52 protein-coding genes, 1 tRNA gene and 1 pseudogene (1 of these 54 running past the window's edge) are annotated in these 57671 nt (G+C 60.8%); 42 read left to right on the forward strand and 12 right to left on the reverse strand.

From position 1 onward, the window contains the following. Together RIN49_RS11530 and RIN49_RS11535 are read left to right on the forward strand one after the other, a co-directional pair. Positions 1 to 75, forward strand: a pseudogene (locus RIN49_RS11530) (helix-turn-helix domain-containing protein); the annotation flags it as partial. Positions 76 to 244: 169 nt separating this feature from the next. Next, positions 245 to 1234 (forward strand): MBL fold metallo-hydrolase, encoded by a 990-nt coding sequence (locus tag RIN49_RS11535; protein ID WP_309120326.1) that lies wholly within the window; start codon positions 245 to 247, stop codon positions 1232 to 1234. 12 nt (positions 1235 to 1246) lie between these two features. Here the strand turns inward: RIN49_RS11535 and RIN49_RS11540 are convergent, their stop codons facing one another. After that, on the reverse strand, positions 1247 to 1780 hold the full coding sequence (locus RIN49_RS11540; RefSeq protein ID WP_309120327.1) for a phosphatidylglycerophosphatase A family protein: 534 nt from the start codon (positions 1778 to 1780) through the stop codon (positions 1247 to 1249). Positions 1781 to 1936: 156 nt separating this feature from the next. On the opposite strand from RIN49_RS11540, the gene RIN49_RS11545 reads away from it, so the two are divergent. The 3 genes from RIN49_RS11545 to RIN49_RS11555 all read left to right on the forward strand — a co-directional run bounded on the left by RIN49_RS11545 (position 1937) and on the right by RIN49_RS11555 (position 4534). Next, positions 1937 to 2980, forward strand: a complete 1044-nt coding sequence (locus RIN49_RS11545) for a GerMN domain-containing protein (protein ID WP_309120328.1) — start codon at positions 1937 to 1939, stop codon at positions 2978 to 2980. A 161-nt stretch (positions 2981 to 3141) separates the two neighbouring features. Continuing rightward, on the forward strand, positions 3142 to 3912 hold the full coding sequence (gene rph / locus RIN49_RS11550; protein ID WP_309120329.1) for a ribonuclease PH: 771 nt from the start codon (positions 3142 to 3144) through the stop codon (positions 3910 to 3912). Next, positions 3905 to 4534 carry an XTP/dITP diphosphatase gene (locus RIN49_RS11555; RefSeq protein WP_309120330.1) on the forward strand — a complete coding sequence of 210 codons (630 nt, stop codon included), beginning with the start codon at positions 3905 to 3907 and terminating at the stop codon, positions 4532 to 4534. The genes rph and RIN49_RS11555 overlap by 8 nt, the downstream gene beginning before the upstream one ends. A gap of 49 nt (positions 4535 to 4583) precedes the next feature. Here the strand turns inward: RIN49_RS11555 and asnB are convergent, their stop codons facing one another. Next, the gene (asnB, locus tag RIN49_RS11560; protein ID WP_309120535.1) at positions 4584 to 6431 is read right to left on the reverse strand and encodes an asparagine synthase (glutamine-hydrolyzing); all 1848 of its coding nucleotides are present in this window, start codon (positions 6429 to 6431) and stop codon (positions 4584 to 4586) included. A 262-nt stretch (positions 6432 to 6693) separates the two neighbouring features. On the opposite strand from asnB, the gene RIN49_RS11565 reads away from it, so the two are divergent. Next, positions 6694 to 7038, forward strand: coding sequence for a hypothetical protein (locus RIN49_RS11565; protein ID WP_309120331.1), 345 nt, complete (start codon positions 6694 to 6696; stop codon positions 7036 to 7038). Positions 7039 to 7196: 158 nt separating this feature from the next. Beyond that, a complete protein-coding gene (locus RIN49_RS11570) occupies positions 7197 to 8060 on the forward strand; it encodes a S1C family serine protease (protein ID WP_309120332.1) in 864 nt (287 codons plus the stop codon). Here RIN49_RS11570 and RIN49_RS11575 read toward each other — a convergent pair whose 3' ends face one another. The 3 genes from RIN49_RS11575 to RIN49_RS11585 all read right to left on the reverse strand — a co-directional run bounded on the left by RIN49_RS11575 (position 8061) and on the right by RIN49_RS11585 (position 9618). Beyond that, a complete protein-coding gene (locus RIN49_RS11575) occupies positions 8061 to 8489 on the reverse strand; it encodes an EamA family transporter (protein WP_309120333.1) in 429 nt (142 codons plus the stop codon). Positions 8490 to 8561: 72 nt separating this feature from the next. Then, a complete protein-coding gene (locus tag RIN49_RS11580) occupies positions 8562 to 9248 on the reverse strand; it encodes a hypothetical protein (protein ID WP_309120334.1) in 687 nt (228 codons plus the stop codon). Positions 9249 to 9544: 296 nt separating this feature from the next. Beyond that, positions 9545 to 9618: transfer RNA gene (locus tag RIN49_RS11585), tRNA-Arg, on the reverse strand. Positions 9619 to 9756: 138 nt separating this feature from the next. Here RIN49_RS11585 and RIN49_RS11590 point away from each other — a divergent pair. The 8 genes from RIN49_RS11590 to yihA all read left to right on the forward strand — a co-directional run bounded on the left by RIN49_RS11590 (position 9757) and on the right by yihA (position 20269). Continuing rightward, a complete protein-coding gene (locus tag RIN49_RS11590; protein WP_309120335.1) occupies positions 9757 to 10665 on the forward strand; it encodes a hypothetical protein in 909 nt (302 codons plus the stop codon). A 68-nt stretch (positions 10666 to 10733) separates the two neighbouring features. Next, entirely contained in the window at positions 10734 to 12023 is a 1290-nt protein-coding gene (gene tig / locus RIN49_RS11595) for a trigger factor (RefSeq protein ID WP_309120336.1), read from the forward strand. 167 nt (positions 12024 to 12190) lie between these two features. Beyond that, positions 12191 to 12781, forward strand: a complete 591-nt coding sequence (gene clpP, locus RIN49_RS11600; RefSeq protein WP_309120337.1) for an ATP-dependent Clp endopeptidase proteolytic subunit ClpP — start codon at positions 12191 to 12193, stop codon at positions 12779 to 12781. Positions 12782 to 12794: 13 nt separating this feature from the next. After that, entirely contained in the window at positions 12795 to 14060 is a 1266-nt protein-coding gene (gene clpX, locus RIN49_RS11605; protein ID WP_309120338.1) for an ATP-dependent protease ATP-binding subunit ClpX, read from the forward strand. Positions 14061 to 14142: 82 nt separating this feature from the next. After that, positions 14143 to 15255: a flavodoxin-dependent (E)-4-hydroxy-3-methylbut-2-enyl-diphosphate synthase gene (gene ispG / locus RIN49_RS11610; protein WP_309120339.1), complete on the forward strand. Its 1113-nt coding sequence runs from the start codon at positions 14143 to 14145 to the stop codon at positions 15253 to 15255. Positions 15256 to 15390: 135 nt separating this feature from the next. Beyond that, positions 15391 to 17106 (forward strand): ATP-dependent protease LonB, encoded by a 1716-nt coding sequence (gene lonB, locus RIN49_RS11615; RefSeq protein WP_309120340.1) that lies wholly within the window; start codon positions 15391 to 15393, stop codon positions 17104 to 17106. A 162-nt stretch (positions 17107 to 17268) separates the two neighbouring features. Further along, the gene (gene lon, locus RIN49_RS11620; RefSeq protein ID WP_309120341.1) at positions 17269 to 19653 is read left to right on the forward strand and encodes an endopeptidase La; all 2385 of its coding nucleotides are present in this window, start codon (positions 17269 to 17271) and stop codon (positions 19651 to 19653) included. 31 nt (positions 19654 to 19684) lie between these two features. Continuing rightward, positions 19685 to 20269: a ribosome biogenesis GTP-binding protein YihA/YsxC gene (gene yihA, locus RIN49_RS11625; protein ID WP_309120342.1), complete on the forward strand. Its 585-nt coding sequence runs from the start codon at positions 19685 to 19687 to the stop codon at positions 20267 to 20269. Positions 20270 to 20330: 61 nt separating this feature from the next. On the opposite strand, the gene RIN49_RS11630 is transcribed toward yihA, so the two are convergent. From RIN49_RS11630 to RIN49_RS11645, 4 genes are all read right to left on the reverse strand, one after another. Beyond that, positions 20331 to 21893: an ABC transporter substrate-binding protein gene (locus RIN49_RS11630; RefSeq protein ID WP_309120343.1), complete on the reverse strand. Its 1563-nt coding sequence runs from the start codon at positions 21891 to 21893 to the stop codon at positions 20331 to 20333. A gap of 127 nt (positions 21894 to 22020) precedes the next feature. Then, the gene (locus tag RIN49_RS11635) at positions 22021 to 22908 is read right to left on the reverse strand and encodes a carbohydrate ABC transporter permease (RefSeq protein WP_309120344.1); all 888 of its coding nucleotides are present in this window, start codon (positions 22906 to 22908) and stop codon (positions 22021 to 22023) included. Positions 22909 to 22927: 19 nt separating this feature from the next. Further along, the gene (locus RIN49_RS11640; protein WP_309120345.1) at positions 22928 to 23920 is read right to left on the reverse strand and encodes an ABC transporter permease; all 993 of its coding nucleotides are present in this window, start codon (positions 23918 to 23920) and stop codon (positions 22928 to 22930) included. 189 nt (positions 23921 to 24109) lie between these two features. Further along, a complete protein-coding gene (locus tag RIN49_RS11645; protein WP_309120346.1) occupies positions 24110 to 26434 on the reverse strand; it encodes a helix-turn-helix domain-containing protein in 2325 nt (774 codons plus the stop codon). Positions 26435 to 26748: 314 nt separating this feature from the next. Here RIN49_RS11645 and RIN49_RS11650 point away from each other — a divergent pair, with 314 nt between their 5' ends. The 12 genes from RIN49_RS11650 to hemG all read left to right on the forward strand — a co-directional run bounded on the left by RIN49_RS11650 (position 26749) and on the right by hemG (position 38785). Beyond that, positions 26749 to 27339: a non-ribosomal peptide synthetase module gene (locus RIN49_RS11650; protein WP_309120347.1), complete on the forward strand. Its 591-nt coding sequence runs from the start codon at positions 26749 to 26751 to the stop codon at positions 27337 to 27339. A gap of 323 nt (positions 27340 to 27662) precedes the next feature. After that, positions 27663 to 28064, forward strand: a complete 402-nt coding sequence (gene speD, locus RIN49_RS11655) for an adenosylmethionine decarboxylase (RefSeq protein WP_138192824.1) — start codon at positions 27663 to 27665, stop codon at positions 28062 to 28064. A 127-nt stretch (positions 28065 to 28191) separates the two neighbouring features. Continuing rightward, positions 28192 to 28716 (forward strand): S-adenosylmethionine decarboxylase, encoded by a 525-nt coding sequence (locus RIN49_RS11660; protein ID WP_309120348.1) that lies wholly within the window; start codon positions 28192 to 28194, stop codon positions 28714 to 28716. Positions 28717 to 28881: 165 nt separating this feature from the next. Beyond that, positions 28882 to 30243, forward strand: a complete 1362-nt coding sequence (gene hemA / locus RIN49_RS11665; RefSeq protein ID WP_309120349.1) for a glutamyl-tRNA reductase — start codon at positions 28882 to 28884, stop codon at positions 30241 to 30243. 41 nt (positions 30244 to 30284) lie between these two features. Further along, a complete protein-coding gene (gene ccsA / locus RIN49_RS11670; RefSeq protein ID WP_309120350.1) occupies positions 30285 to 31106 on the forward strand; it encodes a cytochrome c biogenesis protein CcsA in 822 nt (273 codons plus the stop codon). Positions 31107 to 31120: 14 nt separating this feature from the next. Next, the gene (locus RIN49_RS11675; RefSeq protein WP_309120351.1) at positions 31121 to 31780 is read left to right on the forward strand and encodes a precorrin-2 dehydrogenase/sirohydrochlorin ferrochelatase family protein; all 660 of its coding nucleotides are present in this window, start codon (positions 31121 to 31123) and stop codon (positions 31778 to 31780) included. A gap of 33 nt (positions 31781 to 31813) precedes the next feature. Beyond that, positions 31814 to 32746: a hydroxymethylbilane synthase gene (hemC, locus tag RIN49_RS11680; protein ID WP_309120536.1), complete on the forward strand. Its 933-nt coding sequence runs from the start codon at positions 31814 to 31816 to the stop codon at positions 32744 to 32746. 4 nt (positions 32747 to 32750) lie between these two features. Beyond that, positions 32751 to 34301: a uroporphyrinogen-III C-methyltransferase gene (gene cobA / locus RIN49_RS11685; RefSeq protein WP_309120352.1), complete on the forward strand. Its 1551-nt coding sequence runs from the start codon at positions 32751 to 32753 to the stop codon at positions 34299 to 34301. Further along, positions 34302 to 35297, forward strand: coding sequence for a porphobilinogen synthase (gene hemB / locus RIN49_RS11690; protein WP_309120353.1), 996 nt, complete (start codon positions 34302 to 34304; stop codon positions 35295 to 35297). It begins immediately after the preceding gene. Positions 35298 to 35301: 4 nt separating this feature from the next. Then, positions 35302 to 36348 (forward strand): uroporphyrinogen decarboxylase, encoded by a 1047-nt coding sequence (hemE, locus tag RIN49_RS11695; protein WP_309120354.1) that lies wholly within the window; start codon positions 35302 to 35304, stop codon positions 36346 to 36348. A gap of 2 nt (positions 36349 to 36350) precedes the next feature. Then, positions 36351 to 37316: a ferrochelatase gene (hemH, locus tag RIN49_RS11700; protein WP_309120355.1), complete on the forward strand. Its 966-nt coding sequence runs from the start codon at positions 36351 to 36353 to the stop codon at positions 37314 to 37316. Then, a complete protein-coding gene (gene hemG, locus RIN49_RS11705; RefSeq protein ID WP_309120356.1) occupies positions 37316 to 38785 on the forward strand; it encodes a protoporphyrinogen oxidase in 1470 nt (489 codons plus the stop codon). Before hemH ends, hemG begins: the two co-directional genes overlap by 1 nt. Here the strand turns inward: hemG and RIN49_RS11710 are convergent. Beyond that, entirely contained in the window at positions 38760 to 39431 is a 672-nt protein-coding gene (locus tag RIN49_RS11710; protein ID WP_309120357.1) for a Crp/Fnr family transcriptional regulator, read from the reverse strand. The genes hemG and RIN49_RS11710 overlap by 26 nt on opposite strands. 77 nt (positions 39432 to 39508) lie before the next feature. Here RIN49_RS11710 and hemL point away from each other — a divergent pair, with 77 nt between their 5' ends. Further along, positions 39509 to 40807: a glutamate-1-semialdehyde 2,1-aminomutase gene (gene hemL / locus RIN49_RS11715; protein WP_309120358.1), complete on the forward strand. Its 1299-nt coding sequence runs from the start codon at positions 39509 to 39511 to the stop codon at positions 40805 to 40807. Positions 40808 to 40965: 158 nt separating this feature from the next. After that, on the forward strand, positions 40966 to 42063 hold the full coding sequence (locus RIN49_RS11720) for a LysM peptidoglycan-binding domain-containing protein (protein ID WP_309120359.1): 1098 nt from the start codon (positions 40966 to 40968) through the stop codon (positions 42061 to 42063). 85 nt (positions 42064 to 42148) lie between these two features. On the opposite strand, the gene RIN49_RS11725 is transcribed toward RIN49_RS11720, so the two are convergent. After that, a complete protein-coding gene (locus RIN49_RS11725) occupies positions 42149 to 42313 on the reverse strand; it encodes a hypothetical protein (RefSeq protein WP_309120360.1) in 165 nt (54 codons plus the stop codon). Positions 42314 to 42770: 457 nt separating this feature from the next. Here RIN49_RS11725 and RIN49_RS11730 point away from each other — a divergent pair, with 457 nt between their 5' ends. The 4 genes from RIN49_RS11730 (at position 42771) to RIN49_RS11745 (ending at position 49756) form a co-directional block, all read left to right on the forward strand. Next, positions 42771 to 45446, forward strand: coding sequence for a valine--tRNA ligase (locus RIN49_RS11730; RefSeq protein ID WP_309120361.1), 2676 nt, complete (start codon positions 42771 to 42773; stop codon positions 45444 to 45446). Positions 45447 to 45452: 6 nt separating this feature from the next. Continuing rightward, entirely contained in the window at positions 45453 to 46796 is a 1344-nt protein-coding gene (locus tag RIN49_RS11735; protein WP_309120362.1) for a bifunctional folylpolyglutamate synthase/dihydrofolate synthase, read from the forward strand. Positions 46797 to 46801: 5 nt separating this feature from the next. Next, positions 46802 to 48190: a UDP-N-acetylmuramate--L-alanine ligase gene (gene murC, locus RIN49_RS11740; RefSeq protein WP_309120363.1), complete on the forward strand. Its 1389-nt coding sequence runs from the start codon at positions 46802 to 46804 to the stop codon at positions 48188 to 48190. 87 nt (positions 48191 to 48277) lie between these two features. Then, the gene (locus RIN49_RS11745) at positions 48278 to 49756 is read left to right on the forward strand and encodes an SPOR domain-containing protein (RefSeq protein ID WP_309120364.1); all 1479 of its coding nucleotides are present in this window, start codon (positions 48278 to 48280) and stop codon (positions 49754 to 49756) included. Between the two features lie 60 nt (positions 49757 to 49816). On the opposite strand, the gene RIN49_RS11750 is transcribed toward RIN49_RS11745, so the two are convergent. After that, entirely contained in the window at positions 49817 to 51097 is a 1281-nt protein-coding gene (locus RIN49_RS11750; protein ID WP_309120365.1) for an N-acetylmuramoyl-L-alanine amidase, read from the reverse strand. Between the two features lie 155 nt (positions 51098 to 51252). On the opposite strand from RIN49_RS11750, the gene RIN49_RS11755 reads away from it, so the two are divergent. The 9 genes from RIN49_RS11755 to RIN49_RS11795 all read left to right on the forward strand — a co-directional run. Continuing rightward, a complete protein-coding gene (locus tag RIN49_RS11755) occupies positions 51253 to 51495 on the forward strand; it encodes a DUF4321 domain-containing protein (RefSeq protein ID WP_309120366.1) in 243 nt (80 codons plus the stop codon). A gap of 19 nt (positions 51496 to 51514) precedes the next feature. Beyond that, positions 51515 to 52111: a Maf family protein gene (locus RIN49_RS11760; RefSeq protein WP_309120367.1), complete on the forward strand. Its 597-nt coding sequence runs from the start codon at positions 51515 to 51517 to the stop codon at positions 52109 to 52111. Between the two features lie 123 nt (positions 52112 to 52234). Further along, a complete protein-coding gene (radC, locus tag RIN49_RS11765) occupies positions 52235 to 52918 on the forward strand; it encodes a RadC family protein (protein WP_309120368.1) in 684 nt (227 codons plus the stop codon). Positions 52919 to 53129: 211 nt separating this feature from the next. Beyond that, complete coding sequence (locus RIN49_RS11770) at positions 53130 to 54167, forward strand: rod shape-determining protein (protein WP_138192846.1); 1038 nt, start codon at positions 53130 to 53132, stop codon at positions 54165 to 54167. A gap of 58 nt (positions 54168 to 54225) precedes the next feature. After that, positions 54226 to 55089, forward strand: a complete 864-nt coding sequence (gene mreC / locus RIN49_RS11775; RefSeq protein ID WP_309120369.1) for a rod shape-determining protein MreC — start codon at positions 54226 to 54228, stop codon at positions 55087 to 55089. Further along, positions 55082 to 55627, forward strand: coding sequence for a rod shape-determining protein MreD (mreD, locus tag RIN49_RS11780; protein ID WP_309120370.1), 546 nt, complete (start codon positions 55082 to 55084; stop codon positions 55625 to 55627). The genes mreC and mreD overlap by 8 nt, the downstream gene beginning before the upstream one ends. 70 nt (positions 55628 to 55697) lie before the next feature. Beyond that, positions 55698 to 56354 (forward strand): septum site-determining protein MinC, encoded by a 657-nt coding sequence (locus RIN49_RS11785; RefSeq protein ID WP_309120371.1) that lies wholly within the window; start codon positions 55698 to 55700, stop codon positions 56352 to 56354. Positions 56355 to 56372: 18 nt separating this feature from the next. Further along, positions 56373 to 57161, forward strand: coding sequence for a septum site-determining protein MinD (gene minD / locus RIN49_RS11790; RefSeq protein ID WP_309120372.1), 789 nt, complete (start codon positions 56373 to 56375; stop codon positions 57159 to 57161). Between the two features lie 24 nt (positions 57162 to 57185). Beyond that, positions 57186 to 57671: the beginning of an FtsW/RodA/SpoVE family cell cycle protein gene (locus RIN49_RS11795; RefSeq protein WP_309120373.1), read on the forward strand. Its footprint extends 675 nt past the window's final position; only the first 486 of its 1161 coding nucleotides appear in the window; it begins with the start codon at positions 57186 to 57188; its stop codon lies beyond the right edge, outside the window.

The raw sequence follows: 57671 nt of genomic DNA on the forward strand, positions 1-57671 counted from the left end.
ATGCAGAAGCTGAATGTCAAAGGCCGTTCTCAAGCGGTTGTGGAGCTGATCAGGCTCGGGGAACTGAACATTTGACGTTCGACTTCTTTCCATACGGAACCCTCTTCTTGACCTTCCGTCCGCCTTCCCCCCCCGGGGGAAACGGACGGAAGGTTTTTGAATTTTCGGGGGCGTCTTAGTACAATGATACGTACGATTCTCTTGCGTTGCTTACGGCAGGGGACAACGAGGGGAGCGCTAGGGCATGAATACGATCATCGACCGCGGAGACGGCATCTGGCAGGTGAAGGTGCCGCTTCCGTTTCCATTATTATGGGTGAACGCGTACGTCGTCGTCGGTTCGAACGGCGACGTCGACATCATCGACCCGGGGCTGCGCACCGCAGCCGCGGAAGCGCGTTGGGCGGAAGCGCTCGACGCCGTCGGCTTTCGCTGGGAGCGCGTCCGCGCGATCGTCTTGACGCACCATCACCCTGACCATTACGGATTGGCGGGGTGGATGCAGGCGCGCTCCGGAGCGCCCGTCTTGATGTCCGGCGTCGCCAAGGCGTCGGCGGAGCGCTTATGGGGAGCGGCCGAACGCGAGCGAACCGGGGAAGCGACGCTCGCGCTGTTCGCCCGCCATGGCTATCCGGAGGCGGCGTCCCCCGCGATGCGAGAGCACCTCGACGGTTTCGCCCCGATGGTATCTCCGCAGCCGGACCGGATCGAGACGATTCGGTACGGGGATCGCGTCCGGCTGGGCGACGCGGAATACGAGGCGCTCCATACGCCCGGACACGCGGGCGGGCATCTGAGCTTCTGGAACGAAGCCGAGGGACGATTGTTTTGCGGCGATCATGTGCTGCCCGGCATTTCGCCGAACGTCTCGCTGCTTCCGTTCGGCGACGCGGATCCGCTGGCGATCTACTTAGCGTCCCTGGAAGAAGTCGAACGGTTGCCCGTCGCGGCCGCGTTCCCGGGCCACCGCGAGCCGTTCGCGCATTACGGCGACCGCGCGCGGGCGATTCGGACGCATCACGAGGAGCGCCTCCGGAAGATGGAGGCGCTGCTGACGGTCCGGATGACCGGCTACGAATTGTGCCGCGCGACGTTCGGGGACAAGCTGTCCGTCCATCAACTGCGGTTCGCCTTGTCCGAGACGATCGCGCATCTCGTCTATTTAGAAAATCAGGGCCGCGTCTCGCGGATCGAGGAGCGGGGCGTCGCGTCCTTCGCCGCGCTCGGAGGCTGAGCGCGGGATCGCTTACCGCGCCGGCGACTCCGCCTCGTCTTGAGGCGGAAGCACCGCCGTGCGCGTGTGCGCGATGCGGCTGGACGCCGCCGCGGCGATCGCCCCGACGATATCGTCCAGGAATGTGTGAATGTAGCCGTCGTGCTTATCGTTCAGCCGTTCCAGAATGCCGGGCTTCAGCTTGTCGATATACCCGAAATTCGTATACCCGATCGTGCCGTAGATGTTCACGATCGACATCGCCAGAATTTCGTCCACGCCGTATAACCCCTCGTCGTTCTTCACCATCTCCTGCAGCGGCGCGAACAGTTCCCCGCGCTCGCACAGGATGTCCAATTGAATGCCCGTGAGGATCGCGTTCTGCACTTCGCGCTTCTCGAGCACCCGTTCTACGCTTTCCTTGCAATCCTCTAACGTCAAATCCGGAATGTATTGGCTCTGCAGAAACATGACGAGCTCCGCGATTTCCTCCGTGCGAACGTTCCGTTTCTTCAACCACTCCCGCGTCGCCGACGCGACCTTCGCGCTGTCCAAGCTGTACTTCATTCGGTATCCGACCCCTTTGCGCCAATAAACCTATCGGACCGTATTATGCCCTCGGGAGGGCTCGTCAACTCTTTTTTCGAGTGGGACAAAAAGTAGTTATAAAACCGGGGGAGGCTCGTATACATAGTACAAACTCATTGGGGAGGCTCATGAACCATGAATCGTAATAAAAAAGTTGGCTGGATCAGCATCATTGCTTCCGTCGGCATCTTATCGGGTTGCTCGCTGTCCGGCTCGACCGGATCGGCGCCGATCGACCCGCCGCAAGACCTTACGGGCGAAGCCGAAGGGGCGGCGGTCGCCGCGTCGGCCGAAGCGTCGAACTCGTTCAACGCGACGCTGTTCGCCCGCGACGCGGACGGCTACGTCGCCCCGCTCAGCGTGAAGCTGCCGTTCGATACGCCGGACGTGGCGAAGCGGACGCTCCAATACATGGTGAAAGGCGGCCCGGGCGAAGACCTGATGCCGGAAGGCTTCTCCGCGCTTCTGCCCGAAGGCACGGAAATCGTCTCGCTCGACATCGACACGACGACGAAGACGGCGACGATCGACTTCAACGAGGCGTTCCTCGCGTACGACGAAGCGGACGAGCGTCAAATTCTCGAGGGCGTCACATGGGCGATGACGAGTTATCCGTCCGTCGAATACGTGCAGCTATGGGTCGACGGCAAGGCGCTTAAAGAGATGCCGGTCGCGAACACGCCGCTCGACGCGCCGCTCTCGCGGAAATTCGGGATCAACATCGAGCGCGCTTCCGGGGTGGAATTTTCCCGGGCGACGCCGGTCACGTTGTACTTCCTCAATCAGACGGCGGACAGCTTCACGTACTACGTGCCGGTCACGCGTCTCATCGACCTGACGGACGACGTCGCAGGCGCGACGGTCGCCGAGCTTGTCAAGGGTCCGCTCGATACGAGCAAGCTCGAAGCCGTCTTCCTTCCGACGGAAGGCGCGGAGAGCACGGTCAGCTTGACGGGCGACAACGTCGCCGTCGATCTCGACGCGGCGCTGGCGGGCTCCGGAGCGAAGCTTCCGGTCGAAGGGCTGCAAGCGGTCGTGCTGTCGCTCACCGAGACGACGCCGGCGAAGAGCGTGCAAATTACGGTCGACGGGGCGTCGCAAGTGATCGCCACCGACGACACGGATTACGGCGCGCAGCCGGTCGCCCGCCCGAAGGCGCTCAACCCGCTGGAGCTGTAATCCTCCGCAGGCGGAAGAAAAAGAAACTTGCAGGAAGCCGCTTCTCGCGTCAGCGAGGAGCGGCTTCTGCCTTGGAAAAGTGATTTTCCCGGAACGATCTGGTACACTACCCGAAGAAGCGGATTCTGACGAAGCGCAGCACAAGAAGGAGCGAACTCAAGATGATACGAACCGACGGACGTCAGTGGGACGAAATACGCCCGACGACGATGACGACAGGCGTGAATAAATATGCGGAAGGCTCGGTATTGATCGAGGTCGGCGCGACGAAGGTCATCTGCACCGCGACCGTCGACGAGAAGGTGCCTCCGTTCATGAAGGGGCAGGGACGCGGCTGGGTGACGGCGGAGTACGCCATGCTGCCGCGGGCGACGCAGGCGCGCAACCAGCGCGAATCGGCGAAGGGCAAGCTGACGGGACGAACGATGGAGATTCAGCGCCTGATCGGCCGGGCGCTGCGGTCGGTCGTCGACCTGCATGCCCTCGGCGAACGGACGATCACGCTCGATTGCGACGTCATCCAAGCGGACGGCGGCACGCGTACGACGTCGATCACCGGCGCGTTCGTGGCGCTCTGCCTCGCGGTGGACAAGCTGCGGGCGTCGGGCCACATCCCGGAGACGCGCAAGCATCCCATCACGGATTATCTGGCTTCACTCAGCGTAGGAGTCGTGAACGGCAACGTGCTGCTCGACCTGAATTACGAGGAAGACAGCAAGGCGATCGTCGACATGAACGTCGTCATGACGGGCGCGGGGAAGCTGGTCGAGGTCCAGGGCACGGGGGAGGAAGCGCCCTTCACGAGGCAGGAGATGAACGCGATGCTCGACGTGGCGGAGCAGGGCATCCGGCGGATGCGCGCGTTGCAGCGAGAGGCGCTAGGCGCCGCCGGAGCCGCTATTCCGGAAGCGAGCGAGTCGCCCCATGCGTAAGACGATCGTCGTCGCCACTCGGAACAAGGGGAAGGCGGCCGAATTCCGCGAGATGCTCGCGCCGCTCGGCTACGAGGTGCTGTCGCTGCTCGACATGCCGGACAGCGCGGCGCCGGACGTCGTAGAGGACGGCGCGACCTTCGCGGCGAACGCGGAGAAGAAGGCGCGCTCGGCGGCGGCCGCGCTCGGGCGGCCGGCGCTCGCGGATGATTCGGGCCTCGTCGTCGATGCGCTGAACGGCGCGCCGGGCGTCTATTCCGCCCGTTATGCCGGAGAGGACGCGGACGACGCGCGGAACAACGAGAAGCTGTTGCGCGAGCTCGCCGCGCGAGGCGAACGGCGCGAAGGCGTCGCGCCGGGGGCAGCCGCGCTGAGCGCGGCGCGCTTCGTCTGCACGCTTGCGCTGCACGATCCCGAGACGAACGAGACGACGTTCGCGGAAGGGTCGTGCGAGGGCTTCATCCTCGACGAAGCGCGCGGCGCGGGCGGATTCGGGTACGATCCGCTCTTCTACTCGCCGGCGTTAGGGAAGACGTTCGGGGAAGCGACCCCGGAAGAGAAGCATCGGCTGAGCCATCGCGGACAAGCGCTTCGGGCGCTGGCCGAGAAGCTGCGGCCGTAACGAAAGAACGGCGGCAGGGGAGTAAAGTCCCCTGCCGCCGTTTTCCGTATTATCGCACCGTAACCTTGTATGTCTTCAGCCACGTATTGACCTGCGCGAGGTACGCGAACAGCTGCGGCCCCGTCATGAGCTGCCCGAACCACGGAATGTCGAACTGGTCCGTCTCGCCCTTCGCCATCTGACGAATCTTGCCGGCGTCGATGAATTGCAGAATCGGGGAGGAGCTGTCGTCGAGGATCGATTCGACCCACGACCGCACGGCCGCTAAATACGCCGGATTATGCGTCTTCGGGTAGGGGCTCTTCTTGCGGTAGAGCACCTCGTCGGGGAGCGCGCCTTCGAGCGCCTTGCGCAGAATCCCCTTTTCCCTGTCTCCCGTCATCTTCATCTCCCACGGAATGTTGAATACGTAATCGATCAACCGATGGTCGCAGAACGGCACGCGTACCTCGAGACCGGCCGCCATGCTCATTCGGTCCTTGCGGTCGAGCAGCGTCGGCATGAACCGCGTAATGTTGAGGTACGACATCTCGCGCATCCGCCCGAGCCGTCCATCCTTCTCGTTCGGGAGACGGGGCACCTCGGAGAGCGCCTGGGCGTATCGGTCCTCGACGTATTCCACGGGCCGGATCCACTCGGAGAGCTCCGGCTTCAGCAGCTCCGCGCGCACGCCGGTGAACAGCGACCACGGGAACGTATTCGCGTTCAGAGCGTCGTCTCGATGAAACCAAGGATACCCGCCGAAAATTTCGTCCGCCGCCTCGCCCGAAATCGCGACCGTCGCGCCCTTCTTGATTTCGCGGCAGAACAGCAGCAGGGACGCGTCGACGTCGGCCATGCCCGGCATGTCGCGCGCGAACACGACGTCCTCGAGTGTGGCGACGAGCTCCGGCGTGTCGAATTCGACGAAGTGGTGCGAGGTAGAGAGGTATTCCGTCATCTTCTCGATCCAGGGCCGGTCGGGGTTCGGCGTGAACGCCGACGATTTGAAGTGCTTGTCGTTATCGACGTAGTCGATCGAATACGTATGCAGCGTGCCGAGCCCGTTCGCTTCGTAATATTTCGCCGCGAACGACGTCAACGCGCTGGAATCGAGACCGCCGGAGAGCAGCGTACATACCGGGACGTCGGAGACGAGCTGCCGCTCGACCGTATCCTTCAGCAGCGCGCCGACGGTTTGCGCCGTCGCCTCGAGATCGTCCGTATGCTCTCTCGCTTCGACCTTCCAATAACATTGCATGCGGATGCCGTTGCGGTCGTAGACGAGGAAGTGTCCCGGCTTCAGTTCGTTCATGTCGCGGAATACCCCGTGTCCTGGCGTGCGAGCGGGACCGACGGCGAAAATTTCGGCGAGGCCGTCCGGACCGATCTCCGGCTGGAAGACGGGGTTCGCGAGTATGGCTTTCGGCTCGGAGCCGAACAGGAAGGCGCCGTTCGCGTGGGAGTAGAAGAGGGGTTTGACGCCGACGCGGTCGCGGCACAGGAACAGACTTTGGTCGCGCTCGCTCCAGACGGCGAAGGCGAAGATGCCGTTCAGTCGGTCGACCGCGCCTCGGCCCCATTCAATGTAGGAAACTAAGAGCACTTCGGTGTCGCAATTCGTCTTGAAGACGTGACCCCGGGCTTCGAGATCCTTGCGAAGCTCGAGCGTATTGTACAGCTCGCCGTTATATACGATCGTGAACGTGTGACCGCCGTATTTCCGATACATCGGCTGCGCGCCGTTCGTCGGGTCGATGATGCTCAGCCGGCGGTGCCCGAGGGCGCAATGCCCCGAAATCCACGTGCCGGAGGCGTCCGGACCGCGGGCGCCCATCGTTTCCGTCATGTTTTCAAGAATGGTCGGATAATTGGTCAATTGTTTGTTCCAGTCGACCCATCCCGTGATTCCACACATTGATTTCATCCCTTTCCATCCTGGGTATCTCGCAAGCGCCTGCCGACGGTCCCCTTCGACGCGAAAAAGGCCTCTCGGCCTTTTCTGTCATGGCTTTGTTCGTTTACCTTACGTAAAGACCTCAAGGACCGAAGAACGCATCGGGCGGTTCCATGCGTGCCATTAGCGGATTATGGTTATAGGTATGCGCGGAGCGAGGATAAGATGCAAGTCCCTGCGGGATTCTATAGGAGGATAAGCCTAAGAGAGGTGTGACAAGCGTATGGTCGAGATACAGGATGCGTCGTTCGTTCGACTCGGATATAGCGGGGACGAAACGTTCGCCGAAGTCGAGGTGAAGGCGGCCGGCTTCGACGCGCCGCTGATCGCCGCGTTCAAACGAGGGGCGGACGGATCCTTCGCGCTGACGAACGTCGCCGAGAAGCGGGACGATCACGACTTGGATTGGTACGACAACAATTTGCACGACGCGTATCCTAGCGCGATGGATCGGCTGTTCGGCGCGGGCTCGGACGGCGAGACGACTCGTCGCTCGTTCGCGGAGCAGGTGCTGCGGTTCGGGGACGTTCGCGATCGGATCGAAGATACGCTCTATTACGGCGGTTAATGATGCGCGGCGAACGCCCGGCGGGGCCGGGCCGATTCGCCGCGCTTTCGCGCGCGAGGGAAACCTAGCGAAACCCGGAGGACGAAACTGCGTGTTATAATGGTAGAAAAGGTTCGCAACGACGGACCGAGCGCATTTTCCGAAGGGGGCGGCGAAGGTTGGCGGAACATGAAAAGAAGGAAGACATAGAACAGGACAAGGTTTCGGCCGACTTCACCGGGTACGAAGACCGGGAATACGGACGCGAATTCACGGAAGAAGAACTGACCGATCTGTTCGAGGCGGCGGACGAGGAAGGGGAAGCGCCGCCTCCGTTCTTCCGGTCGCCGCGCTTCCAGAAGATCATCGCCGGCGTGCTGGCGCTCATGGTGTGCGCGCAGGTCATCACGCTGCTGCCGCAAGTGTTTTCGCTCGCGGCGGTCCGGTTCTTGACCGTGTCCGCGCAGCTGTCGCAATCGGCCGAAATTCAGCAATATAAGGAGTCCGTAGTCGTGATCCGATCCGGCGGCTCGAAGGGAACCGGCTTCTTCGTGTCGGAGGACGGCCTCGTCGTGACGAACCGCCACGTGGTGGACGGGTCCAAGACGCCTCTCGTTCATCTCTCGGACGGCAGCGTCTATCAAGGGCGGGTGTTATGGTCGGACGACGAAGTGGACTTGGCGCTCGTCGACATCGACGCGGAGGCCGTCCCGGCGCTGCCGCTCGCGGCGTCGTACGACGGCGCGGAAGACGTGCCGGTGTACATTATCGGCAATCCCCTGTTCTTTAACGGCATCGCGAACGAAGGCGTTACGCGAGGGCTGCTCCCGGACCGCGATCCGCCGATGCTGGCGATCGACGCTCCCGTGTACCGCGGGAACAGCGGCAGTCCGGTCATTACCGAAGACGGGGAAGTGATCGGCGTCGTCTACGCGACGAGCTCGATGGAACGGGACGGCAAGAAGCAGCGCATCGGTCTCGCGGTACCGATCGATTGGGTGCATCGCCGTATGGCCGAGCCGCCCGCGCCGCCTGCGCCGTAATCACTTCAGCGCGACGAGAATCGCGCCGATCGCGATGAGCCCGACGCCGGCGCCGTTCAACCATGTGACGCGCTCGCCGAGCAAGAAGAAGGCGAGCACGACGGCGAATACGACGCTGAGCTTGTCGATCGGCGCCACCTGGGAGACGCTGCCGACCTTCAAGGCCAGGAAGTAAAACAGCCAGGACGCCGCCCCGGCCGCGCCGCTGAGCGCGATGAACGTCAGCGCTCTGCGCTGGTGCAGGATGTCGAAGACGGCGGACCATTTGCTCTGTACGGCCACGACGCCGACGAGGAACACCGCCATGATCACCGCGCGAATCGCCGTGGCCGCGTTGGCGTCCAGCTCCTCGAGGCCGATCTTCCCGAGAATCGCCACGAGCGCCGCCGTAACGGCGGATAGCAGAGCGTAGAGGAACCAAAGCGCCATAATTTCGGGGTCACCTCGTATATGTAATTAGGAAGACGCCCTTGACGGCGTCTTCGTCCGTTCGCGTACGAATTAGTGCAGCGTTTGTTCGACTTGCTGCAGCTCTTGCTGCGCCGCTTGGAGCTGCGACGCGCTCAACTGCTGCGCCTGCTGCGCCTTCTGAGCGAGCTGCTGCGCTTGCTGCGCCTTCTGCTGCACGGCTTGCATCTGCTGATCCAGCATCTGCTGCTGCAATTGCGCTTCCTGGAGCTGCTGCGCGCTTAGGCCTTGCACCTTCTGCGCTTCGGTCTGGATTTGCTGCGCCTGCGTCGCCTTTTGCACCGCGCTTTGCGCATGCTGGATCGCTTGCTGCGCCAGCTGCTGGGCTTCCGCGACGACTTGCTGCGCCTGCTGCGTAATTTGCTCGACCGTCATCTGCGTGTTTTGCGGCGGCTGCATCGACGCAGACGCGGAAGTCGACGAAGCCCCCGTCGTCGGAGTCGTCGAGCTCGTCATGCTCGCGGACGTCATCGAACTCGAAGACGCGGAGCCTTGCTGCATCGACTGTTGGAGCGTCTGCTGCGCCTGCTTGGACCCTTGCTGCGCCATCTGCTGCACCGCTTGGGCTCCTTGCTTTACCTGCTCGGCCATCGCGCTTTCCACCTTCATCGCCGCGTCGACGACGGCCGCTCCAATTTCCACGCCGGCGTTCTGCGCGGCTTTCTGCATGTTCGAGGCGTTGCTGGAAGTGGACTTCGATTTCGTCGTTGTCTGGGTCACGTACAATTCACTCCTTAGAAGGATGTAAGTTCGACGTACCTCTATAGGATGAGACGAGACGCGGGTACGTATCCCGCTTAAAGTTAGGAAACTGAGGGGCTGCATAATGAAGCGGAATACGTCCCACTGCTTTCGTCCGGAGACGCTTCCCGATGCCATGAAACGGAAACCAAACGATTACGGTCGACCCGACATTTCGAGGGGGAACATCTCGATTTGGAGGGAAGTTTACCCGTTCGCACGCAAAAAAGCCCCCGAAGTCCGCGACTCCGAGGGCTAAACGTATGGAACAAGAGCGTCCCAGGAGGGATTCGAACCCCCGACCGTACGCTTAGAAGGCGTATGCTCTATCCTACTGAGCTACTGGGACACAAAAAAATGCGACTCGGAAATTATAACACGGACCGCCGTCTCCGCGCAATGGGTGGCTGCGAATTCCATCGCGCGTTCGTATTTCGCCGTGAAACCTGTTACAATGTAGAAACATTTTTTGATACCGGGGGAACCGATGGACGGCAAATCGCGGGGGGAACTGATCCTTTTCCCGAAAACCATTGATTATTATCAGATCGAATTGACGAAACTGCTGGAGAAGGAAGCGTACGGGGAAGCCATTCGAACGCTCGAATTTCTCGTGTCGTGCCGAACGGACGACGGCCGGACGAACGAGGAATGGAGCACGCTGCTGGAGTGGCTGCGGACCGAATTCCCGGACGCGGCCCGAGCGGACGAGGATGGCGACGACGAGGACCCGATCGCGGAGGCGGATCTGCTCCGAAGCCGCGTGTCCCAGAAGGCGGCTCGCGACAAGCAATACGCGAAGCGGCTGTTGGAGTCGCTCTCCCGCGGCTCGCTCGAAGCGCAGCTCCACGCGCTGGAGCAGCTCGCGTTGCTCGACGACGAAAGCGCGGCGGGGACGCTTCTTAAGAAGTTGTCCGATCCGCAGGTGCATCCGTTCGTCGCCTTCAAGCTGCTGCAGACGCTGGCGAAGCTCGGTATCGAGGGGGAAGCGACGTTCGGCAAGCTCGGGGAAATCGTAACCGTCGACATCGAACGGACGCCGGCCGGACCGGACCGATTTCCGGAGCCGCTGCCGTTCGTCGCCGATCGGGTCCGCGAGATGGCGGAAACCGACGATCCGACGATATCGATATTCGCGAAGCAGACGTGGGAAGAGTTCCTGATCTACGTCTACGGCACGACGTTGTACAACGGCATGCACGAGATGGACGAGCAGGGGCTCGACGTCTGGGCTTCGGCGCTGCATACGGCCGTGGCGCACGCCATGTACGGCGGCGGAACCGCGGAGGAATTGCAGGACCGCTACGGCATTACGGACTCGTTGCTGCCGGCGTGGGAAGGGGCTTACGCCTCCCTTGCGAAGTTCTTCCGAGACGTCTCCGGGGTTCGCGTTTGAATTGGACAGGTTATGTGTTATAATGGCATGGTTATATTTTCGGGCGAAAAGTTTGGAGGATGCATAGAATGAAGGCGAGTTGGGAAAAGCTAGAAAGCAACGTCGGGGTACTGACGATCGAAGTTGAAGCGGAGCAAGTCAACGAAGCGATTAACAAAGCGTTCAAGAAAGTCGCGAACCGCGTGAACGTCCCGGGCTTCCGCAAAGGGAAAGTGCCGCGGCAAATTTTCGAAGCGAAGTTCGGCGTAGAAAGCCTGTACCAAGATGCGATTGATATAATTTTGCCGGAAGCCTATACATATGCGCTTCAAGAAACCGGCATCGAACCGATCGATCGGCCGGAAGTGGATATCGAGAAGTTCGCGAAGAACGAACCGATGAAGCTGACGGCGAAGGTACAAGTGAAGCCGGAAGTGAAGCTCGGCGAGTACAAGGGTCTGGAAGTCGAAGCGAAGAGCGACGACGTGACGGACGAAGAGATCGACGCGGAATTGAACCGTCTGCAGCAGCGCCACGCGGAGATCGTTCCGGTGGAAGAAGGCGCCGCGCAGAACGGCGACGTCGCCGTCATCGATTTCGAAGGCTTCGCGGACGGCGTTCCGTTCGAAGGCGGCAAGGGCGAGAAGCATTCGCTCGAGCTCGGTTCGGGCAGCTTCATCCCGGGCTTCGAAGAAGGCGTCGTCGGCATGGCGAAGGGCGAAGAGAAGGACATCCAGGTTACGTTCCCGGAAGATTACCACGCGGAAAACTTGAAGGGCCAAACGGCTACGTTCAAGGTGAAGCTGCAAGACCTGAAGCGGAAAAATCTGCCGGAGCTCGACGACGAGTTCGCGAAGGACGTCTCCGAATTCGAGACGCTCGAAGAATTCAAGAAAGATTTGGCCGACAAGATCAAAGCTCGCAAAGAACGCGAGTTCCGCATCCATCAGGAACAATCCGTCGTAGACCAAGCCTCGGAAAACGCGACCGTAGACGTTCCGGCAGTCATGGTCGAGACGGAACTGAATAATATGGTAAAAGAGTTCGAAAGCCGTCTTCGTACGCAAGGCATGACGCTGGAATTGTACTTCCAGTTCACGAACACCAGCGAAGCCGCGTTGAGAGAACAGATGCTCCCGGACGCACAGAAGCGCGTGCGCAACAACCTCGTGCTCGAAGCGATCGCGAAAGCGGAAGGTCTCGAAGCGGGCGACGAAGATTTGGAAAAAGAGCTGGAGCGCATGGCCGAGCAGTTCCAACGTTCGGTCGAAGAAATCCGCGGCATCCTGTCGGCGAACGGCCGAATCGACGATATCCGCGAAGAGCTTTCCATCAAGCGCGCGGTCGATTTCTTGGTCGACAACAGCAAGACGAAGTAAGCGGAGCAACGACGCCATAACGAGGATAACTATAAAAAGAAGGGCACGTTCGAGTTCAGAAGCGTGCCCCTTTTTTACCCTTGGACCGTCGCCGCAAAAATGACACCGCACCCGGAAAGTGATAAAATAACGTTAACCCCATCTGTCATGAAGCGAGGTTGGTAACCATGAATCTAGTCCCGATTGTTGTGGAACAAACAAACCGCGGCGAGCGTTCGTACGATATTTACTCGCGATTGTTGAAGGATCGCATCATCTTCCTCGGGAGCGGCATCGACGATGACGTGGCCAATCTCGTCATCGCGCAATTGCTGTTTTTGGCGGCTGACGACTCGGAGAAGGATATCCATCTGTATATCAACTCCCCGGGCGGTTCGGTGACGGCGGGGATGGGCATTTACGACACGATGCAATACATCAAGCCGGACGTATCCACGATTTGCGTCGGCATGGCGGCGAGCATGGGGTCGATTCTGCTCACGGCCGGCGCCAAAGGCAAGCGCTTCGCGCTGCCGAACAGCGAAGTCATGATCCATCAGCCGCTCGGCGGCGTGCGCGGTCAAGCGACGGACATTAAGATCCACGCCGACTGGATTATCCAGACGAAACGCAAGTTGAACGAAATTTACGTGAAGCATACGGGTCAGCCGTACGAGAAAATCGAACGCGACACCGATCGGGACTTCTTCATGAGTGCGGACGAAGCGCTCGCTTACGGATTGATCGACAGGGTGATCACTCCGGGCGACTTGAAATAAAGGAGGGAAGACCATGTTTAAGTTCAACGAAGAGAAGGGCCAGTTAAAGTGTTCGTTCTGCGGAAAAATGCAGGATCAGGTGCGCAAGCTCGTCGCCGGACCTGGCGTATATATTTGCGATGAATGCATCGAATTGTGCACGGAAATCGTCGAAGAGGAGCTCGGTCACGAGGAAGAGCTCGATCTGAAGGAAGTGCCGAAGCCGCTGCAGATCCGCGAAATTCTGGATCAGTACGTCATCGGCCAAGACCAAGCGAAGAAGTCGCTCGCGGTCGCCGTGTACAATCACTATAAGCGGATTAACTCCACAGGCAAGAACGAAGACGTCGAGTTGACGAAGAGCAACATCATGCTCGTCGGACCGACGGGCAGCGGGAAGACGCTGCTCGCGCAGACGCTCGCCAAAATTTTGAACGTGCCGTTCGCGATCGCCGACGCCACCTCGCTCACCGAGGCCGGCTATGTCGGGGAAGACGTCGAGAACATCTTGCTGAAGCTCATCCAAGCGGCGGACTACGACGTAGAGAAGGCCGAGCGCGGCATCATCTACATCGACGAAATCGACAAGGTCGCCCGCAAATCGGAAAATCCGTCGATCACCCGCGACGTATCGGGCGAAGGCGTGCAGCAAGCGCTCCTTAAGATTCTCGAAGGCACGGTGGCATCGGTTCCTCCGCAAGGCGGACGGAAGCACCCGCACCAAGAGTTCATCCAGATCGATACGACGAACATTCTGTTCATCTGCGGCGGGGCGTTCGACGGCCTCGAGCAAATCATCAAGCGCCGGATCGGCAAGAAGGTCATCGGCTTCGGCGCCGACGGCATGAAGGCGGATCTCAAGGCAGGCGAATACCTGTCCATGGTGCTGCCGGAAGACTTGCTGAAATACGGCCTCATTCCGGAGTTCGTCGGCCGTCTGCCGGTCATCACGTCGCTCGAGCCGCTCGACGAGGCTGCGCTCGTTCGCATCTTGTCCGAGCCGAAGAACGCGCTCGTGAAGCAATACCAGAAGCTGCTCGAGATGGATAACGTCCATCTGGAGTTCGAGCAGGACGCCCTCGTCGCGATCGCGGCCGAAGCTATCAAGCGGAACACCGGCGCCCGCGGCCTTCGCGCCATCATCGAGAGCATTATGCTCGACGTGATGTACGACGTGCCGTCGCGAACGGATATCAATCATTGCTTGATCACGAAGGACGTCGTGGCGAACAAGATCGTACCGACCTTGACGCTCGCGAAGACGGACAACAAGAAGAACAAAAAGGAAGAGAGCGCGTAAGCGTTCCTCAGCGTTCGACAGCATCCGTCTATTTAAGGCGGGTGCTTCCTTTGTTTCGAATCCTTGGGAGGGGAAACCGACAATGTACCATCGCAAAGATACGCGCCCGGTAAAGGTCGGCGGTCTTACGATCGGCGGCAGCGACGAGGTGCTCATTCAGAGCATGTGCACGACGAAGACGGCCAACGTGGAAGCGACCGTCGCGGAAATCCATCGGCTCGAGGAAGCCGGCTGCCAATTGGTCCGCGTCACCGTGAACAACGAAGAAGCGGCGGATGCGATCAAGGAAATCAAGAAGCGCATTCACATTCCGCTTGTGGCGGACATTCACTTCGATTACCGACTGGCGCTGAAGGCGATCGAGAACGGCATCGACAAGGTGCGGATCAATCCGGGCAATATCGGCCGCCGGAAGAACGTGGAAGCGGTCGTCGCGGCGTGCAAGGCGCGCGGCATCCCGATTCGGATCGGCGTGAACGCCGGCTCGCTCGAGAAGCATCTGCTTGATAAATACGGGTATCCGACGCCCGAGGCGATGGTGGAAAGCGCGTTGTTCCACATCGGCATCCTCGAGGAATTGGATTTCCACGACATTATCGTCTCGCTGAAGGCATCCGACGTACCGATGGCGATCGCGGCGTATACGAAGGCGGCGCAAGTGATTCCGTATCCGCTGCATCTCGGCATTACCGAAGCCGGCACGCTGTTCTCCGGTACGGTGAAGAGCGCCGCGGGCCTCGGCGTGCTGCTGAACATGGGCATCGGATCGACGATCCGGATCTCGTTAAGCGCCGATCCGGTCGAAGAAGTGAAGGTCGCCCGCGAGCTGCTGAAGACGTTCGGCCTCATTACGAACGCGGCGACGCTCGTTTCTTGCCCGACTTGCGGCCGTCTCGACATCGATTTGTTCGCGGTGGCGAACGAAGTCGAAGCGTATTTGGAGAAGGTGAAAGTTCCGATTAAGGTATCCGTGCTCGGCTGCGCGGTGAACGGCCCGGGCGAGGCGCGGGAGGCCGACATCGGCATCGCCGGCGCACGGGGCGAAGGGATGCTGTTCCGCTACGGCGAGATGATCCGCAAGGTGCCGGAAGCGGAGCTTGTCGCGGAGCTAAAGAAGGAGATCGACGTCATCGTAGAAGCGTTCAACCGTACGGGGGAAATTCCGGGACGGAAGACGCATCAATCGCATAACTGAGCCGATTCGGCTTGAAGTTGCCCCGAGTCCATGCGGACTCGGGGCTTTTTCTGTCCGAAAGGACCGGATGAAGGGGCCTCTGGAAGGTAATACTTAGGTGTAACAAAACAGATTTTTCATGAGGAGGGACGTACGGTGACGCTGAGCCTCGTCTTGGTACTGGTGCAGGTGTTCTTCGCCGTGGTCATCGGCTTATATTTTTGGAATTTGCTTCGCAATCAACAGACGAACAAGGTAGCCGTCGATCGGGAGTCGAAGAAGGAGATGGAGAAGCTGCGCAAGCTCCGCAGCATCTCGCTCACGAAGCCGCTGGCGGAGCGGACGCGGCCGACGACGATAAACGATATCGTCGGGCAGAAGGAGGGGCTGCGGGCGCTGAAGGCGGCGCTGTGCGGTCCGAACCCGCAGCACGTAATCGTCTATGGTCCCCCGGGGGTGGGGAAGACCGCAGCCGCTCGGGTCATTCTGGAAGAAGCGAAGAAAAATCCGGATTCGCCGTTCCGCCAGGAGGCGAAATTTACGGAGATCGACGCGACGACGGCCCGCTTCGACGAACGCGGCATCGCGGATCCGCTCATCGGCTCCGTCCATGATCCGATCTATCAGGGGGCAGGCGCCATGGGCGTCGCGGGCATTCCGCAGCCGAAGCCCGGCGCGGTCAGCAAGGCGCACGGCGGCGTCTTGTTCATCGACGAGATCGGCGAGCTGCATCCGATCCAGCTGAATAAATTGCTGAAGGTGTTGGAGGATCGTAAGGTATTCCTCGAGAGCGCTTATTACAACGCCGAAGATTCGCATATTCCCGGCTATATTCACGACATCTTCCAGAACGGTCTTCCCGCCGACTTCCGGCTCGTCGGCGCCACGACGCGCACGCCGCAAGAGCTGCCTCCGGCGCTCCGGTCGCGCTGCATGGAAATCTTCTTCCGTCCGCTTCTTCCGGAGGAGGTCGGGGAAATTACGGAGAACGCGATCAAGAAGGTCGGCATGGAGCCGGATGCGGCCGCCATCGACGTCGTGAAGCGCTTCGCGACGAACGGGCGCGAAGCGGTCAACATCGTCCAGCTGGCCGCCGGCGTCGCCTTGACGGAAGGACGAAGCGAGTTGACCGCCGCCGACGTGGAATGGGTGGCGCGCTCCAGTCAGATGACGCCGCGCCCGGAGAAAAAAATCCCGGCCGAGCCGATGATCGGGTTCGTGAACGGGTTGGCGGTGTACGGTCCGAATATGGGGACGCTGCTCGAGATCGAAGTAACGGCGAACGTCGCGGAATCCCCGGGGGCGGGCCGCATCAACATTACCGGCGTCGTCGACGAGGAGGAGCTCGGGGGCGGTTCGAAGACGCTGCGGCGCAAGAGCATGGCGCGCGGCTCCGTCGAGAACGTCATGACGGTGCTCCGTCGATTCGGACTTCGTCCGCACGATTACGACCTGCACGTCAACTTCCCGGGCGGCGTTCCGATCGACGGGCCGAGCGCGGGGGTGGCGATGGCGACGGCGATCGCTTCGGCGATTCTCGGCGTTCCGGTCGACAATCGCGTCGCGATGACCGGCGAGGTGAGCATCCACGGCAAGGTGAAGCCGGTCGGGGGCGTCGTCGCCAAGGCGGAGGCGGCGTTCCAAGCCGGTGCGACGCGGGTGTACATTCCGAAAGAGAACTGGCAGGCGATTTTCGAAGGGCTCGGAGGCGGGCTCTCCGTCGTACCGCTGGAGCACGTCGACGAGCTGTTCGCGGACTTGTTCGGCATCGAGCGGGAGACGTTCGCGTCGAAGCTGCCGCCGTTCGCGGGAGAGTCGGCGTCGCACGCGGTATCCGTGCTCCATGCGGACGCTTCGGAGAAGCGAGGATAAAGCGCGACGCCCGAGGGAAGGCTCCGGCGGGGTTCCATCCGGAGCCTTCCCTGCTGCGCGCTTGTCAATTGGTAATTTGATGTGCGGTTTGGTAGAATGAAATACAGTCATTTTACTGATGTGAAGCGATAACGGATAAGAGTCTCTTGGAGGTGCCACAGGATGGGCTTGAATAAACCGAAGGGACGGCGCCTGCCGCTGCTGCCTTTACGGGGGCTCTTGGTATACCCAAGCATGGTGCTCCACTTGGACGTCGGCCGGGAGAAATCGGTGAAAGCCTTGGAGAAGGCGATGATCGAGGACAACATGATTTTGTTGTGCACGCAGTCCGAGATCAATATCGAGGAGCCGTCGCAGGACGATATTTATCAGATCGGCACCGTCTCGAAGGTTCGGCAGATGCTGAAGCTGCCGAACGGCACGATCCGCGTATTGGTGGAAGGCGTCACCCGAGCGGAAATCGTCGAATATGTGCCCAACGCGGAGTATTACGAGGTTTCGGTGCGGGAGATGCCGGAGCAGCAGACGGCGGATTCCGAGATCGACGCGTTGATGCGGACCGTGCTTGCACAGTTCGAGCACTACATCAACCTCTCGAAGAAGGTCACTCCCGAGACGCTGGCCGCCGTAACGGACATCGACGAGCCGGGAAGGCTCGCCGACGTCATCTGCAGTCACTTGTCGCTGAAGATCAAGGATAAGCAAGACATCCTCGAGACGATCGACGTGCGGCAGCGGCTGGAGAAGCTGCTGGGCTTCCTGAACAACGAGCGGGAAGTGCTCGAGCTCGAACGGAAGATCAACCAGCGCGTCAAGAAGCAGATGGAGAAGACGCAGAAGGAATATTATCTGCGGGAGCAGATGAAGGCGATCCAGAAGGAGCTCGGCGACAAGGAAGGCCGCGCGGGAGAAGTCGAAGAGCTGCGGGCGAAGCTGAAGGAGACGGACGTGCCGGAAGCGGTGGCCGAGAAGGTCGAGAAGGAAATCGATCGTCTGGAGAAGATGCCGGCGACGTCGGCGGAAGGCGGCGTCATTCGGGCGTACGTCGACTGGCTGCTGGCGCTCCCCTGGAACATGACGACCGAGGACGACTTGGACCTCGAGAAGGCGGAGCGGATCCTCGACGAAGACCATTACGGGATGGAGAAGCCGAAGGAACGCGTGCTCGAGTATCTCGCGGTGCAGAAGCTCGTGAAGAAGCTGAAGGGGCCGATCCTCTGTCTGGTCGGGCCGCCGGGCGTCGGCAAGACGTCGCTGGGGCGTTCGATCGCGAAGTCGCTCGAGAGGAAGTTCGTCCGCATCTCGCTCGGCGGCGTGCGCGACGAAGCGGAGATCCGCGGCCATCGCCGCACGTACGTCGGCGCGATGCCGGGGCGGATCATCCAAGGTTTGAAAAACGCAGGCAGCAATAATCCAGTATTCTTGTTAGACGAAATCGACAAGATGGCGATGGACTTCCGGGGGGATCCGGCGTCCGCGCTGCTCGAGGTGCTCGATCCGGAGCAGAACAATACGTTCAGCGACCACTATATCGAGACGCCGTTCGATTTGTCCAAGGTGATGTTCGTGACGACGGCGAACGCGCTGCATAACATCCCGAGACCGCTGCTCGACCGGATGGAAGTGCTGTACATCCCGGGATACACCGAGCTGGAGAAGCTGCACATCGCGGAGCGGCATCTGGTGAGCAAGCAGCGGAAGGACCACGGTTTGACGGAAGAGCAATTCGAAATCAAAACCGAGGCGATCCAGCGCGTCGTGCGGGAATATACGCGCGAAGCGGGCGTCCGGAATTTGGAGCAGCAGATCGCGTCGTTATGCCGGAAGGCGGCGAAGACGATCGTGGCCGATCCGGAGCGGAAGGTAACCGTCGAAGCCGCGGACGTGCCGGAGTATCTCGGCCCGCCGAAGTTCCGGTTCGGCCTCGCCGAAGAGGAAGACCAAGTCGGCGTCGTCTGCGGCCTCGCTTGGACCGAGGTCGGCGGCGACACGCTGCATATCGAGGTGACGGTGCTGCCGGGCAGCGGCAAGCTGACGCTCACCGGCAAGCTCGGCGACGTCATGAAGGAGTCGGCTCAGGCGGCGTTCAGCTACGCGCGATCGAAGTCCGAGCCGCTCGGCATTCCGCCGGACTTCCACGAGAAGAAGGATATTCATATTCACATTCCCGAGGGCGCGATTCCGAAGGACGGCCCGTCCGCGGGCATTACGATCGCGACGGCGCTCATCTCGGCGTTGACCGAGAAGCCGGTGCGGCGGGACGTCGCGATGACGGGCGAGATCACGCTTCGCGGCCGCGTGCTTCCGATCGGCGGTCTGAAGGAGAAGTCGCTCGCGGCGCATCGCGCCGGCATAAAAAAAATATTGTTCCCCCAAGACAACGAGAAGGATTTGGGGGAGATCCCCGACAGCGTGAAGCAGGAAGTCGAGTTCGTGCCGGTGTCGCACATGGACGAAGTGCTTACGCATGCGCTCGCCACGCTCGAGAACGCCTCTTCCGCGGAGCTTCGCCCCGAAGAAGAAGGGGTCGAGGTACCGCAGCATTGACGGGGATCGGGGAAAGGTCGGAACCGAACCAGTGAAAATTCGCACGACGGAGTTTGTCATCAGCGCCGTAAAACCGGAGCAATACCCGGACAGCGCCTTGCCGGAGATCGCTCTGGCAGGGCGCTCCAACGTGGGCAAGTCATCCCTTATCAATCGTCTCATTCAACGTAAAAACCTGGCGCGCACGAGCGGACAGCCGGGCAAGACGCAGACGCTCAATTATTACCTGATTAACGAAGAGATGTACTTCGTCGACCTTCCCGGCTACGGCTTCGCCCGCGTCTCGCAGGAGCAGCGCAAGCAGTGGGGCAAGATGATCGAGAAATATTTAACGGAGCGGCAAAATTTGCGCGCCGTGTTGCATCTGATCGACATCCGCCACCCGCCGTCGGCCGAAGACGTCATGATGAGCGAATGGCTGCACCATATCGGCCTCGAGACGTGCGTGGTGACGACGAAGGCGGACAAAATTCCGAAAGGCAAGCGCCCGCAGCACGTGAAGATCATTCGCGAGAAGCTGCAGCTGCCCAAGGACCATCCGCTCGTCGTCTTCTCCTCCGAGGAGGGACTCGGTAAGGACGAGTTATGGAGCTGGATCGAGGGAAAGCTTTCCTAGATACGCGAAGGGGCTTCCCTTCAAGCAGAAGCGCTGCTTGAGGGGAAGCCCCTTTTCCCGTTTATTTCAGACCTTTGCTCTTCAGGAATTGGTCCCATTGCTTCGCCACTTCGGCGTCGACCTTCTCGATTCCGGAGGCTTTCAGCTTCTCCAGAAATTCCGGCAGCACTTGATCGGGATCCACGGCGCCGGTTTCAAGCGCGGAGCCGTATTCGTTCTTCACCGCGTTGATGTTGGCGATTTCCGCCTTGATCGATTCCTCGTTCACGGAAAATCCGTTGCTCGCCGGCACGACTGCGTTGTCGTTCAGCTCGATCGTCTTTTCCCATGTGTCGGGCGCTTGGCCCGGCTTCAAGTAAGCGTTGAATTGATTGCCGAACACCCAGTCCCCGTTGGGGGCGTAACCCGAGCCTTCGATCGGCTCGATGTACAGGTCGTCGACCTTGTTGTAATGCTTCCCTTCGATCCCGTTGCAGATCAGGTTATACAAGGTTTTGTCGGTATTGAGCAAGTTCAGCAGCATTAACGCGCGTTCCGGATGTTTGGAGTTTTTATTGATGACGTGCATCGCGCTGGCGATCCCGGTGAAGTAACTGTCTGCGATCGGGACGTACACGACGTCGTTGCCGCCGTTCATCGCTTTCTCGCCGATTTCGCCGCCCGGCTTCGACGTGAATTCGATGCCGACCGCGACATTGCCCTTGCTTTTCAAGTCGTTGATGTTTTGGAGCACCGGAGCGTCTTTATTGATATATCCCGCTTGATACCAAGCGCGAACCGTACGGTAATAGTCCGCCTTCGCTTCGTACGATTCGATCGTCGTCGCGAGTTTATATTCCGGATCGTCTTTCTTATAAGAAACCGGCAAGCCCGGCGCGCCGACGATCGAACGATCCGTAAAGAAGCCGTTGGAGTTCTGCGCGAGACCGAGCGGAATGACGTCGGGTTCGTTATCCTTGAGCGTCTTTAGGAACGGCTCGATGTCTTTGTAGGTTTGGATCGCGCTTACGTCCAGATTGTATTTGTCGATGAATCGCTTCTGAACGACGAAGCTCACCTGCTTGGCGGCGACTTGATAAATCGGGAAGCCGTACACCTTGCCGTCCGCGGCAAACATATCCGGCCAGAATTTATCGGGGATATTGGCGCGGGCTTCCGGCATGTTCGCTTGGATCATCTCGTCCGTAAGCTCGAGATAGGCGCCGCGGTCGATATAAGGCTGATAGTTGCCCAACCAGCCCTTGGAGCTCCATGCGATGTCGAAGTTTTCGCCGGCCGCCAGCATAGCGTTCAGCTTCGGCTCGTATTCGTCGAAGGTGAGAGGCACTAACTCGACCGTCGCGTTAATTTTCTCTTTGATATATTTGTTGATTTCGTCGTTGACCAAGTCCTGATCCGGGCCGGGGTTCGCCGCGACCGGATACAGGAACGTCAGCTTCGCTTCGGGCAGCGCCGGTTCGGCGGGCTCCTGCGCGGTCGGCTCTTGCTTCGTTTCCGTTTCGGCGGGGGGAGGCGTCTCTTCCGCGGTTTCGGATCCGGCATTGTTGTTGCAGGCCGCTAATACGCTGACGAGGAATAATAACAAGCAAAGCTGAAGCATCGCGAATTTCTTGGCTTTGTGCATCTCTGAACCCTCCAATTGTATAATTCCATGAATGCTGCTCTTTTCCTGCGAATGACTGACCGGATGTCCCGACGAATCGACCACCCCCTTCCGTATTGGCTCGACCGCGGACGGACGTCCCGGCCCGTTACCCCTTTAAAGAACCGACGGTAATGCCCTTCACGAAATACTTCTGGAAGAACGGGAAGACGATCAGCATCGGTCCGCCGGCGACGATCGCCATCGCCATGCGCACCGACAATGTCGGGAATTCGGCGAAGCGCAGCTTGTCGGCCACCTCCGCCATCGGCGAATTCGCGAGGAATTCGGCTTGGGACAAGATGCGCACGAGCAGCAGCTGCAGCGGGATGTACTTGTCGCCGTCCAGGAAGAGCATCGCGTAAAACCATTCGTTCCAATAGCCGAACGCGATGAACAAGCCCAAGGTGGCGAGAGCGGGCGTAGACAACGGCAGAATGATCGTAAGGAAAATGCGGAACTCCTTCGCGCCGTCCATCTTGGCGGATTCGATGATTTCCTTGGAAATTTTGTCGAGGAACCCTTTCATGATCATGATATTGAACGGGCTCATCACGGCCGGAATAATGAGGGCGGCGAGCGTATTTTTCAAATGTAAATACTGTGTCATCAAAATGTAGAACGGGATGAGTCCGCCGTTGAACAGCATCGTGAAAAACACGTAAAACGTGATCGGGCGGTTGTACCGGAAATCCGTCCGCGAGATCGGATATGCCATCAGCGCCGTCATGAACAAGGAAAGCGCCGTGCCCAGCACGGTGATCAAAAACGTGACGCCGTACCCGCGCAGCAGCGTCCCGGGCTTTTCGAACACGATCCGATACGCCTCGAAGCTCCATTCCGACGGAATGAATCGGTATCCGAGCTGCTGCAAGCTGGTCTCCGAGCTGAGCGAGATCGAGATGACCAAGACGAACGGCAAGGCGATGAACAAGCAAACGACGATGAAGAAAACGTTAATGAACAAATGGGGCAACGGATTCGATTTCGCGATCATAGAGGTTCGCCTCCTTGTTCTAGAATAAAGCGCTGTCTTTGTCGATTCGCCGGACGAGGGCGTTGGCGGATACGACGGTGATCAAGCCGACGACGGACTGGAGGAAGCCGACCGCCGCCGCGGAATTCATATCCGCCAGCTTCGTCAGCGCCCGGTACACGTACGTATCGATGACGTCCGTCGTCGGGAAGTTCATGCCGACGTTGTTCGGCAGGAAGTAATGGAGCCCGAAGTCGCCGCGGAAGATGTTGCCTAACCCGAGAATGAACAAAATGACGACCAGCGGTTTAAGCAGTGGCAGGGTGATGCGCGTCATCATCTGCACCCGGGTCGCGCCGTCCAGCTTGGCAGCCTCGTAGTATTCGGTACTGATCCCCGTAATGCCCGCGTAATACACGAGCGTAGAAAACCCGATGCCCTTCCACAGCGATACTAACGGCAGAAGGAACATCCAAGGCGTCGTCTCCAAATACCAGCTCCGGGGCTCCAGTCCGAACCATGCGAGAATCGTATTCAGGTACCCGTTCTCGAAATCGAGGAAGGCGTTCCCGATATAGCCCACCAGCACCATAGAAATAAAAAACGGCAAAAACAACGTCGTCTGGTAAATCTTAATGAGGCGGCCCGTCAATTCGTTCATGAGCAGGGCGAGCAGCAGCGCGGCGACCGTGCCGAGAATGATGTAAGTAAAGTTGTACAGCAGCGTATTCCGAATGATACGGATCGCGTCTTGCGCTTTAAACAGGAACTCGAAATTTTGCAGTCCGACCCACTTGCTTCCGAAAATGCCTTGATCGTACCTGTAATATTTGAAGGCCAGTATCAATCCGACCATGGGCAGGTACGCGATGACGAATTTAAAAACGATACCCGGCAACGAAAGCAGCAATAGCTCTTTATTTTTTCGAATATGTCTGAATTCGTTTCGAATCCAGCTCCCGACCGATGTCCGCGGCCGGGCCGCGGCGCCTCCGCCGCTCGCGCTAAGTCGAGACGGCTCCGTCTTTCTCATCTTGATCTCCTCCATCCGTGTCTTGCTCCCATCATGCCATGGCGTTCGAGCGAAGCACTATAGTGTTAACAACGAAAAACTGCCTGCCGGAGGTGTAAAATCCTCGAAATTATATAGAAACTCAATACGAAAAGCCGCCTCCGCTCGAAATTCGAGAACGGAGGCGGCTTCGGGTCCGGGGCGATGGCGCTAAGACAAGGCGCGTTTGATTCGGAACTCTTTCGGCGTGCAGCCGAACTTCCCCTTGAACAGTCTGAAGAAGTAGCTTTGGTTGGCGTACCCGCACTTCTCCATGATTTTCGCGATCGGATGATCGGTTCGAAGCAGCAGCTCCTGCGCGTGGCGCAGCCGGACGTCGTTGATATATTCCGTTACCGTTACGCCCGAGCTTTCCTTGAACAGCTTCCCGAGATAGGCCGACGTCAGCTTGACGGTGGAGGCGATCGTTTGTTGACTTAAGTTGATGTCGGGAAACTTCTGTTCGATCAATTCTTTCACGGTTTCGACGATCCATTCGTTCCGCTCGACGCTTGCGGGCCGCTGCCCTTCGCATATTTTCGCGCAAACCGCAAGGAAGGACATGTACATCTCCTCGAGCGTCTCTTGTTCGTTGGGGATTTTATGGATCGAATCCATGTCGACGGAGAGCGAGACGATGCGGTTGTTCGCGATGTCCGCCGCCGTGTTTTGGAGCACCCAGGCCAGATCGGATATCGCTCGCCTCATGTCCTCGTACTGGAATTTGATCAATAGGGAGAAAGCTTTCTCGAGCTCGCTGCCCGCTTCCGTCAGCTGGCCCTTCTTCAGCGCCTCCGACAATCTTCGTTCGATCTCGTTCGGCAAATATTTCATCGGATTGGCGGCGTTATCCCGGATATCCCCCGGCGCGACGATCGAGCGGTACCCGAATGCGAACGAGTACAAGCTTAATTGGTACGCCTGATGGTAGGCGGCGGAGAGCTGCGGAAACTGGGAGACGGGGCCGCCGACGCCGCAGGACAACGAGATGCCGTAATATTGCTCGATCGTGGTCTGAATATCCCGGATCGACGCATGGAGCCGCGGGATCGCGCCGTCCTCCGACGTTCCCGATACGACGATCGCGATGTGGTTCGCCTGCATGTCGACGGTTTCGCTGCGGAAGGAGCGGGACATGATCTCCTGCGCGATGTTGACGATCGCGAAAGCGTAAAGCTTCTTGGAAGCGCCCGAGGCGCCGCGTTCGTAAGCCGCGTAGCGGTCGATGCGCAGCACGCAGATCGAGATCGGCTCGTGGATTGATATTCGAAGGTCGTGACGTTCGATGAGCCGCTGCGCGTCGCGATGGGAAAACAACGGGCTGTCGGTGAGAAATTTCCGTAGATAATATTTGTTTACGATTTGTTCGGAGCTGATTTCTTGCAGCTTCTCGGACAAGCGGAGGACGTTATCGCTCATGAGATCGAGCTCGGTGCCTTCGACTGCGGGAGCCGCTTCGGCTTCGTCCATGACATGGGGTCTTAGACGCCTGAGCATCGTCTCGATCGGATCGTACAGCTTATAGGACAGCCAGACGGAGAGGGCGACGGACAGCAGCAGGAAGGCGCCCGAGATCAGGAGCGAGGTCGCTCGGGCATCCGACACTTCCTTCATTAACTTCTCGTAAGGCTGCAGGTACAAAATCGTCCAATCCCCGATGCCGTCCATGTAGGTGACCATGCTTTTTTCTTGCCCCGTGTTCCCTACGACGAACCCGGATTGCCGCCCGAAGGATGCCCGATCCCGTTCCACTAGGGAGGCGATCTCGTTATGGTCCAGGCCCTCCGGGGCACTTCGGCCCTCCCCGAAAAAGAGCGTGCCGTCGGACGTTCGGATATAGATGTCCCCGCGGTCCTCGCCGCCGATGCCGTTCATGTTCTCCAAGCTGTCGAACACCCAATCGGAATCGACGAAAAATACGATGGCCGATCGATGTTCGTCGAAAGGTACGTACGCGTCGGTAACGATGAACGCGAACGCGTGGATTCGGCTGTCGCCTTCGGCGATGCTGACCGGTATAAGCTGCATAATCGGATGCGGGCGAGGCGGATGAAGCAGCCATTCCAGCGTCATCGATTTCGTGATGCCGCCGTCGATCAGGAACGAAGTGGAAGAACCGTAGAGCTCGCGTTCGGCGGCGTTATATACCGCGATATCTTGAAGGAAGGAGGACGCTTCCATAAGCTGGCGCATTTTCAGATATCCTCGTATGTATTCCATCTCGGTCGGTTCGGAGAACATCAGGGGCATCAAATAATTGTCCTTCAGCGAGAACGAGGAGAGGTGGGCGATGATTTCATGCATGTAGGATAGATTATATTGGATTTGCGTCAACACCTTCAGGTTGGAATCCTCCTGCGCGCGCTTGACCGATCGCTCCAAGATGTAGGTGTTCGCTACCGATAAGCCCGTCAGGATCAGCGTCATCGACAGTATGATCGAAACCGTGACGCGTTGGAAATATTTTTTGGATTTAAAGAAGCCGAAGGTTTTCATGACATCGACCCTTTCTTCTAAGGACTGGGCTGTTAATATATAGTTGTAAACGGTTTCGCAAACGCGCGCAAGCCTATTTTGGAAACGGTTCGCGGAAATCCCCATTCGTACGAGGGATGAAGAGAACGCCCCGCACGAAAGCGAGGAAGTCATGGAATTTTCCGGCCTCTCTTCGCCATATCCCGGATTTTCTCGATTTTTGCCCGAAATTCAAGAACGAGCGGCAGGCATTTCGATTCTCCTTTGGTGTATAATGTATACACGGGGACCGAAACCTGCGTTTCCTAACCTTGAAGAATTGAGGAGATCTTGGTATGGCTCAGCGGTTAGCGACTGAATACGTCAATACCTGTCTGGTCTTGGATGAAGCCGAATTGTCCCAACTCCTGCTGCTTTTTCAGAATCATAACCTTGTGTTTAAAGTGAAAGTGATGGAGAACGGCGACCAAGAGGTCGTGTTCGAGAACGCTTCCGGGACGGATTCGCTTGCGCTGACGTTCGAACGGAGGCTCGGCAAGTACGTGCTCGAGGGCTATTGCCGATTCACCGATCTGAAGCTCGCGAACGCGATGCGCAAGGCCGTATCCCAGTTTAAGGGAGATGCGGTCGTCAATCGAATTTATGAATATTATACGGTCCAGTATCGATACCGCGCCGGCGCGGTCGTCCGCATTACGGAGCTGACGAAGCGCGGGGAACGGCTCGTGTACGAGCATAAGGACACGATCGGCGAGCTCGCGCGGACGTTCCAAGGCATCGGAGCCGAAGCGGAAATTCAGGTGCTGCGCCTAGAGATCAACGAATGGCTCGACCGGCGCAACGGCCTCGGGAATGCGGCGGAGGTGGCCCGAATCGACGCGGAGCTGAAGCGATTGTCCCATCGATTGTTCGTGTTGGAGGCATAATATGCATCCTAAGGAAATCCGCTCTTCGGAGCGGATTTTTTTTATGCGAAGCAAGCTCTCGCCTTCCGCGAAACGCATACGGTAAGGGGGGAGCCCCTCGGAAATGTTAAGAATTGGCTGGCCGGGCGTTTTCCCTAAAAAAAGTATTGCATTTCGGTTCGAATGATGTTACTTTTAACATCGTTGAAAAAATTAATAGGAACCAGGATTCACTCAGGACATGGATAATCGCGAGATTGATCCCCTAGAGCAGTGAATGACGTAGGTCCTAGCGGATGAAATTTGGTTACACATTTTATTCCTAGGAAGGGGGAACCCGAAAGATGGAATACTCTACTTTCGGTAGACATGTTGCCGTTGACACTTGGGGCGTAGACTTCGAGAAACTCAACAACGCTGAATGGTTACAATCCCAATTGGTTGAAGCGGCGGAAGCAAGCGGCGCTTGCGTGCTGTCGGTCCAAGCCAAACAATTCGAACCCCAAGGCGCCACGGTGCTTGTGCTCTTGTCCGAGAGCCACCTCTCGATCCATACGTATCCTGAGAAGGGCTTTGCCGCCATCGATTGCTATACGTGCGGCGAAACCGTCGATCCGCAAGTCGCGATCGACTACCTGGTAGACGTATTGAAGCCGGAGACGACGCACGCGAAGAAGCTGATCCGCGGACTCGGGGAACTCCAAGTCGTGGAACCGGCGATGAAGACGGCGGTCGCGGCGAAGTAAGCGGCAAGGCAAACGAATATGGACAACGATCAGACCATGGAGCGAACCGTTCCATGGTCATTTATTTGTCCGGCCTCCCATAGGATGTACATAGAAGTTACGAGTACGAGCATAGGAGGCGGGGGCTGTGCGGAAAGGTCCGAAGCTGTTGTTGTGGTCCGTCGTGATCGGGATGGCGCTCGTCACGTTCTTTCAATGGATCGCGGCGTTCGGAGGCGCCGAGGAGCCGAAGGCGGACGCGAGACGGATGCTGTACGAGGCGTCCTTATTTCAAGTGGAGCTGCTCGCGGGCCATGCCGCGGAAGCCGCGTCGGCCGGCACGACGGGAGAGCTCGACGGCCTGAAGCAAGCGGCCTATTCGGTCGAATATACGCACGCGCGGTTCGCGGACGCGCTCGGGAGCGGCGTGCCGGAGCTTCGGTCGGCCGGCGTCTTGATGGAGCTTCTCGTGCGGCTGCAGATCGGCGGCGAGCGGAAGCTGAAGGCCGAGGAGGCGGAGGTGCTCGCCGCGGCCGCGCCGTACTTAAGCGAGCTGCACGACGCGTACGCGGAGCTGTTCGACGCGGACGGCGCTCTGGACGCCGCGGCGGCGGAACGAATCCGGCTCGCCGACGAAGAGATCGCCGCTCTGCTCGAGCGCGAGGGACGGTAAGTACCGGAGAAACTTGGTATCGGTGCATTGAAAATCGGGAACACTACTTTCATGATTTCGTCATTTTTGAGTCGTTTTTGCTTGGACCGAATTCTGTCGAATTGTGATATAATGCAATGTATGATATTCTAGTTTAGAATTATTATAAAGAAGGCGGTGAACACGATGCACATTGTCGTTGTCGGACTCAATTATCGTACGGCTCCCGTGGAAGTACGGGAACGCTTTACGATCGCGCCGGAGCGGCTCCCTCAAGCGATTCGAGAGATGAAGAGCTGGAAGAGCGTTCTCGAATGTGTCATCGTCGCCACTTGCAACCGTACGGAATTGTACGCCGTCGTCGATCGCGACAGCTTCTGCCCGCAGCACGTCCGCAACTTCATGGCTTCGTGGTTCGGCATCGCTAAAGACGAATTCGCTCCATATCTATATACTTACGAAGACGATGAGGCCAAGCGGCACCTGTTCCGGGTCGCCTGCGGACTCGATTCGATGGTGCTCGGCGAGACGCAAATCCTGGGACAAGTGCGGGACGCGTTCCTTCTGGCGCAGCAGGAGCGCGCCACGGGGACTCTATTCAATATGTTGTTCAAGCAGGCCGTGACGGTCGCGAAGAAGGCTCACTCGGAGACCGGCATCGGAGAGAACGCCGTCTCGGTGTCGTACGCCGCCATCGAGCTCGGCAAGAGCATTTTCGGCTCGTACCGGAACAAGAGCGTGCTGATCGTCGGCGCCGGGAAGATGAGCGAGCTGACCGTGAAGCACTTGTCCGCCAGCGGCGCGGAGCGCATCGCGGTGACGAACCGGACGTACGAACGGGCGGTAGAGCTCGCCGGCAAGTTCGGCGGACAAGCGTACCCGTTCGATCGTCTGCCGTCGCTGCTGTCCGAAGCGGACGTCGTCATCTCGTCGACGGGCTCGAACGCCACGATCTTGTCCAAGCGAGACATGGAAGCGGCGATGCGGGAGCGGTCCGGGCGGCCGATGTTCATGATCGACATCGCGGTACCGCGGGATCTCGATCCCGACATCCACGACGTACCGAATGTATATTTATACGACATCGACGATCTGGAAGGAATCGTCGAAGCGAACCTCGAGCTGCGCCGCCAGCAGTCGACCCGAATCGAATCGATGATCGACGAGGAGCTGTCCGCGTTCGACCAATGGTATCGTTCCCTCGGCGTCGGTCCGGTCATTCGCGCGCTGCAGGAGAGGGCGAAGGAGATTCACCTCGAGACGATGGACAGCATGCGCAATAAGCTGCCGGATCTGACCGAACGAGAGCTGAAGATCATTCATAAGCTGACCAAGAGCATGCTGAACCAGATGATGCACGAGCCGATTCAACGCGTGAAGGAATTGGCGCCGAGCCGGCACGGCGACGAAGCGCTCGAGTATTTCACGAAGCTGTTCGCCTTGGAAGAGGCGACCCGCGTTCCGCCGACGCCGAAGGGCGAGAAACAACCGAGCGAGCCGAAGGAGGATCGACTCCCGCTGCAGCACGGCAGCTTGTCGCTGGCTTAAGCTTTAGCGTCGTCGCGACTGCGGGAGGTGTCCAGGGCTACATGGTTACGAAGTTTTGGCTGTACGATATCATTATTTATATATATGCCCTGAGCCTTCTGTTTTACTTCGCGGACGCCGTTGCGCGCAACGACGGCGCGAAGCGGATGGGCGAAGGGCTCCTTGTTTTTGTCTGGGTGCTGCAGACGTTCTTCTTCTTCGTTCGCATGTACGAGCACCGGTACATTCCGATGTTTACGAGGTTCGAGACGATGTTTTTCTTCTCATGGCTCTTGGTGACCGTCTCGCTGGCGGCCAGCCGGTTCTTCAAGCTCCAGTTCGTCGTCTTCTTCGTGAACGTGTTCGGCTTCACCGTGCTCGTCTTGAACTTGCTGACCGATCCCGGCGTCGTTCCGCTGACCCGCGAGCTGTCGACGGGGGTCCTCTCGCTCCACGTGGCGCTGGCGATCGCCAGCTACGCGGCGTTCGCGGTGTCCGCCATTCTCTCGGGGTTCTACTTGTTCCTGCATCTTCGGCTGAAGCAGAAGCGATGGACGAACGCGCTGCGGCGGCTGCCGAGTCTGGAGTCGTTGGAGCGGCATGCGCTTCAAGCGGCGCTGGTCGGCACTCCGACGCTCATCCTGTCGTTGTCGCTCGGCGCGGTATGGCTCTCCTTCGACAGTCCGGTAACGGCTTTATTTACGGACGCGAAGCTGTACGCGACCGCGTCGATCCTGCTCTTGTACGGGTGGCAGTTCGTCATGAAATTCCGGCTGCGCCGGTCGGGACTTCGGATCGCTTGGTGGAACGTCAGCACGTTCCTATGGCTGTTGCTGAATTTCGCGGTGGCGAACGATTTTTCCGAATTTCATCCTTGGATGTAAGGGAGGGCGCGCGGTTGGATAAGCACCCGAAGTATTATCCGATCATGGCGGACGTGACGGACGCCACGTGCGTCGTCGTCGGCGGCGGGCCGATCGGCTGGCGCAAGATCGCGGGGCTGCTCGATTGCGGCGCCCGCGTCGTCGTCGTCTCGCCGGACGGCGTGCCGGCGCTCGAGGCCGCGGAGCGAGACGGCAAGCTCGTCTGGCATCGGCGGCGGTTCCGTCCCGGCGACCTGGCGGGAGCGGCGCTCGCGTTCGCGGCGACGAACGACGAAGGCGCGAATGCGGCGGTCCGCGAGGAAGCGAGACGGGAAGGCGTGTTATTGAACGCCGCGTACGGCGCCGATCAAGGCGACTTCTTGGTGCCTTCGGTCGTACGGCGCGGACGATTGGTTCTGGCGGTCGCGACGGGCGGCGCGAGCCCGAAGCTTGCGAGGCGGATCGCGCGGGAGTGGGAGCGAACGTACGGCCCGGAGTACGAGGCTTACACGGAGATGCTCGATCGGTTGCGCAGCCGCGCGCTCTCGAGCGAGGCGGACGCCGAAAGGAAGCTGCTCGCCCTTGGAGAGCTGCTCGAGACGGACGCGCTGGAACGGCTGCGCGCGGGCGCGTCGCCGGCGGAAGTGGAAGCGGATTGCATGAAGCTGCTGCAAAGCAAGCTGCAAAATACATAAGCGACGCACGGAAGGCAGGGACCTATGACTAGCATACGGAAATGGATCGTCGGCTCGCGGCAAAGCGCGCTGGCGCTGACGCAAACGAATCAAGTGCTCGACGCGCTTCGGGACCTCGGACGCCGGCACGGCATGCCTTGCGAGTTCGAGGTTCGCAAGATCGTCACGAAGGGGGACCGCATCCTCGACGTGACGCTGTCGAAGGTCGGCGGCAAAGGCTTGTTCGTGAAAGAGATCGAACAAGCGTTGATGGACAAGGAGATCGACTTCGCCGTACATAGTATGAAGGACATGCCTGCCGCGCTTCCGGAAGGATTGATCGTCGGCTGCGTGCCCGAGCGGGAGGACCCGCGGGACGCGTTCATCGCGAAGGCGGGCTGGACGCTCGAGACGCTGCCGCAAGGGGCGAGACTCGGCACGAGCAGCCTTCGGCGGAGCAGCCAAATGAAGTTTCGCCGGCCCGACCTCGTCGTCGAGCCGCTCCGCGGCAATATCGACTCGCGTCTCAAGCGGCTCGAGACCGGAGAGTTCGACGCGATTCTGCTCGCGTCGGCCGGCCTAAGGCGGATGGGCTGGGAAGACCGCATCACGGAGGCGGTGCCGGCCGGCGTCTGCGTCCCGGCGGTCGGTCAGGGGGCGCTTGCGCTAGAGTGCCGCGAAGGGGACGAGGAGCTGCTCGCGCTGCTGAAGCTGTTCCATCACGAACGTACGGCCGTCGCGGTCGCGGCGGAGCGGGCGTTCCTCGGCCGGCTGAACGGCGGCTGCCAAGTGCCGATCGGCGCGTACGCGACGATCGACGACGCGGGCGACGTGACGTTGACGGGCTTCGTCGGCACTCCGGACGGTTCGACGCTGCTGCGGGAGACGGCGATCGGCCGCGAACCGGAGAAGCTCGGGACGGCCGTAGGCGAGACGCTGCTCGCGCGAGGCGCGGCTCGCATCCTGGAGGAAGCAAGGGAGGAATAGACACGTGGGGGAGAATCGGGCGGGGAAAGTGTTTCTCGTCGGCGCGGGCCCGGGAGACCCGAAGCTGATCACGGTGCGGGGCATGGAGGCGATCGCCAGAGCGGACGTCGTCGTCTACGACCGGCTGGCGAGCCCCAGGCTGCTGCGGCATATGAAGCCGGGCGCCGAGAAGGTGTTCGTCGGCAAGCTGCCGGACAAGCATATGTTGAAGCAAGAAGAAATCAATCAGCTGCTCGTCGACTTGGCTTCGTCCGGCCGCGTCGTGACGAGGCTGAAGGGAGGCGACCCATCCGTCTTCGGGCGCGTCGGTGAAGAGGCGGAGAAGCTGGCGGAGAACGGCATCGAATTCGAGATCGTTCCGGGGGTCACCTCTTCGATCGCCGTGCCCGCGTACGCCGGCATACCGGTGACGCACCGCGACTTCACATCGTCGTTCAGCATCGTCACAGGCCATGAGTACCCGAACAAGACGTACGGCCACGTCGATTGGGATCATCTGGCGAAGGCGTCCGGGACGTTGGTGTTTCTTATGGGCGTCGCCAATATCGGCAATATTTCCGAGGCGCTCATTCGCGGCGGTAAAAATCCGGAGACGCCCGTCGCCCTCATCCGATGGGGCACGTGGATGGAACAGCGGACGCTCGTCGGGACGCTCGAGAACATTCCCGTCAAAGTGGCGGAGAGCGGCTTCTCGTCGCCCGCCGTCATTATCGTCGGGGACGTCGTGAAGCTGAGGGAGCGGATCGCCTGGTTCGAGAAGCGGCCGCTGTTCGGGCTGCGCGTGCTCGTGACGCGCGCCCGGGAGCAGGCCAGCGAGCTGGCCGGACGCATCGACGACCTCGGCGGCGAAGCGTTCGAGTGGCCGGTCATTCGCACCGTGCCGCTACCCGCGGACGCCACGGCCGGGCCGCTCGCGTCGCCAGAGGCGTACGATTGGCTCGTCTTCACGAGCGCGAACGGCGTCCGCTTCTTCTTCGACGCATGCGTCGCGGCGGGCGTCGACGTCCGGCGGTTCGCGCGGGCGCGCATCGGCGCCGTCGGGCCGAAGACGGCGGAAGCGCTGAAGGGACGAGGCGTGCTCGCGGAGGCGCTGCCGTCCGCGTACACGGGAGACGAGCTCGGCAAGACGTTGGCGTCGCTGACGAAGCCGGGCGATCGTGTACTGCTCGCCCGCGCCCGCGTCGCCGGAGAGAGGCTGCCGGAGACGCTCCGCGCCGCCGGGGCGATCGTGGACGATCTAGCGGTCTACGAGACGCTGCTGTCCGACGAAGGGACGGAGGAGGCGCTCGAGCTGCTGAAGGAAGGCAAGCTGGGCGCCGTCACGTTCACGAGCTCGTCCACGGTGACGAATACGCTGGAGCTGCTGCGCAAGAGCGGTTGGGAACGCCCGGAGGAGGCGCTCGCCGGGGTGCCGGCGTTTTGTATCGGTCCCGTCACGGCGGACACAGCGAGGCGATCGGGCATCGACGTCGCCGCCGAAGCGGCGGAGGCGACCATCGACGGCTTGATCGGCGCGTTGGTCGCTCATCACATCAAGAACGGAGGAGACGCGTAAATGAGTTACGATCGCGTTCGACATAGAAGATTAAGAGGAAGCGCGGCGATTCGCGCGCTGGTGCGGGAGACGCGGATTTCGGCGGAGCAGCTGATCTACCCGCTGTTCGTCACGACCGGCGCGAACGTCAAACACGAAATTCCGTCGATGCCGGGGGTGTTCCACTACTCGCTCGACTTATTGGAAGCGGAGGTCGCCGAGCTGCGACAGCTCGGCATTCGCTCCGTCCTGCTGTTCGGGGTGCCGGACGCCAAGGACGAGGTCGCCTCGTCCGCGTACGACGACAACGGCATCGTCCAGCAAGCCATTCGCCGGCTGAAGCAGCTCGATCCGGAGCTCCTGATCGTCGCGGACACGTGCGTATGCCAATATACGAGCCACGGCCACTGCGGCATCGTAGAGCATAACAAGCATACGAACCGAGCGGAAATCGCGAACGACCCGTCGCTCGAGCTGCACGTGAAGACGGCCGTCTCCCAAGCGAAGGCGGGCGCCGACATTATCGCGCCGTCGAACATGATGGACGGCTTCGTGGCGGCGATCCGCAGCGGTCTCGACGAGAGCGGCTTGTCGCACGTGCCGATCATGTCGTACTCCGTGAAATACGCGTCCGCCTTCTACGGTCCGTTCCGGGACGCGGCCCATTCGGCGCCGCAGTTCGGCGACCGCAAGACGTATCAGATGGACCCCGCGAACGTGCGCGAGGGCATTCGCGAAGCCGAGTCCGACGTCATCGAAGGCGCGGACTTCCTGATGGTAAAGCCGGCGCTCGCGTACCTCGACGTCATTCGGGCGCTGCGCGAGCAGTTCGAGCTGCCGCTCGTCGCGTATAACACGAGCGCGGAGTACAGCATGACGAAGGCGGCCGCCGCGAACGGCTGGATCGACGAGAAAGCGATCGTCCTGGAGACGCTCACCGGCATGAAACGGGCGGGCGCCGACATCATCATTACCTATCACGCCAAGGACGCGGCGAGATGGCTGAAGGAAGTTTGATCCGATGAGCGCATATAACGATTTGTTCCTGCGGGCGTGCCGCGGGGAGACGACGGAGCGGGTTCCGGTCTGGTACATGCGCCAGGCGGGACGGTACGATCCGGAATATCGGAAAATCAAAGAGAAGTACTCCTTGCTGGAAATTTGCGAGCAGCCGGAGCTGGCGGCGGAAGTAACGTTGATGCCCGTCAAGAAGCTCGGCGTCGACGCGGCCATTCTGTACTCGGACATCATGAACCCGGTCGCTTCGATCGGCATCGACTTCGACATCGTCAAAAACATCGGGCCGGTCATCCATAACCCGGTGCGCACTCGCGCGGACGTCGAGGCGCTCCGGCCGATCGACGTCGAAGGCGACTTATCCCATATTCTGAAGACGATTCGGATTTTGGATCGGGAGCTGAAGGTGCCGCTCATCACGTTCGCGGGGTCGCCCTTCACGATCGCGAGCTACTTGATCGAAGGTCGGCCGTCGAAGAGCTATATTTTAACGAAAACGATGATGTACAACGAGCCCGACGTCTGGCACGCGCTCATGAACAAGCTCGGCGATATGATCGTCGCCTACGTGCGTGCGCAGTTCGAGAACGGCTCGAAGGCGGTCCAGCTGTTCGACAGCTGGGTCGGGGCGCTCTCGCCGCGCGACTTCCGCGCGTACGTGCTGCCGGTCATCGAACGCATCTTCCGCGAGCTGTCGGACATCCCGCACCCGAAAATTTACTTCCCGGGCGTCGCGTCCGGCGAGCTGCTGCCGCTGCTCGGCGGCGTCGAAGCCGATGTGATCGGTCTCGATTGGCGCGTGTCCGTCCGCGAAGGGCGCCGTCGCCTCGGCGATCGGTTCGCCGTGCAGGGCAATCTGGACCCGTACGTGCTGACGGCGTCGCAAGACGTCATCGAAGCGCAGGCGGCGGCGATTCTGGACGAAGGGATGGAAGCGCCGGGGTATATTTTCAACTTGGGCCACGGCCTGTTCCCGGAAGCGTCTCTCGAGAAGCTGAAGTCGTTAACCGATTTCGTTCATCGGTATTCCGAACGACAAAGGAGCATCTGACTATGGAAGACCAACGCAAGTACGGATCGGACGCGATCGGCGTGCTCGTCATGTCCTACGGCACGCCGGAAAGCTTGGACCAAGTCGAGGCGTATTACACGCACATTCGCCGAGGCAAGCCGCCTACGGCGGAGCAGCTGGACGACTTGGTACGCCGCTACGAGAAAATCGTGGGCGGCTTCTTCCCGCTCCGCCGCAACACGGACCGCCAAGTGGAGGCGCTGCAGGCGACGTTGGATCGGGAGTATCCGGATTTGAAATTCGTGTGCTATCAAGGGTTGAAGCATGCGGCTCCGTTCATCGAGGACGGCGTTCGCGCCATGGCGGCCGACGGCATCGCGCGGGCGGTCGGCGTCGTGCTGGCGCCGCATTATTCCACGATGAGCGTGGGCGGATACGTGAAGCGCGCGCAAGCGGCCGCCGAGGAAGCCGGCGTCGCGATGTCGTTCGTGGAGAGCTATCATCTTCACCCGAAGCTGATCGAGGCGATCGCGGATCGCGTCCGGCGGGCGCTGAAGAAGTTCACGGAGGTAGACCCCGAAGAGGTGAAGGTGCTGTTCACGGCGCACAGCCTGCCGGAGCGCATTTTGCAGATGAACGATCCGTATCCGGAGCAGCTGCTCGAGACGTCCCGCGCGGTCGCGGAACGGACGGGCGTGACGGATTGGCAGTTCGCTTGGCAGAGCGCCGGCCAGACCGGCGAGAAGTGGCTCGGTCCGGACGTATTGGAAGAGCTGGAGCGGCTTCATTCGGAGGAGGGCGTCGATTACGCGCTCGTCTGTCCGATCGGCTTCGTCTCCGACCATCTGGAAGTACTGTACGACCTCGATATCGAAGCGCAAGCGCTCGCCGGAAAGCTCGGTCTCCACCTGGAACGTACGGAGATGCTGAATACGGAGCCGCTCTACATGGAGACGCTCGCCGACGTCGTTCGCGGGAAGGTCGCCGGAGCGGGAGTCGGGTCGTAATGGAGAACGAGCGAGGGAAGGCGGATCCGCATCTCGTCGTCATCGGCGGCGGGATTACGGGTCTAACGACGGCGTTCTATGCGATCCGGCAAGCGAAAGCCGAAGGGGTCAGGCTCAAGGTGACGTTGATCGAGGGGAGCGAACGGCTCGGCGGGAAAATTCGAACGATGCGGCGGGACGGCTTCGTGATCGAACGAGGACCGGATTCGTTCCTCGCCCGCAAGCGCCCGATCATCGACCTATCCCGCGAGCTCGGCCTCGCGGAGGAGCTCGTCACGCTGAACCCGGCGACGAAGAAGACATACATCCTGCGCGGCGGCAAGCTGCACCGCATCCCGCCAGGCCTCGTGCTCGGCGTGCCCACGGAGTGGAAACCATTCATTACGAGCGGCTTGATCGGTATATCCGGCAAGCTGCGCGCGGCGCTCGACTGGGTGCTGCCCGCGGCGCAGGGCGACGCGGACGAATCGCTCGGCGGATTTCTCCGCCGGCGGCTCGGCGACCAAGTCGTAGACTTCGTAGCTGAACCGCTGCTCTCCGGCATCTATGCCGGCGACGCGGACAAGCTCAGTCTGCTCGCGACGTTCCCGCAGTTCCGCGCGGCGGAGCGCAAGTACCGCAGCCTCATGATCGGGCTCGGCCGCGGCGCCGGCGCGACGCGCAGCGGGGCCGCCGGCGAGGACCATATCCCGCCGCACGCCCGCGGCAGCGCGTTCCTCAGCTACCGCCGCGGCTTGTCCGCGCTCGTCGAGCGGCTGGCGGAGACGCTGCAGGCGGAAGGCGCCGTGCTGCTGACCGGCGAGCCCGTGCGCGCCGTGACGCCGGAGCGCGGCGGCGGCGCCGTCGTTACGCTGGCGAACGGGGACGCGCTGCTCGCGGACGCCGTCGCGGTCACGACGCCGGTCTCGGCGCTCGGGGAGCTGCTCCAAGGCGTGCCGGAGGCGTCCTTGTTCCGCGACATGGCGTACGCGTCGGTCGCCAACGTCGTGCTCGGGTACCGCCGGGACGCGATCCGGGTGCCGCTCGACGGCGCCGGCTTCGTCATTCCGCGCACGGAAGGGCGCTTCATTACGGCCTGCACGTGGACGTCTGAGAAGTGGCTTCACACGGCGCCGCGGGAGAACGTTCTCATCCGGTGTTACGTCGGGCGCATCGACGACGAGCGATGGCGGACGATGGACGATGCGGCGCTCGGCGCCGCGGTGAAGCGGGAGGTGGCCGAGCTGATCGGCATCGACGTCGAGCCGGAGTTTCTCGACATCACCCGCCTCGAGAAGTCGATGCCGCAATACGAGGTCGGCCACTTGGACAAGGTGCGGGCGCTGCGCGACGCCCTCATGAAGAAAGCCCCCGGCGTGTTCGCGGCGGGGGCTGGATTCGAAGGCGTCGGATTGCCCGACTGCATCCATCAAGGCAAGCAAGCGGCGGAGCAGGCGTTCGCGTTCACGCGCCGCCGGAGCGAAGCTTAGACAAGTCGAGCGAGAAGCCATGCGGCGTGGCGTTGAGAATGTGGATGCGTTCGAGATCGCGAATGACCTCCATCAGCACCGACTTCGTCACGCCGGCCATCCTCGCCAGCTCGTCGTAGTTCAAGGCGATACGGATTTGAATCGTGTTGCCGCTTCGAACGCCGTTCCGGTTGGCGAAGATGATCAGGTTCTTCAGCACGCGCGTGCGAGCGTCGACGAACGTCAGGTCGTATACGTGATCGTTCGTCTCCCGGATGCGGCGGCACAGCTCTTGCATAATCGTGAGCGACATGTCGGGAAGCGATCGGAGCAGATGGATAAAGTCGCTGCCCCGGAGCGTGAGGAACATGCTGTCTTCGAGCACCTGCGCGCTCGCCGAACGCGGCTTGCCGTCGATCAAAGACAACTCGCCGAAGTTGTCGCCCGCTTGAAAGACGGATAAGATTTTCTCCTCGCCGACCGAATTCGACGTGAACACCTTGACCGAACCGGATACAATGATATAAAAGACGTCTCCCGGCTCCTTCTCGCGGAACAACACCGTCCCGGCCTTGAAGCCCTTGCGGCTGCAAATTTCGGAGAGGCGCGTCAGCTGATCGTCGGAGAGATGTTTGAACAGCGGCACTTGGTGCAAAAGAGATAACATGGGAAATGCTCCTCTGGTTTAGAAAGTCGGTATTATTTTACCATAGGCGGTTCAGGAAAGGATAGGAGGATTTCGGCATGAACGGTCAATCCAGAAGTACGTCCCGGTCGCAGGCGGCGTTCGAAGCGGCGAAGCGAATCATCCCGGGCGGGGTCAATTCCCCGGTTCGCGCGTTCCGATCGGTCGGCGGCGCGCCGTTCTTCGTCGATCGAGGCGAAGGTTCGCGCATCTACGACATCGACGGCAACGAATACATCGATTACGTCGGTTCCTGGGGGCCGCTGATCTTGGGACACGCCCACCCCGAGGTGCTCGCGGCGATTCGCGAGGCGGCGGAGCGCGGGACGAGCTTCGGCGCGCCGACGGAGCGCGAGACGGCCATGGCCGAGCTCGTCTGCGAACGGATGCCTTCCGTCGAGGTCGTGCGCATGGTCAACTCCGGAACGGAGGCTACGATGAGCGCGCTGCGACTCGCCCGCGGCTACACGAACCGTTCGAAGATCGTGAAGTTCGAAGGCAGCTACCACGGCCATGCCGACGCGCTGCTCATCAAGGCCGGCTCCGGCGTCGCCACGCTCGGTCTGCCGGACAGCCCGGGAGTGCCGGCCGGCGTGGCGGAGCATACGATCACCGTGCCGTATAACGACGCGGCGTCGCTGCGGCTCGCCTTCGAGAAGTACGGCGAACAGATCGCGGCCGTCATCATCGAGCCGATCGGCGGCAACATGGGCGTCGTACCGCCGCTGCCGGGCTTTCTGGAGGAGATCCGCTCCATGACGACGCAGTATGGGGCGCTGCTCATTTTCGACGAGGTCATGACGGGCTTCCGCGTGCATCTGAACTCGGCACAGGGGCTGTACGGCATTACGCCGGACTTGACGTGCATGGGGAAGGTCATCGGCGGCGGCCTGCCGGTCGGCGCATACGGCGGTCGCCGCGACATTATGGAGAGGATCGCGCCGAGCGGTCCGATCTATCAAGCGGGGACGCTGTCGGGCAATCCGCTGGCGATGGCGGCCGGACTGACGACGCTGCGGCTGTTGGGGCGGCCGGGCGTCTACGAGGAGCTGGAACGGAAGTCGGCGCGTCTCGAGGAAGGTCTCGCGCGCAACGCCCGCGAGCTCGGCATCCCGAGCACGATCAATCGCGTCGGCTCGATGGTATGTCCGTTCTTCACGGACGCGAAGGTCGTCGATTACGAGACGGCGAAGACGTCGGATCTCGAGCGGTTCGCCCGCGTGTTCGGCCGACTGCTCGACCGCGGCGTCAGCATCGCGCCGTCGCAGTTCGAAGGCATGTTCGTGTCGCTGGCGCATTCGGACGAAGACATCGAACGTACGATCGAAGCGCATTACGAGGCTTTGAAACAAGAATAGCGATACGAAGGCGGCAACCGGCGGAGCTCCCGCCGGTTTTTTTTGTATGACTGAGCCGCCGGTCCGGCATTGTCGGGATTTCTTCTTTTTTCAGGCATGACGGCATCGCTTGGCCCATATACATAGTGATGAGTCATTTTGCGAAGGGAGGAAACATCTTGTCCCAACAGGCATCCGGATTGCGGTTCGACATTTACGAACGCGTTCATCTTCCTGACAATACGATCGGCGTGAAGGAAATCAACGGCATCGAGCTGACGCCGGAAATCAGTGTTGTCGCGCAAGGAGAACAAGCGGTATTGAAGGGGTATTTGGTGTTGTCGGGTACATACGCGGGAGAGGGCGAGACGCGGAACGAGGAGGAGCGGCTGACGCATCGCATCCCGGTGGAAATCACGCTGCCGCTCAGCCGAGTGGAGAACGTGAACGCCATCCGGGTCGAGATCGAAAATTTCGACGTGGACTTGTTATCCCCGAGAAGCCTTAACGTGACCGGCGTTCTGTCGCTCGGCGGCATCGAGACGGCGAGCCCGCCCGAGCCCGCTTGGCGCGAAGAAGAGGAGGTCGTCTTTACGCACCGCGTGGAGCCGAGCCCGCCGGCACCAACGTCTGCGCCTGAGCCTGCGCCTTCTATGGCGGCCGCGGCGGAAGCGCCCGAGCCCGAGCCGATCCCGCTTTCGGCGCCGAACGAGGCGGCGGTCTCCGCGGCGAACGAGCCCGAAGCGGCGTCCCTGGAACCGAACGAGCCGCAGGCCGAAGCGCCGGCGACGATCTCGGCCGCGGAGAACGCCGAGCCGAACGAGGAGCCCAAGGCCGTAGAGGCAATGGAAGCCGTACAAGAGCTCGAAGAGGCGCCCGCGCCCGAGAAGCAGGAGATTAAGATCGCCTTCTCCGGCAAGTCGCCCGAGAGCGCTCAAGCGCCGATCGGCGTGAACGCGATCATGTCGATGGCCGGCGCGGGAGCGGCCCAAGCGGCCCAAACGACCGAAGCGGAGAAGCGGCAAGAACCACCACCGCAGTCGGGCGCGGCGGCCGAAACCGCCGAGGGCAAGGACCGCCTCGAGTGGAAGAAGCTGTTCCTGCAGTCGAACGCCGACGTGCCGTCGTTCCGCAAGGTGCGCATGTGCATCGCCCAGAAGGAAGACACGATCGAGACGATCGCGGATCGGTACCAGAAGAACGTCCGCGAGCTGATGCTGTATAACCGCATCAACGACCAATATTTGCAAGAAGGGCAGATCGTCTACATTCCGTAGGCGAACCGAAACGAAGCCCCTCGCCATCGCGCTCGTTCGAGCCGGCGGCGGGGGGCTTCGTTTCGTTTTCCAAAGTTCGTAAGGATCAATAAAAGTTAAGCAGGAAGCCCAGGTACGCCAGGAAAAACAAGAATAAAATGAAGACATCGAGCGGGTTCGGCAAAATGAGCGTTCGCACGAACTGGATGCAAATCAGCGGCAGCATGACCGACTTCACGCCGTAACGCACCTTCCACCACCAACGAGGCACGGGCGTCCCCCCTTTCCTTCGCGCGCGGCGAGCGCTCCTCGCGATTTGACTCCGGCTTGATTAGCGGGTATCATATGGAATATATGAGCAATTCCCGAAGAAGATGACATGAACCGAATGACTTGGAACGGGAGGAGTACGCAGTCAGCCCCCTTCAGAGAGCGGAGCCGGCATTCGCTGGAAGGTTCCGCAGGGATCCGCGCGCTGCCGAAGTCGCCCCGGAGTCGCTTGCATGACGCCGATATACGGCAAGTGCCGGCCGGTCCCCGACCGTTATCGCGGGCAGAGCGCCGTGCCGGCGCGTACGCACATACGGACTTTCGCGTCCGGATGGGCTGCGACAGGCGCGGAATTAAGGTGGTACCACGGAAGCGAACCTTTCGTCCTTGAGAAATCAGGGGCGGAAGGTTTTTTTATTTCGACGCGGGAAGGGTACGATTCAAGGAGGAGTTTACGGATGAGCGAAACGACGAATCAAGGCATGCCGACGACGTACGATCCGAAGACGGCGGAGAGCAAATGGTACGATCGATGGATCGAGAGAGGATACTTCGAAGCGGGGAAACGGCCGGATGCGAAGCCGTATACGATCGTCATTCCGCCGCCGAACGTGACGGGCGTCCTGCATATCGGGCACGCGCTCGACTTCTCGCTGCAAGACATCCTCGTGCGCGCGAAGCGGATGCAAGGCTATGACGCGTTGTGGCTGCCGGGCACCGACCATGCGGGCATCGCGACGCAGGCGAAGGTCGAGGCGAAGCTGCGCGAGGAAGGCGTCACTCGGTACGACCTCGGGCGGGAGAAGTTCCTCGAGGAAGTTTGGAAGTGGAAGGAGCAGTCCGCGAAGACGATCCGTTATCAATGGAGCAAGATGGGGTTGTCGCTGGACTACTCCCGCGAGCGGTTCACGCTGGACGAAGGCTTGTCGAACGCGGTGCGGGAAGTGTTCGTCCGCCTGTACGAGAAGGGACTCATCTACCGCGGCAAGAAAATCATCAACTGGGATCCGGCGGCGCGGACGGCGTTGTCGGATATCGAGGTCGAGTATAAGGAAGTGCAAGGCGGCCTCTATCATTTGCAGTACCCCCTGAAGGACGGCTCCGGGCATCTGACGGTCGCGACGACGCGTCCGGAGACGATGCTCGGCGATACGGCGGTGGCGGTGCATCCGGAGGACGAACGCTACAAGCACCTCATCGGCAAGACGCTCGTGCTGCCGATTCTCGGTCGGGAAATTCCGATCGTCGGCGACGAATACGTCGAGAAGGAGTTCGGCAGCGGCGCGGTCAAAATTACGCCGGCGCACGACCCGAACGACTTCGAGGTCGGTCTGCGTCACGATCTGCCGCAAATTCTCGTCATGGACGAATCCGGCAAGATGAACGCGAACGCAGGCAAGTACAACGGCATGGACCGTTTCGAATGCCGGAAGGCCATCGTCGCGGACATGAAGGAGCTCGGCGTGCTGCTGCGGGTCGAAGAGCATACGCATCAGGTCGGTCACAGCGAGCGCTCCGGCGCCGTCGTCGAGCCGTATTTGTCCACGCAGTGGTTCGTGCGGATGCAGCCGCTCGCGGAGCGCGCCATCGCGCAGCAGAAGTCGGGCGAAGGCGTCAACTTCGTGCCGGACCGCTTCGAGAAGACGTATTTGAATTGGATCGAAAATATTCGCGACTGGTGCATCTCCCGCCAGCTCTGGTGGGGACACCGCATTCCGGCCTGGTACTGCAAAGACTGCGGCGAGCCGACGGTCGCATCGCACGATCCGTCCGCGTGCTCTCATTGCGGCGGAACGAAGCTCGAGCAGGACAACGACGTGCTCGACACGTGGTTTTCCTCGGGACTCTGGCCGTTCTCGACGCTCGGTTGGCCGGAGAAGGACGCGCCGGATTTCAAGAAATATTACCCGACGGACGTGCTCGTGACGGGGTACGACATTATCTTTTTCTGGGTCGCCCGAATGATCTTTACCGCGCTCGAATTCACCGATCGGAACCCGTTCAAGGACGTGCTCATTCACGGGCTCGTGCGCGACGCGGAGGGCCGGAAGATGTCCAAGTCGCTCGGCAACGGCGTGGATCCGCTCGAGGTCATCGACCAATACGGCGCCGACGCGATGCGGTATATGCTGTCGACCGGCATTACGCCGGGGCAAGACTTGCGCTTCCGCTTCGAGCGCGTGGAGCAGGCCCGCAACTTCGCGAATAAGATCTGGAACGCGTCGCGCTTCGCGCTGATGAACTTAGAGGGCTTCGAGGCGAAGGAGCTCGACGAAGCGACGATCGCGAAGCTGTCCACGGCGGACCGGTGGATTCTTCATCGCTTGAACGAAGCCGCGGCGAACGTGACGCGACTCCTCGACGCCTATGAATTCGGCGAGACGGGCCGCGCGCTGTACGATTTCATCTGGGACGATCTGTGCGATTGGTACATCGAGTTCGCGAAGCTGTCGCTGTACGGCGGCGACGCGGAATCGAAAGCCCGCACGCAGACGGTGCTCGCGTACGTGCTCGATCGGACGCTGCGGCTGCTGCACCCGTTCATGCCGTATATTACCGAGGAAATCTGGTCGCATCTACCGCGCGGGGCGGAGGCCGGCGAGACGATCACGCTCGCCGCATGGCCCGAGCCGGACGCGAAGTGGGAAGCCCCGTCGCAAGTCGCCGAGATGGAGCTGCTCATGGCGATGATCCGCTCGATCCGCAACGTGCGCGCCGAGGTGAACGTGCCGCCGAGCAAGAAGATCGAGATGATCGTCAAGCCTGCGACGGAAGAGACGCAACGCATCTTGGAGGCGAACCGCCATTACGTCGAGCGGTTCTGCAACACGTCGTCTTTAACGATCGCGATAGAGGCGCAAGCTCCGGAGAAGGCGATGAGCGCGATCGTGACGGGCGCGGAGATGTTCCTGCCGCTCGCGGGCCTGATCGACATCGAGCAAGAGGTCGCGCGGCTCGAGAAAGAGCTGAAGACCTTGCATGCGGAAGTCGAGCGCGTCGAGAAGAAGCTTGCCAATCCGGGCTTCGTCGCGAAGGCGCCGGCGTCCGTCATCGAGGAAGAGAAGGCGAAGATGAACGACTACGCGGACAAACGCGAGAAGGTGCTCGCGCGAATCGCCGAGTTGAAGGGGTAATCGGCGATGTTCGATAGCTACGGTCAAGCGTTGGAATGGATCACGAAGCTAATGCCGTTGCACGGCATGAAGCCGGGGCTCGAGCGGATGGAGGCGCTGCTCGAGCGCCTGGAGTCGCCGCATCGCCGGCTGAAATTCATCCATGTGGCGGGAACGAACGGCAAGGGCTCGACTTGCGCGTTCCTCGCCGCGGCGCTGCAAAGCGCAGGATACGAGGTGGGGACGTTCACGTCGCCTTATCTCGAGAAATATACGAACCGCATTCAAGTGAACGGCGAAGACATTCCGGAAGCGTCGGTGCTTTCCATCGCGAATCGGATCAAGCCGCTCGCCGACGAGCTGGAGCCGCTGCACGGCGCGCTCAGCATGTTCGAGCTCAGCACGGCGATCGCCATCGTGTACTTCGCGACGGAAGCGTACCCGGACCTCGTCGTATGGGAGACGGGCATGGGCGGACGGCTCGATTCGACGAACGTCGTCGCGCCGCTCGTGTCCGTCATTACGAATGTCGGGCTCGATCACACCGACGTGCTGGGGGAGACGATTCCGGACATCGCGCGGGAGAAGGCGGGCATCATCAAGCCGGGCGTGCCGGTCGTCTCGACCGCTATGAACGAGGAAGCGGCGGCGGTCGTCCGAGAGACGGCGGCGGCTCGGAAGGCGACGCTGTACGAGGTCGGGAAGCAGTTCCGATACGAAACGCGCGAGGTGCAGGAGGGGCGGCAGACGTTCGACTTCGAAGGCCCGTTCCGGGCGCTGCCGAACGTCGCGATTACGATGGACGGCCTGCATCAGCAGGCGAACGCGGCGCTCGCCCTCATGACGCTGGAGGTGCTCCGCCAGTACTACGCGATCATCGTCGACGACGAGGACCTGTATGCGGCGTTCGCCCGAACGGCCTGGAAGGGGCGCCTCGAGATGGTATCGCGCGAGCCGCGCATCCTGTTGGACGGGGCGCATAACCCGGACGGAGCGAAGACGCTGGCGGACACGCTGCGGTCCGTCTATACGTATCGCAAGATCGTATTTGTGCTCGGGATGCTCCGGAACAAGAATCATCCGGAATATTTACGGCATATACTACCTATTGTGGATACACTGATTGTAACGGAACCGGATTTTTTCAAGAAAATGCCCGCCGTCGAGCTCGCGGAGACGGCTGCGGCGTGGCGCGACGCGTCCGGCGCGGCGCTCTCCGTCACGGCGGAGCCGGACTGGAAGGCGGCGCTTGACCGCGCCGTGCGGGAAGCCGGACCGGAAGATTTGATCGTGGTATCGGGCTCGTTGTATTTTTTGTCGGATGCCCGCTCCCGGGTTTTGAATTTGCCGAACAGCGAAAAAGGTTGGTGAGACACATGAGTACATCCGAGCAGCATGTGCATTTCATCGGGATCGGCGGGTACGGGATGAGCGCCATCGCCAGAGTCATGCTGGAAATGGGCTATCGCGTGTCGGGTTCCGACGTCGCGGAGCAGGAATTGACGGAGAAGCTGGCGCAGAAGGGCGCGAAGGTGTTCATCGGCCACGAGGCCGGGCATGTGCAAGGCGCGGATCTCGTCGTGTACTCTACGGCGCTGTCCAAGGACAACGTGGAGAGGGTCGCCGCGGAATCGCTTAACATTCCCGTCATTCACCGCTCGCAGATGCTCGCGCGGCTCCTGAACGCGAAGAAGGGCGTCGCGGTCGCCGGCGCGCATGGCAAGACCACGACGTCGTCGATGATCGCGCTCGTCATGGAGAGCACCGGCGTCGATCCGACCTACATCATCGGCGGGGAAATCATGAACGTCGGCAGCAACGCGAAGGCGGGCAAGGGCGATTTCGTCGTCGCGGAAGCGGACGAGAGCGACGGATCGTTCCTTCAATATTATCCGACGCTCGCGGTGGTCACCAACATCGAAGCGGACCATCTGGAAAACTATGACGGCGACTTCGCCAAGCTGAAAGCCGCTTACGCGCGCTTCCTCAGCCAAGTGAAGGAAGGCGGGAAGGCGGTCGTCTGTCTGGACGATCCCGAACTCGCGGGCCTGTTGCCCGACGTGTCGGCGGAGCTCGTTACGTACGGAACGCACCCGGACGCGGAATTCCGGGCGACGGACATCTCGCTCGGGGACCGGAAGGCGGAGTTTACGGTGCTGCGCCGCGGAACGGCGCTCGGCCGCGTCACGCTCAGCGTGCCCGGTCATCATAACGTGCTGAACGCGCTGGCGACGCTCATCGTCTGTCTCGAGGCGGGCGTGCCGTTCGCGGAAGCGGCGGCGGCGCTGACCGAATTCAGCGGAGCGAAGCGGCGGTTCCAGGTGCTCGGCGACGTGAACGACGTGCTCGTCATCGACGATTACGCGCATCACCCGACGGAGATCGTGGCGACGATCGCCGCGGCGAAGGCGACCGGCAAGCGGATCGTGGCCGTATTCCAGCCGCAGCGGTATACGCGGACGTTTTATTTGCTCGACGCGTTCAGCCGTTCGTTCGGCGAAGCCGACGAGGTCATTATCGTCGACATCTATTCGCCGGCCGGCGAACAGCGGATCGAAGGGATTTCGGCGGCGCGCCTGACGGAGCTCATCCGGGAAAACTCCAACGCGAACGTAACGCATATTTCGACGAAGGAGCAGGTGCTCGAGCATTTGGAGCGTACCGTCGCGCCGGGCGATCTCGTGCTGACGATGGGCGCGGGCGACATCTGGAAAGTCGCGAAGGAGCTTTCCGCCACGCTGCGGAAAAGGGCCGAAGCGAAATAATTTCGCGTTCTCGTTCGAAGAAAAGCTCATAATCTCGCTCCCTCTATCATATGTTGGTAGGGAGAATGGACAAGGGAGCGAGACGTTATGAGTAAAGCGAGAATGACTTTTCGTTTTGAAAATACGCGGCGCGCGGCGGCGGGACAAGCCGGCGAAGCGCCGATCGATCGGCATCGGGAGCTCGTCGCGTCGGAGACGAACGTCGCGGAAGAGCCGGAGAAGGATGCGGAGAACGGAACGGCGCGGGAGGCGAAGGAGCCGCCTTCCAACGTCATTCCGCTTCGTCATTACGAGTTCCAGGTATCCGATGAACCGGTCGTGCTCGAAGAGCGGCCGAAGCCGTCTTCGACGCCTCCGGCGCGGCGGATCGACGCCGAGTATCCGTACGATTACGGCGCTTGGAACGATACGTCGAGCGCGGAGGCGGACGAGCTGGAGCGGCTCATCCGGGAGACCGACGCGTACGAGCCGGAGCCCGCGTCGGAGCGCCCTCGCGGGCGCTCCGGGGAGCGGGGCCGCGCGGCCCCGCCGCGGTACTCGCCCGAGGAAGCGCGGAGGTTGTACGAGCGCCTCTCGCGAGACGAGGAGGAGGAGGTCGACGGGGAAGCGGGCTATTGGCCCGGCGTCTCCGAGCCGCCGCCTCGCGCCGCAAGGGCGTCCGCGGCGCGCCGCCGGCCCCAAGACGGTCCGGCGTGGTGGAAGGTCGCGGCTTCGGTCGTCGGGGCGATCGCGACGGGAGTGTTGTTCGGTTCGTTCGTCTTGAACTTCTTCGTCGGCGATCCGCCTTCGTCCGCGCTCCCGGGCGTCGGCGAATCCGGCGCCGCCCAGGAGGAAGGCGCGGACGCTCCGGCGGACGGCGACCCTACCGGGGGGACGGGCGGGAGCGAGGCGCCGACTGCGGGCGACGCCGGCGCCGTCGCCGAGATGGCGACCGCCGATGTCCAACTGCCGGAGCGCCGCATGTTCCTGCTGCAGAACGGCAAGTTCGAGACGCTCGAGGCGGCCCGCACGCTTGCCGCGGATATGAAGAGCAAGGGGCTTGCCGCGACGATCGAAGAAGGCGACGGATTTTTCGTTTACGCCGGCGTCTCGTCCAATCGGGACTCGGCGCTTCGGGCGGGCGTGAAGCTGCAGGCGCAGGGCGTCGAAGTGTACGTAAAGCCCTATGAGCTGCCGAAGGTCGCGCAGGTGCGCTGGGCCGACGGTTCGGCCGAAGCGCTGGGCGACTACGTGACTAAGGGAAGCGACATGGTGCGCATCATCGGCGACTTGACGATGGTGCACCTCGAAGGCGACGAGCCGGTCGCACCCGAGAAGGCTACGCTGGAGAAGCTCCAAACGGAGCATCTGGCGTTGTCGAAGCTGTCTCCGGCGGCTTCGGCAGGATTGCCGGCGGATGCGCAGCCGATGCTGAAGCGGATGGACGACGCCGTGCGGAACGCGATCGTCGCCGTCGAGGAATACGCGGCGCATCCGGATCACGCGTATCTGTGGAGCGCGCAGAGCGCGTTGATGGATTACGTGATCGCCGAGAAGCAGCTGCTGATGACGATCGCGACGATGTAAGCGGCTTGAGCGGATAAAGAAGGGGCTGTCCCTAAGGACAGCCCCTTCTTTATCCTCTGCTTATTGTTCGAGATGGCCGCGCGTCAGCTGGCGGTCGACCATCGTCGCCATCTCGGCCCGCGTCACGTTCCGGTCGGGGCCGTACAATCGCTCGGCGACTCCGTTGACGATGCCGAGGCTGCTGAGGCGCATGATGGACGAATACGCCCAGTTTTTCGAGGTGACGTCCTTGAACGAGGAGCTCGGGTTTCCGCCGGTTTGCGACGCGCCAATCAGTCGATCGAGCACGACGGCGACCTCCGCGCGGGACACCGGCGCATCCGGCCGGATCGTTCCGTCCGGGTAGCCGCGGAGGATGCCGCTCTCCACCGCTTCTTTCATGACGGCGTACGACCAATGCCAATCCGGCAGGTCGCCGAACGAGGGCGTCTCTTCCGGAACCGCCGGCGATGCGGACGCGTCTTCTTCGTCGTAGACCGCTTCGGTCACCGTGTCCGAACCGTCGAACTCGGCCAGCGTCACCTCGGATTTCGCTCCGGCGAATCCGAACGCGCGCTCCGCGAACGCCATCAGTTCGGCGCGGGTCAGCGGCTGATCCGGGTTGAATTTTCCGTTATAGCCGTCGGCGATGCCTTGTCCGTTCAGGCGGATGATCGAATCCTTCGCCCAATGCTTGCCGATGTCGCTGAACGTCGGCGGCAAGAACTTCACAATGCCGTTCGCGATGCCCGTCGCGTATTTCGCCCGGATGGAGGACGAAGCCAGCAGCTTGGCGTCCTGCGCGTTAGAGAGGAACGCCGTCTCGACGAGCACGCTCGGGATGTTGCCCATGCGCACGACGTAAGCGGAGCTCTGCAGCAGGCCGCGGTCCGTGTTCGGCACCTGCTCGAGCACGGACGACTGGACGAGCTGCGCGAGGTGGCGGCTCTGGGGGCTTAACGCCTTCATTTCGTCGCTGGCGGGATAATCCGGGTTCGGCTTCGCGGCGTCGTGATAGAGCACCATCGTGCCGCGGACGTCCTTGGACGGGTGCGCGTTCGCGTGAACCGAGACGAACAGATCGGCGTCGGCGGCGCGGGCGATCTCTACGCGCGCTTGCAGCGACAGCGTCTTGTCCGCGTTTCGCGTCATGACGACCTCGTACCCTTTTTCTATCAATATGTCTCTCAATCGGTAGGCGATTTCGTTATTGACCGATTTTTCGTATAATCCGTTAATACCGACGGCGCCGGGATCGCTTCCCCCATGGCCGGGATCGACGACGACTTTGGCGGCCTGTCCTATGTACGGAGAGGCGAAGAGGCTGGCGGCGACCGCGACAGCGGCTATGAATCTTTTCAAGTAAAATCCCTCCTGCCAATTATTTTAATAGGTTAAGTATCGATTGTAATCAGGTAAGATGTACTATTTATCTCGATACTTCGTCGCTTTTTGTTCTCTCGCGCCGCCGGATCGCGATATAATAGACGCTATAGAGACGGAAGGTTCGGTGACGCATGAAGAAGAACAACCTCACCTTGATCGTGTTTTTGGTCGTCGGTTTGTTGACCGGCACGATTTTGGCTCAGCTGCTCGCGGACGTGCCGTGGCTGTCGTTCCTGACGAAGTCCGCGGAGATTCGCTGGGAGCCGAAGGCCGATTTGCAAGTTGTTCGATACGACATGAAATTCGCGGTTACACTAAATTTGGCGAGCATTCTCGGATTGGCCGGCGCGTTTTGGATTTATCGAAAAGTATAAGGAGAGGCGGGACGAATCGATGACGGAACGGAAAACGTTGATCTTGGCCTCCTCCTCGCCGAGACGGCAGGAATTGATCCGGCTGCTCGGCTATCCGGTGGAGGTCGTGCCGAGCGACGCCGACGAAAGCGTCGAAGACGGGTGGACGCCGGCGAAAATCGTGGAGGAGCTGTCGCTGCGCAAGGCGTTGGTCGTGCTGGAGCGTCTTCCCGAAGGGGCGGGCGGCATCGTCGTCGGCTCGGATACGATCGTCGTATCCGGCGGACGCGTGTTGGGGAAGCCTCGCGACGAAGAGGACGCGGCGGACATGCTGAGATCGTTGCAAGGACGGCCGCATGAAGTATACAGCGGGTTGGCGCTGGTGAATGCGGCGACGGGCGGCCGGTCCGTGGCGCATCGGATGACGCGCGTCTGGATGAAGCCGATGGACGAGCGGCGCATCCGGAATTATATCGCTACCGGCGAGCCGAGCGACAAGGCGGGAGCGTACGCCATCCAAGGCTACGGCGCTTCGCTCGTCGAGCGGATGGACGGAGACTATTTTACGGTCGTAGGCTTGCCGGTGTCGCTTGCGGCGGATTTGTTGGAGCGCGACTTCGGGTGGCGCGTATTGTAAGGCGCTTCGTCGGCGCGCGCGGATAACGGAAAGTTTTTCCGTTATCCGTCGCGCGCCATTGTTCTTCGGCGTTCCCTCTCTTATAATTTGGTTACTTTTTTGCGAGGGAAGGGGATGCGGACGATGGAGACGATGATGCTGCGGGAGGTGCCGGAAGACGAGCTGCCCCGGGAGCGAATGCTGCGGAACGGAGCGTCGGGCATGAGCAACAGCGAGCTGCTCGCGATTTTGCTGCGGACGGGTACGCGCAGCGAGTCCGCCGTGACGTTGGCGCAGCGGCTCTTGACCGAATCCGGCGGCCTTCGGGGGCTGGCCGACCGCACCGTCGAGCAGCTGTGCGAGCGGCGCGGCGTCGGTCCCGCCAAGGCGCTGCAGCTGCTGGCGGCGTTGGAGCTGGGGAGGCGCATGGCGCGCACGGAGCTGGAGCCGTCGCCGATCATCCGGTCTCCGGCGGACGTGTCGACGCTGGTGATGGAAGACTTGCGGTACTTGCAGCAGGAGCACTTCGTCGTGTTGTTCTTGAATACGAAGAACCGCGTCGTCGGACGGGAGACGCTGTCGGTCGGCAGCCTGAACGCGGCGATCGTGCACCCGCGCGAGGTGTTCCGCGCGGCGGTGAAGCGAAGCGCCGCTTCGGTCATCTGCGTGCACAACCATCCTAGCGGGGACCCGACGCCCAGTCCCGAAGATATTCAATTGACGAATCGGTTGACGGAGGCGGGTCATATTATAGGTATCGAAGTCTTGGACCATGTGATCATCGGAGACCGTCGGTACGTCAGTATGAAGGAACGAGGCGACCTGTAGGGAGGAGGCATCGGCGAAGGACGTAAGGGCAGTGCAGTCGGAGAAAGTCCGACTCGACGTCCGCGGGGCCGCGGTCGAAATCGGCGGAGAACATCCGACAGTACATGCGCAGAGCGTAGCGAGGCTTGGGTCATTTGCAAAGCCTAGGCACCCTAATGTTATAATTAAAAAGATTGTCTTACTTCGGGTGGAGTAGAAGGGAGTTACCTACATGTTCGGCGGTTTGAGCACGAAGGATCTCGGGATCGATCTCGGGACAGCGAACACGCTCGTGTACGTGAAAGGCAAAGGAATCGTCGTCAGGGAACCCTCCGTGGTCGCCCTGCGCACCGATACGAAAACGATCGAAGCCGTCGGCGAGCAAGCGAAGCGCATGATCGGCCGGACGCCCGGCAACATTCGCGCCGTGCGTCCGATGAAGGACGGCGTCATCGCCGACTTCGACACGACGGCTACGATGATTAAATATTTCATCCGCCAGGCGCAGAAGCAGCGCTCGCTGTTCCCTCGCCATCCGTCCGTAATGGTTTGCGTGCCGTCCGGCATTACGGCGGTGGAGAAGCGCGCCGTGGAGGACGCGACGCGGCAAGCCGGCGCGAAGGAAGCGTACACGATCGAGGAGCCGTTCGCGGCGGCGATCGGCGCCAACCTCCCGGTATGGGAGCCCACGGGCAGCATGGTCGTGGACATCGGCGGGGGGACGACGGAGGTCGCCGTCATCTCGCTGGGCGGCATCGTGACGTCCCGGTCGATCCGCGTCGCCGGCGACGAGATGGACGACGCGATTATCCAGTACATTAAGCGAACTTATAACTTGATGATCGGGGAGCGGACGTCCGAACAGATGAAAATGGAGATCGGCTCGGCACTGCCGATGCAGCCGCCGCCGACGATCGAAATTCGCGGCCGCGATCTCGTGACGGGATTGCCGAAGACGATCAGCGTCTCCGCCGACGAGGTGACGGAAGCGCTGGCGGACACGGTCGGGGCGATCGTCGACGCGGTCAAGGTGACGCTAGAGAAGTGTCCGCCGGAGCTGTCGGCCGACATTATGGACCGCGGCATCGTGCTTACGGGCGGCGGCGCGCTTCTTCGCAATCTCGACAAGCTGCTCGCCAGGGAGACGGGCATGCCGGTCGTCGTCGCGGAGAATCCGCTCGATTGCGTCGCGATCGGCACCGGGAAGGCGCTCGAGAACATTCATCTATTCAAAACAAGGTCGGGGCCGACTTCCCGTTCGCGCAGATAGGGCGTCGGCCGTTCCTTGGCGACGCACGGCCAAGCGGTGAGGGGATGCATGGGGAACGATGTTTAAATTTATGGGGAATAAGCGGCTGTTCTTACTGCTTGCCGCGATTATGTTTTTCATCGCGATCATGGGGTTCAGCCTCAGCGTGAGAGGGGGCGCCACCTGGCCCGAAAAGTTCGTCGCCGACACGGTGGCGTTCGGGCAAGGACTTGTGTATAAGCCGGTTCGCTCGGTCGCCGGCTTCTTCGAAGACGTTCGGCGCCTCAAGACCGTATACGAGGAAAACCAGGCGCTGCGCCTGACGCTTTCGCAATACGCCCGCGACACCGCAAGGCTGAACGATCTCGAGGCGCAGAACGAACGCTTGAAGGAAGAGCTCGGATTCACGGAACGGCAGAAGCGGTCGCATGAATATACATACCGGATCGCCGAGGTCATCTCGGAAAGTCCGGATCGGTATAATCGCGTCGTCCGCATCAATCTCGGCGAGCGCGACGGCATTCGGATGGACATGGCGGTCATGACGGTCGACGGCTTGATCGGACGCATCGTCCGCGTCACGCCGTTCACTTCCAACGTGCAGCTCATCACCGATCTGAACGGCGAAGAGGGCGGCGTCAGGGGCTTCGCCGCGACCGTGCAAGGCAGGGAGAGCGAGTCGTTCGGCATCGTGGAGAACTACAATGCCGAGGAAGGGACGCTGCTCATGACGAAGATCGACCAGAACGACGAGCTGAAAGAGGGCGACGTGATCGTGACGTCCGGCCTCGGCGAGCTGTTCCCGGAAGGCATCGTCATCGGCACCGTCATCGACCGGAAGGTCGGCGATTTCGGATTGACGCACACCGCTACGATCGAGCCGGCCGCGCAATTCAGCCATCTGCGGGAAGTGTTCGTCGTCGAGGTGCCGGGCCTTGAGTAACGCTTCGACGCTCAAGTGGATGCTGCTGACGTTGACGCTGCTGTTCTTCTTCCTGCTCGAGAGCTCGCTGCTGCCTTGGGTTACGCCGCTTACGTGGCGGAGCGAACTGTCGATTTATCCGAAGCTGGTGCTTATATCGACCGTGTATATATCCGTCTTTACGAACCGCCATATCGGCTTGGCGTACGGTCTTGCGTTCGGCTTGCTGCAGGACGTTCAATTTTACGGGCATATGATCGGCGTGAACGCCTTCGCTTACGGGCTCGCGGCTTACGTGGCCGGCCTCCTGATTCGGCCGAATCTCGTAAGCTTGTTTTCCGTATTTCTCATCCAATTATCCGCTTTGCTGTTATACGAGACTTCGACGTATGCCATCTATCGGCTCTTCAGCGTGACGGACAGCGACTTCGGTTGGATGTTCGTTCACGGGATGCTCCCTAGCATCCTAATCAGCCTGTTTCTTGCTTTAGCGCTCTACATTCCTGCGCGAAAGTGGCTCGAAGCTCCGAGGTCGGAACGGGATTCCGACGATGAATAGCGAGCCGGGCAGGAGTTTCGCAGACGAAAGCAGAAATGGTATAGGTTGAAAGGGAGGCTCGCCGTCTCATATGTCCACGACAAAATCGCTCGTTACGATCAAAGGGGTTAAAGAAGGCCTGCTTTTCGTGCTCGACGACGCGGCTCCGTTACCGGACGTGTTGTCGGACTTAAGTCATAAGCTGGAGCATACGCACAGTCAATTTCTGACGGGCCCGATCGTGCATGTGCACGTCAGGCTAGGCAAGCGCCCGTCGACCGACGAGACGAAAGCCGCGCTGAAGGAGGCGTTCGCCTTCCGCGGCAATTTACTCGTTCAGTCGATCGTCAGCGATTCGCAGGAGTCGTCCTCGGCTCTGCCTCTCTTGCCGGCGATGAAGACGATTACGGGCATCGTCCGCTCCGGCCAGACGCTGCATCACGACGGGGACGTGCTGCTGCTTGGAGACGTCAATCCGGGCGGCACGATTACGTCGACCGGACACATTCTGATTTTAGGTTCGCTTCGCGGGCTCGCGCATGCCGGCGTCGACGGGGACGACGGCGCGATCATCGCCGCTTCGTATTTGCGGCCGACTCAGCTGCGCATCGCCGGGGTCGTCTCGCGGCCGCCGGACGAATGGGGCTTCCAAGAGGCATTCATGGAATTCGCGTATTTGCGCGAGGGCGTCATGGAAATCGAGAAGATTCACCAGTTGCACCGCATCCGGCCGCAACTGAAGCACTAGCGAAGGAGAGTGATCCTCATGGGAGAGGCGATCGTAGTCACATCGGGGAAGGGCGGCGTCGGCAAGACGACCACGTCGGCGAACGTCGGCACGGCGCTCGCGCTGCTCGGGAAGAAGGTGTGCATGCTCGACACCGATATCGGACTGAGAAACCTGGACGTCGTCATGGGCCTGGAAAACCGCATCATCTACGATCTTGTCGACGTCATCGAAGGGCGCTGCCGGCTGAATCAAGCGCTCATTAAAGACAAGCGCTTCGATGAGCTGTACTTGATCCCCGCGGCGCAGACGAAGGACAAGAACGCCGTGTCTCCGGAGCAGGTGCGGGACGTCGTGCTCGAATTGAAGAAGGAACACGATTACGTCATCATCGACTGCCCGGCCGGCATCGAGCAGGGCTTCAAGAACGCCGTGGCCGGCGCGGACCGGGCGATCGTCGTGACGACGCCGGAGAAGTCCGCCGTCCGCGACGCGGATCGGATCATCGGACTGCTCGAGAAGGACAAGGTCGACGCGAAGCTGATCATCAATCGGATCCGTCCCCATATGTTGAAGAACGGGGACATGCTCGATATCGACGAAGTGTGCGCGGTGCTCGCGATCGACTTGCTCGGTCTCGTGCCGGACGACGATTACGTCATTAAGGCGGCGAACAACGGGGAGCCGACGGTCATGAATCCCGACTCGCGCGCCGCGATCGCGTACCGCAACATCGCCCGCCGCATTCTCGGGGATACGGTGCCGCTCATGCCGCTTCACCAAAAGTTGGGCGTCCTTCAACGCATTAAGAAGTTTTTCGCCGGTTAAGGCGAAGAACGAAAGCGGGAACCGATGATCTTATTAAAGAAATTAAAGCGCGTCGATTGGGCGATCTTCGCCATTCTGATCGCGTTCATGTCGTTCAGCACGTTCATCGTCTACAGCGCCGTGCACAGCAAGCCGGCGTTCGAAGGCATGCATCTGCGCCATCTGCAGTTTTACGGACTCGGCTTGCTGGTGCTGCTCGGAACGGCGATGCTCAATTACCGAATCCTTCTAAAGTTCGCTATCTATATATACGGCATCGGCGTCGCCAGCCTCGCCGCGGTTTATTTCTTCGGCGCGATCATTAACGGCGCCCGCGGATGGTTCATTATCCCGGGCATCGAACAGAGCGTGCAGCCGGCGGAATTCGCGAAGCTGTCCATTATCGTCATGCTCGCGTATTTCCTCTCCCGCAAGCAGGGCGAGCCGCTGGAGTTGTGGCGGGACGTCGTTCCCGTCGGACTGATCGTGTTCATTCCGTTCGTATGGGTCGTCATTCAGCCGGACCTCGGC

The sequence above is a fragment of the Paenibacillus sp. genome (genome assembly GCF_031177825.1).
Classification (GTDB): domain Bacteria; phylum Bacillota; class Bacilli; order Paenibacillales; family YIM-B00363; genus Paenibacillus_AE.

Bases quoted from the DNA above. Each gene is read 5' to 3' on its own strand.
- RIN49_RS11565 (WP_309120331.1), top strand. From the start codon at position 6,694: ATGGTCGAGATACAGGATGCGTCGTTCGTTCGACTCGGATATAGCGGG.
- RIN49_RS11760 (WP_309120367.1), top strand. From the start codon at position 51,515: ATGACGGAACGGAAAACGTTGATCTTGGCCTCCTCCTCGCCGAGACGG.
- hemG (WP_309120356.1), top strand. From the start codon at position 37,316: ATGGAGAACGAGCGAGGGAAGGCGGATCCGCATCTCGTCGTCATCGGC.
- murC (WP_309120363.1), top strand. From the start codon at position 46,802: ATGAGTACATCCGAGCAGCATGTGCATTTCATCGGGATCGGCGGGTAC.
- RIN49_RS11635 (WP_309120344.1), bottom strand. From the start codon at position 22,908: ATGATCGCGAAATCGAATCCGTTGCCCCATTTGTTCATTAACGTTTTC.
- clpX (WP_309120338.1), top strand. From the start codon at position 12,795: ATGTTTAAGTTCAACGAAGAGAAGGGCCAGTTAAAGTGTTCGTTCTGC.
- RIN49_RS11640 (WP_309120345.1), bottom strand. From the start codon at position 23,920: ATGAGAAAGACGGAGCCGTCTCGACTTAGCGCGAGCGGCGGAGGCGCC.
- hemH (WP_309120355.1), top strand. From the start codon at position 36,351: ATGGAAGACCAACGCAAGTACGGATCGGACGCGATCGGCGTGCTCGTC.
- RIN49_RS11710 (WP_309120357.1), bottom strand. From the start codon at position 39,431: ATGTTATCTCTTTTGCACCAAGTGCCGCTGTTCAAACATCTCTCCGAC.
- RIN49_RS11745 (WP_309120364.1), top strand. From the start codon at position 48,278: ATGAGTAAAGCGAGAATGACTTTTCGTTTTGAAAATACGCGGCGCGCG.
- RIN49_RS11755 (WP_309120366.1), top strand. From the start codon at position 51,253: ATGAAGAAGAACAACCTCACCTTGATCGTGTTTTTGGTCGTCGGTTTG.
- hemL (WP_309120358.1), top strand. From the start codon at position 39,509: ATGAACGGTCAATCCAGAAGTACGTCCCGGTCGCAGGCGGCGTTCGAA.
- RIN49_RS11535 (WP_309120326.1), top strand. From the start codon at position 245: ATGAATACGATCATCGACCGCGGAGACGGCATCTGGCAGGTGAAGGTG.
- ispG (WP_309120339.1), top strand. From the start codon at position 14,143: ATGTACCATCGCAAAGATACGCGCCCGGTAAAGGTCGGCGGTCTTACG.
- RIN49_RS11770 (WP_138192846.1), top strand. From the start codon at position 53,130: ATGTTCGGCGGTTTGAGCACGAAGGATCTCGGGATCGATCTCGGGACA.
- rph (WP_309120329.1), top strand. From the start codon at position 3,142: ATGATACGAACCGACGGACGTCAGTGGGACGAAATACGCCCGACGACG.
- RIN49_RS11555 (WP_309120330.1), top strand. From the start codon at position 3,905: ATGCGTAAGACGATCGTCGTCGCCACTCGGAACAAGGGGAAGGCGGCC.
- ccsA (WP_309120350.1), top strand. From the start codon at position 30,285: ATGGTTACGAAGTTTTGGCTGTACGATATCATTATTTATATATATGCC.
- RIN49_RS11575 (WP_309120333.1), bottom strand. From the start codon at position 8,489: ATGGCGCTTTGGTTCCTCTACGCTCTGCTATCCGCCGTTACGGCGGCG.
- RIN49_RS11540 (WP_309120327.1), bottom strand. From the start codon at position 1,780: ATGAAGTACAGCTTGGACAGCGCGAAGGTCGCGTCGGCGACGCGGGAG.
- RIN49_RS11785 (WP_309120371.1), top strand. From the start codon at position 55,698: ATGTCCACGACAAAATCGCTCGTTACGATCAAAGGGGTTAAAGAAGGC.
- hemA (WP_309120349.1), top strand. From the start codon at position 28,882: ATGCACATTGTCGTTGTCGGACTCAATTATCGTACGGCTCCCGTGGAA.
- RIN49_RS11645 (WP_309120346.1), bottom strand. From the start codon at position 26,434: ATGAAAACCTTCGGCTTCTTTAAATCCAAAAAATATTTCCAACGCGTC.
- hemB (WP_309120353.1), top strand. From the start codon at position 34,302: ATGAGTTACGATCGCGTTCGACATAGAAGATTAAGAGGAAGCGCGGCG.
- radC (WP_309120368.1), top strand. From the start codon at position 52,235: ATGGAGACGATGATGCTGCGGGAGGTGCCGGAAGACGAGCTGCCCCGG.
- minD (WP_309120372.1), top strand. From the start codon at position 56,373: ATGGGAGAGGCGATCGTAGTCACATCGGGGAAGGGCGGCGTCGGCAAG.
- clpP (WP_309120337.1), top strand. From the start codon at position 12,191: ATGAATCTAGTCCCGATTGTTGTGGAACAAACAAACCGCGGCGAGCGT.
- RIN49_RS11590 (WP_309120335.1), top strand. From the start codon at position 9,757: ATGGACGGCAAATCGCGGGGGGAACTGATCCTTTTCCCGAAAACCATT.
- RIN49_RS11630 (WP_309120343.1), bottom strand. From the start codon at position 21,893: ATGCACAAAGCCAAGAAATTCGCGATGCTTCAGCTTTGCTTGTTATTA.
- RIN49_RS11730 (WP_309120361.1), top strand. From the start codon at position 42,771: ATGAGCGAAACGACGAATCAAGGCATGCCGACGACGTACGATCCGAAG.
- asnB (WP_309120535.1), bottom strand. From the start codon at position 6,431: ATGTGTGGAATCACGGGATGGGTCGACTGGAACAAACAATTGACCAAT.
- speD (WP_138192824.1), top strand. From the start codon at position 27,663: ATGGAATACTCTACTTTCGGTAGACATGTTGCCGTTGACACTTGGGGC.
- hemE (WP_309120354.1), top strand. From the start codon at position 35,302: ATGAGCGCATATAACGATTTGTTCCTGCGGGCGTGCCGCGGGGAGACG.
- RIN49_RS11735 (WP_309120362.1), top strand. From the start codon at position 45,453: ATGTTCGATAGCTACGGTCAAGCGTTGGAATGGATCACGAAGCTAATG.
- tig (WP_309120336.1), top strand. From the start codon at position 10,734: ATGAAGGCGAGTTGGGAAAAGCTAGAAAGCAACGTCGGGGTACTGACG.
- mreC (WP_309120369.1), top strand. From the start codon at position 54,226: ATGTTTAAATTTATGGGGAATAAGCGGCTGTTCTTACTGCTTGCCGCG.
- RIN49_RS11650 (WP_309120347.1), top strand. From the start codon at position 26,749: ATGGCTCAGCGGTTAGCGACTGAATACGTCAATACCTGTCTGGTCTTG.
- lon (WP_309120341.1), top strand. From the start codon at position 17,269: ATGGGCTTGAATAAACCGAAGGGACGGCGCCTGCCGCTGCTGCCTTTA.
- RIN49_RS11545 (WP_309120328.1), top strand. From the start codon at position 1,937: ATGAATCGTAATAAAAAAGTTGGCTGGATCAGCATCATTGCTTCCGTC.